The organism is Bacillus sp. D48C, from assembly GCF_053345735.1.
In genome coordinates this window covers 1-57,671 of sequence record NZ_JBKFAQ010000006.1, presented here as the reverse complement: position 1 = coordinate 57,671, position 57,671 = coordinate 1, and the positions used below count along the sequence as shown (strand labels likewise).

The 57,671-nt window shown below is 35.3% G+C and carries 66 protein-coding genes (1 of these 66 running past the window's edge); 16 read left to right on the top strand and 50 right to left on the bottom strand.

The window, feature by feature from the left end; all coding sequences use genetic code 11:
* From ACLBXA_RS16385 to hutP, 6 genes are all read right to left on the bottom strand, one after another.
* Positions 1 to 327: the 5' portion of a CarD family transcriptional regulator gene (locus tag ACLBXA_RS16385; RefSeq protein WP_170264802.1), read on the bottom strand. The gene continues 135 nt to the left of window position 1, outside the view; the window shows 327 of its 462 coding nt (coding positions 1-327); it begins with the start codon at positions 325 to 327; the stop codon falls past the left edge of the window.
* A gap of 261 nt (positions 328 to 588) precedes the next feature.
* Positions 589 to 1,560, bottom strand: a complete 972-nt coding sequence (hutG, locus tag ACLBXA_RS16380) for a formimidoylglutamase (protein ID WP_097981077.1) — start codon at positions 1,558 to 1,560, stop codon at positions 589 to 591.
* Positions 1,539 to 2,810, bottom strand: coding sequence for an imidazolonepropionase (hutI, locus tag ACLBXA_RS16375; protein ID WP_000887549.1), 1,272 nt, complete (start codon positions 2,808 to 2,810; stop codon positions 1,539 to 1,541). The genes hutG and hutI overlap by 22 nt, the downstream gene beginning before the upstream one ends.
* Positions 2,811 to 2,822: 12 nt before the next feature.
* Positions 2,823 to 4,481, bottom strand: a complete 1,659-nt coding sequence (gene hutU, locus ACLBXA_RS16370; RefSeq protein ID WP_000416938.1) for a urocanate hydratase — start codon at positions 4,479 to 4,481, stop codon at positions 2,823 to 2,825.
* A 23-nt stretch (positions 4,482 to 4,504) separates the two neighbouring features.
* Positions 4,505 to 6,022 carry a histidine ammonia-lyase gene (gene hutH / locus ACLBXA_RS16365; RefSeq protein ID WP_000631844.1) on the bottom strand — a complete coding sequence of 506 codons (1,518 nt, stop codon included), beginning with the start codon at positions 6,020 to 6,022 and terminating at the stop codon, positions 4,505 to 4,507.
* A gap of 105 nt (positions 6,023 to 6,127) precedes the next feature.
* Positions 6,128 to 6,568 carry a hut operon transcriptional regulator HutP gene (gene hutP, locus ACLBXA_RS16360; protein WP_000926515.1) on the bottom strand — a complete coding sequence of 147 codons (441 nt, stop codon included), beginning with the start codon at positions 6,566 to 6,568 and terminating at the stop codon, positions 6,128 to 6,130.
* 194 nt (positions 6,569 to 6,762) lie between these two features.
* Between hutP and ACLBXA_RS16355 the strand changes: the two genes are divergently transcribed.
* Entirely contained in the window at positions 6,763 to 7,710 is a 948-nt protein-coding gene (locus ACLBXA_RS16355; RefSeq protein WP_000166776.1) for a class I SAM-dependent methyltransferase, read from the top strand.
* Between the two features lie 13 nt (positions 7,711 to 7,723).
* Here ACLBXA_RS16355 and ACLBXA_RS16350 read toward each other — a convergent pair whose 3' ends face one another.
* The gene (locus ACLBXA_RS16350) at positions 7,724 to 8,296 is read right to left on the bottom strand and encodes a DJ-1/PfpI family protein (protein WP_000722190.1); all 573 of its coding nucleotides are present in this window, start codon (positions 8,294 to 8,296) and stop codon (positions 7,724 to 7,726) included.
* A complete protein-coding gene (locus tag ACLBXA_RS16345) occupies positions 8,293 to 8,871 on the bottom strand; it encodes an AAA family ATPase (protein WP_000332115.1) in 579 nt (192 codons plus the stop codon). The genes ACLBXA_RS16350 and ACLBXA_RS16345 overlap by 4 nt, the downstream gene beginning before the upstream one ends.
* Before the next feature lie 254 nt (positions 8,872 to 9,125).
* Between ACLBXA_RS16345 and ACLBXA_RS16340 the strand changes: the two genes are divergently transcribed.
* Positions 9,126 to 9,422 (top strand): hypothetical protein, encoded by a 297-nt coding sequence (locus tag ACLBXA_RS16340; protein WP_000262400.1) that lies wholly within the window; start codon positions 9,126 to 9,128, stop codon positions 9,420 to 9,422.
* 103 nt (positions 9,423 to 9,525) lie between these two features.
* Entirely contained in the window at positions 9,526 to 9,957 is a 432-nt protein-coding gene (locus ACLBXA_RS16335) for a DUF2621 domain-containing protein (RefSeq protein ID WP_000889371.1), read from the top strand.
* A gap of 70 nt (positions 9,958 to 10,027) precedes the next feature.
* Here the strand turns inward: ACLBXA_RS16335 and ACLBXA_RS16330 are convergent, their stop codons facing one another.
* The 3 genes from ACLBXA_RS16330 to ACLBXA_RS16320 form a co-directional block, all read right to left on the bottom strand.
* On the bottom strand, positions 10,028 to 10,534 hold the full coding sequence (locus ACLBXA_RS16330) for a CcdC family protein (protein ID WP_001028640.1): 507 nt from the start codon (positions 10,532 to 10,534) through the stop codon (positions 10,028 to 10,030).
* 90 nt (positions 10,535 to 10,624) lie between these two features.
* Positions 10,625 to 11,332 (bottom strand): cytochrome c-type biogenesis protein CcdA, encoded by a 708-nt coding sequence (ccdA, locus tag ACLBXA_RS16325; protein ID WP_001152674.1) that lies wholly within the window; start codon positions 11,330 to 11,332, stop codon positions 10,625 to 10,627.
* A 16-nt stretch (positions 11,333 to 11,348) separates the two neighbouring features.
* Positions 11,349 to 11,498, bottom strand: a complete 150-nt coding sequence (locus ACLBXA_RS16320) for a peptidase T (RefSeq protein ID WP_074790237.1) — start codon at positions 11,496 to 11,498, stop codon at positions 11,349 to 11,351.
* Positions 11,499 to 11,820: 322 nt separating this feature from the next.
* Between ACLBXA_RS16320 and ACLBXA_RS16315 the strand changes: the two genes are divergently transcribed.
* Together ACLBXA_RS16315 and ACLBXA_RS16310 are read left to right on the top strand one after the other, a co-directional pair.
* Positions 11,821 to 12,735: an EamA family transporter gene (locus ACLBXA_RS16315; protein ID WP_000947042.1), complete on the top strand. Its 915-nt coding sequence runs from the start codon at positions 11,821 to 11,823 to the stop codon at positions 12,733 to 12,735.
* Between the two features lie 87 nt (positions 12,736 to 12,822).
* The gene (locus ACLBXA_RS16310; protein WP_000253664.1) at positions 12,823 to 13,968 is read left to right on the top strand and encodes a M20 peptidase aminoacylase family protein; all 1,146 of its coding nucleotides are present in this window, start codon (positions 12,823 to 12,825) and stop codon (positions 13,966 to 13,968) included.
* 47 nt (positions 13,969 to 14,015) lie between these two features.
* On the opposite strand, the gene ACLBXA_RS16305 is transcribed toward ACLBXA_RS16310, so the two are convergent.
* The 4 genes from ACLBXA_RS16305 to ACLBXA_RS16290 form a co-directional block, all read right to left on the bottom strand.
* On the bottom strand, positions 14,016 to 14,960 hold the full coding sequence (locus ACLBXA_RS16305; protein ID WP_000482759.1) for an ABC transporter permease: 945 nt from the start codon (positions 14,958 to 14,960) through the stop codon (positions 14,016 to 14,018).
* Positions 14,953 to 15,864 carry an ABC transporter ATP-binding protein gene (locus tag ACLBXA_RS16300; protein WP_000180626.1) on the bottom strand — a complete coding sequence of 304 codons (912 nt, stop codon included), beginning with the start codon at positions 15,862 to 15,864 and terminating at the stop codon, positions 14,953 to 14,955. The genes ACLBXA_RS16305 and ACLBXA_RS16300 overlap by 8 nt, the downstream gene beginning before the upstream one ends.
* Positions 15,865 to 15,988: 124 nt before the next feature.
* Positions 15,989 to 17,458: an RNA-guided endonuclease InsQ/TnpB family protein gene (locus ACLBXA_RS16295; RefSeq protein ID WP_000159710.1), complete on the bottom strand. Its 1,470-nt coding sequence runs from the start codon at positions 17,456 to 17,458 to the stop codon at positions 15,989 to 15,991.
* A 159-nt stretch (positions 17,459 to 17,617) separates the two neighbouring features.
* Complete coding sequence (locus ACLBXA_RS16290; RefSeq protein WP_000050614.1) at positions 17,618 to 18,193, bottom strand: FtsX-like permease family protein; 576 nt, start codon at positions 18,191 to 18,193, stop codon at positions 17,618 to 17,620.
* Positions 18,194 to 18,363: 170 nt separating this feature from the next.
* Here ACLBXA_RS16290 and ACLBXA_RS16285 point away from each other — a divergent pair, with 170 nt between their 5' ends.
* The gene (locus ACLBXA_RS16285) at positions 18,364 to 18,963 is read left to right on the top strand and encodes a hypothetical protein (RefSeq protein WP_001220622.1); all 600 of its coding nucleotides are present in this window, start codon (positions 18,364 to 18,366) and stop codon (positions 18,961 to 18,963) included.
* A gap of 93 nt (positions 18,964 to 19,056) precedes the next feature.
* Here ACLBXA_RS16285 and alsR read toward each other — a convergent pair whose 3' ends face one another.
* Entirely contained in the window at positions 19,057 to 19,956 is a 900-nt protein-coding gene (gene alsR / locus ACLBXA_RS16280; protein ID WP_000423234.1) for an acetoin biosynthesis transcriptional regulator AlsR, read from the bottom strand.
* Positions 19,957 to 20,109: 153 nt separating this feature from the next.
* Between alsR and ACLBXA_RS16275 the strand changes: the two genes are divergently transcribed.
* Together ACLBXA_RS16275 and ACLBXA_RS16270 are read left to right on the top strand one after the other, a co-directional pair.
* Positions 20,110 to 20,475, top strand: coding sequence for a CidA/LrgA family holin-like protein (locus ACLBXA_RS16275; RefSeq protein ID WP_447617319.1), 366 nt, complete (start codon positions 20,110 to 20,112; stop codon positions 20,473 to 20,475).
* Positions 20,472 to 21,149, top strand: a complete 678-nt coding sequence (locus ACLBXA_RS16270) for an LrgB family protein (protein WP_000578954.1) — start codon at positions 20,472 to 20,474, stop codon at positions 21,147 to 21,149. Before ACLBXA_RS16275 ends, ACLBXA_RS16270 begins: the two co-directional genes overlap by 4 nt.
* A gap of 12 nt (positions 21,150 to 21,161) precedes the next feature.
* On the opposite strand, the gene ACLBXA_RS16265 is transcribed toward ACLBXA_RS16270, so the two are convergent.
* Positions 21,162 to 21,575 carry an NUDIX hydrolase gene (locus tag ACLBXA_RS16265; protein WP_000442974.1) on the bottom strand — a complete coding sequence of 138 codons (414 nt, stop codon included), beginning with the start codon at positions 21,573 to 21,575 and terminating at the stop codon, positions 21,162 to 21,164.
* 142 nt (positions 21,576 to 21,717) lie between these two features.
* Between ACLBXA_RS16265 and ACLBXA_RS16260 the strand changes: the two genes are divergently transcribed.
* Positions 21,718 to 21,918, top strand: coding sequence for a DUF3903 domain-containing protein (locus ACLBXA_RS16260; RefSeq protein WP_000625226.1), 201 nt, complete (start codon positions 21,718 to 21,720; stop codon positions 21,916 to 21,918).
* Positions 21,919 to 22,285: 367 nt separating this feature from the next.
* Here the strand turns inward: ACLBXA_RS16260 and ACLBXA_RS16255 are convergent, their stop codons facing one another.
* From ACLBXA_RS16255 to ACLBXA_RS16190, 14 genes are all read right to left on the bottom strand, one after another.
* Positions 22,286 to 23,041 (bottom strand): sulfite exporter TauE/SafE family protein, encoded by a 756-nt coding sequence (locus ACLBXA_RS16255; RefSeq protein WP_000974664.1) that lies wholly within the window; start codon positions 23,039 to 23,041, stop codon positions 22,286 to 22,288.
* A 98-nt stretch (positions 23,042 to 23,139) separates the two neighbouring features.
* A complete protein-coding gene (locus tag ACLBXA_RS16250) occupies positions 23,140 to 23,286 on the bottom strand; it encodes a BC1881 family protein (RefSeq protein WP_000644411.1) in 147 nt (48 codons plus the stop codon).
* 239 nt (positions 23,287 to 23,525) lie between these two features.
* Positions 23,526 to 24,074 carry a hypothetical protein gene (locus ACLBXA_RS16245; protein ID WP_000943748.1) on the bottom strand — a complete coding sequence of 183 codons (549 nt, stop codon included), beginning with the start codon at positions 24,072 to 24,074 and terminating at the stop codon, positions 23,526 to 23,528.
* A 23-nt stretch (positions 24,075 to 24,097) separates the two neighbouring features.
* On the bottom strand, positions 24,098 to 25,117 hold the full coding sequence (locus tag ACLBXA_RS16240; RefSeq protein WP_001110282.1) for an NERD domain-containing protein: 1,020 nt from the start codon (positions 25,115 to 25,117) through the stop codon (positions 24,098 to 24,100).
* 140 nt (positions 25,118 to 25,257) lie between these two features.
* The gene (locus ACLBXA_RS16235) at positions 25,258 to 26,304 is read right to left on the bottom strand and encodes a GH25 family lysozyme (RefSeq protein ID WP_001181414.1); all 1,047 of its coding nucleotides are present in this window, start codon (positions 26,302 to 26,304) and stop codon (positions 25,258 to 25,260) included.
* Positions 26,305 to 26,436: 132 nt separating this feature from the next.
* Positions 26,437 to 28,200, bottom strand: coding sequence for an ABC transporter ATP-binding protein (locus ACLBXA_RS16230; RefSeq protein ID WP_000229515.1), 1,764 nt, complete (start codon positions 28,198 to 28,200; stop codon positions 26,437 to 26,439).
* On the bottom strand, positions 28,200 to 29,951 hold the full coding sequence (locus ACLBXA_RS16225) for an ABC transporter ATP-binding protein (RefSeq protein WP_000862447.1): 1,752 nt from the start codon (positions 29,949 to 29,951) through the stop codon (positions 28,200 to 28,202). The genes ACLBXA_RS16230 and ACLBXA_RS16225 overlap by 1 nt, the downstream gene beginning before the upstream one ends.
* A 122-nt stretch (positions 29,952 to 30,073) precedes the next feature.
* The gene (locus ACLBXA_RS16220) at positions 30,074 to 30,295 is read right to left on the bottom strand and encodes a YneF family protein (protein WP_001123317.1); all 222 of its coding nucleotides are present in this window, start codon (positions 30,293 to 30,295) and stop codon (positions 30,074 to 30,076) included.
* A gap of 78 nt (positions 30,296 to 30,373) precedes the next feature.
* Positions 30,374 to 30,814: a sporulation inhibitor of replication protein SirA gene (gene sirA, locus ACLBXA_RS16215; RefSeq protein WP_000860652.1), complete on the bottom strand. Its 441-nt coding sequence runs from the start codon at positions 30,812 to 30,814 to the stop codon at positions 30,374 to 30,376.
* A gap of 156 nt (positions 30,815 to 30,970) precedes the next feature.
* Positions 30,971 to 32,971: a transketolase gene (gene tkt, locus ACLBXA_RS16210; protein WP_000019774.1), complete on the bottom strand. Its 2,001-nt coding sequence runs from the start codon at positions 32,969 to 32,971 to the stop codon at positions 30,971 to 30,973.
* 295 nt (positions 32,972 to 33,266) lie between these two features.
* Positions 33,267 to 34,070: a phosphonate ABC transporter, permease protein PhnE gene (gene phnE / locus ACLBXA_RS16205; protein WP_001082385.1), complete on the bottom strand. Its 804-nt coding sequence runs from the start codon at positions 34,068 to 34,070 to the stop codon at positions 33,267 to 33,269.
* The gene (gene phnE / locus ACLBXA_RS16200; protein WP_000999244.1) at positions 34,070 to 34,864 is read right to left on the bottom strand and encodes a phosphonate ABC transporter, permease protein PhnE; all 795 of its coding nucleotides are present in this window, start codon (positions 34,862 to 34,864) and stop codon (positions 34,070 to 34,072) included. Before phnE (ACLBXA_RS16200) ends, phnE (ACLBXA_RS16205) begins: the two co-directional genes overlap by 1 nt.
* Positions 34,861 to 35,634 carry a phosphonate ABC transporter ATP-binding protein gene (phnC, locus tag ACLBXA_RS16195; protein ID WP_000569232.1) on the bottom strand — a complete coding sequence of 258 codons (774 nt, stop codon included), beginning with the start codon at positions 35,632 to 35,634 and terminating at the stop codon, positions 34,861 to 34,863. Before phnC ends, phnE (ACLBXA_RS16200) begins: the two co-directional genes overlap by 4 nt.
* A 95-nt stretch (positions 35,635 to 35,729) precedes the next feature.
* Positions 35,730 to 36,668 (bottom strand): phosphate/phosphite/phosphonate ABC transporter substrate-binding protein, encoded by a 939-nt coding sequence (locus ACLBXA_RS16190; protein ID WP_000915042.1) that lies wholly within the window; start codon positions 36,666 to 36,668, stop codon positions 35,730 to 35,732.
* Positions 36,669 to 36,852: 184 nt separating this feature from the next.
* Between ACLBXA_RS16190 and ACLBXA_RS16185 the strand changes: the two genes are divergently transcribed.
* Positions 36,853 to 38,436, top strand: a complete 1,584-nt coding sequence (locus ACLBXA_RS16185; RefSeq protein ID WP_000437463.1) for a bifunctional metallophosphatase/5'-nucleotidase — start codon at positions 36,853 to 36,855, stop codon at positions 38,434 to 38,436.
* 39 nt (positions 38,437 to 38,475) lie between these two features.
* Here ACLBXA_RS16185 and ACLBXA_RS16180 read toward each other — a convergent pair whose 3' ends face one another.
* Together ACLBXA_RS16180 and ACLBXA_RS16175 are read right to left on the bottom strand one after the other, a co-directional pair.
* Positions 38,476 to 38,715: a DUF896 domain-containing protein gene (locus ACLBXA_RS16180; protein ID WP_000607015.1), complete on the bottom strand. Its 240-nt coding sequence runs from the start codon at positions 38,713 to 38,715 to the stop codon at positions 38,476 to 38,478.
* A 45-nt stretch (positions 38,716 to 38,760) separates the two neighbouring features.
* Complete coding sequence (locus ACLBXA_RS16175; protein WP_000991471.1) at positions 38,761 to 39,417, bottom strand: YneB family resolvase-like protein; 657 nt, start codon at positions 39,415 to 39,417, stop codon at positions 38,761 to 38,763.
* A 141-nt stretch (positions 39,418 to 39,558) separates the two neighbouring features.
* Here ACLBXA_RS16175 and lexA point away from each other — a divergent pair, with 141 nt between their 5' ends.
* Positions 39,559 to 40,179, top strand: coding sequence for a transcriptional repressor LexA (gene lexA, locus ACLBXA_RS16170; protein ID WP_000413739.1), 621 nt, complete (start codon positions 39,559 to 39,561; stop codon positions 40,177 to 40,179).
* A 90-nt stretch (positions 40,180 to 40,269) separates the two neighbouring features.
* Here lexA and ACLBXA_RS16165 read toward each other — a convergent pair whose 3' ends face one another.
* From ACLBXA_RS16165 to ACLBXA_RS16110, 12 genes are all read right to left on the bottom strand, one after another.
* The gene (locus ACLBXA_RS16165) at positions 40,270 to 41,073 is read right to left on the bottom strand and encodes a DUF4097 family beta strand repeat-containing protein (protein WP_000976234.1); all 804 of its coding nucleotides are present in this window, start codon (positions 41,071 to 41,073) and stop codon (positions 40,270 to 40,272) included.
* Positions 41,074 to 41,616, bottom strand: coding sequence for a DUF1700 domain-containing protein (locus ACLBXA_RS16160; protein WP_000031383.1), 543 nt, complete (start codon positions 41,614 to 41,616; stop codon positions 41,074 to 41,076).
* Complete coding sequence (locus ACLBXA_RS16155) at positions 41,609 to 41,932, bottom strand: PadR family transcriptional regulator (protein ID WP_001102628.1); 324 nt, start codon at positions 41,930 to 41,932, stop codon at positions 41,609 to 41,611. Before ACLBXA_RS16155 ends, ACLBXA_RS16160 begins: the two co-directional genes overlap by 8 nt.
* Before the next feature lie 371 nt (positions 41,933 to 42,303).
* Positions 42,304 to 42,534 (bottom strand): BhlA/UviB family holin-like peptide, encoded by a 231-nt coding sequence (locus ACLBXA_RS16150; protein ID WP_000392443.1) that lies wholly within the window; start codon positions 42,532 to 42,534, stop codon positions 42,304 to 42,306.
* A gap of 61 nt (positions 42,535 to 42,595) precedes the next feature.
* Positions 42,596 to 43,438: a M23 family metallopeptidase gene (locus ACLBXA_RS16145; RefSeq protein WP_001051370.1), complete on the bottom strand. Its 843-nt coding sequence runs from the start codon at positions 43,436 to 43,438 to the stop codon at positions 42,596 to 42,598.
* 123 nt (positions 43,439 to 43,561) lie between these two features.
* Positions 43,562 to 44,548, bottom strand: a complete 987-nt coding sequence (locus ACLBXA_RS16140; RefSeq protein WP_033668930.1) for a lysozyme family protein — start codon at positions 44,546 to 44,548, stop codon at positions 43,562 to 43,564.
* 237 nt (positions 44,549 to 44,785) lie between these two features.
* Entirely contained in the window at positions 44,786 to 45,172 is a 387-nt protein-coding gene (locus tag ACLBXA_RS16135) for a hypothetical protein (RefSeq protein WP_000464432.1), read from the bottom strand.
* Entirely contained in the window at positions 45,147 to 45,311 is a 165-nt protein-coding gene (locus ACLBXA_RS16130; protein ID WP_000900737.1) for a hypothetical protein, read from the bottom strand. Before ACLBXA_RS16130 ends, ACLBXA_RS16135 begins: the two co-directional genes overlap by 26 nt.
* 269 nt (positions 45,312 to 45,580) lie before the next feature.
* Complete coding sequence (locus ACLBXA_RS16125) at positions 45,581 to 46,468, bottom strand: DnaD domain protein (RefSeq protein WP_000511422.1); 888 nt, start codon at positions 46,466 to 46,468, stop codon at positions 45,581 to 45,583.
* A gap of 152 nt (positions 46,469 to 46,620) precedes the next feature.
* The gene (locus ACLBXA_RS16120) at positions 46,621 to 46,815 is read right to left on the bottom strand and encodes a hypothetical protein (RefSeq protein WP_001189066.1); all 195 of its coding nucleotides are present in this window, start codon (positions 46,813 to 46,815) and stop codon (positions 46,621 to 46,623) included.
* 11 nt (positions 46,816 to 46,826) lie between these two features.
* Positions 46,827 to 47,585: a phage regulatory protein gene (locus ACLBXA_RS16115; RefSeq protein WP_000531298.1), complete on the bottom strand. Its 759-nt coding sequence runs from the start codon at positions 47,583 to 47,585 to the stop codon at positions 46,827 to 46,829.
* Positions 47,586 to 47,781: 196 nt separating this feature from the next.
* Positions 47,782 to 47,994, bottom strand: a complete 213-nt coding sequence (locus tag ACLBXA_RS16110; protein ID WP_000283430.1) for a hypothetical protein — start codon at positions 47,992 to 47,994, stop codon at positions 47,782 to 47,784.
* A 203-nt stretch (positions 47,995 to 48,197) separates the two neighbouring features.
* On the opposite strand from ACLBXA_RS16110, the gene ACLBXA_RS16105 reads away from it, so the two are divergent.
* A complete protein-coding gene (locus ACLBXA_RS16105) occupies positions 48,198 to 48,857 on the top strand; it encodes a LexA family protein (protein WP_000708856.1) in 660 nt (219 codons plus the stop codon).
* Between the two features lie 338 nt (positions 48,858 to 49,195).
* On the opposite strand, the gene glnA is transcribed toward ACLBXA_RS16105, so the two are convergent.
* From glnA to hflX, 4 genes are all read right to left on the bottom strand, one after another.
* Positions 49,196 to 50,530, bottom strand: coding sequence for a type I glutamate--ammonia ligase (gene glnA / locus ACLBXA_RS16100; protein WP_000092763.1), 1,335 nt, complete (start codon positions 50,528 to 50,530; stop codon positions 49,196 to 49,198).
* A 48-nt stretch (positions 50,531 to 50,578) separates the two neighbouring features.
* Positions 50,579 to 50,968: a transcriptional repressor GlnR gene (gene glnR / locus ACLBXA_RS16095; RefSeq protein WP_000656783.1), complete on the bottom strand. Its 390-nt coding sequence runs from the start codon at positions 50,966 to 50,968 to the stop codon at positions 50,579 to 50,581.
* A gap of 173 nt (positions 50,969 to 51,141) precedes the next feature.
* Complete coding sequence (locus ACLBXA_RS16090; RefSeq protein ID WP_000460287.1) at positions 51,142 to 52,413, bottom strand: methionine gamma-lyase family protein; 1,272 nt, start codon at positions 52,411 to 52,413, stop codon at positions 51,142 to 51,144.
* Positions 52,406 to 53,680, bottom strand: a complete 1,275-nt coding sequence (gene hflX, locus ACLBXA_RS16085; RefSeq protein WP_000391414.1) for a GTPase HflX — start codon at positions 53,678 to 53,680, stop codon at positions 52,406 to 52,408. Before hflX ends, ACLBXA_RS16090 begins: the two co-directional genes overlap by 8 nt.
* 92 nt (positions 53,681 to 53,772) lie before the next feature.
* On the opposite strand from hflX, the gene ACLBXA_RS16080 reads away from it, so the two are divergent.
* Together ACLBXA_RS16080 and ACLBXA_RS16075 are read left to right on the top strand one after the other, a co-directional pair.
* Positions 53,773 to 54,396 (top strand): trimeric intracellular cation channel family protein, encoded by a 624-nt coding sequence (locus ACLBXA_RS16080; RefSeq protein WP_000312267.1) that lies wholly within the window; start codon positions 53,773 to 53,775, stop codon positions 54,394 to 54,396.
* Between the two features lie 99 nt (positions 54,397 to 54,495).
* Positions 54,496 to 54,633: a hypothetical protein gene (locus ACLBXA_RS16075; RefSeq protein ID WP_000181505.1), complete on the top strand. Its 138-nt coding sequence runs from the start codon at positions 54,496 to 54,498 to the stop codon at positions 54,631 to 54,633.
* Positions 54,634 to 54,664: 31 nt separating this feature from the next.
* On the opposite strand, the gene spoVK is transcribed toward ACLBXA_RS16075, so the two are convergent.
* Positions 54,665 to 55,621 carry a stage V sporulation protein K gene (gene spoVK, locus ACLBXA_RS16070; protein WP_447617317.1) on the bottom strand — a complete coding sequence of 319 codons (957 nt, stop codon included), beginning with the start codon at positions 55,619 to 55,621 and terminating at the stop codon, positions 54,665 to 54,667.
* A 264-nt stretch (positions 55,622 to 55,885) separates the two neighbouring features.
* Here spoVK and ACLBXA_RS16065 point away from each other — a divergent pair, with 264 nt between their 5' ends.
* On the top strand, positions 55,886 to 56,851 hold the full coding sequence (locus ACLBXA_RS16065; RefSeq protein WP_000450330.1) for a tyrosine-type recombinase/integrase: 966 nt from the start codon (positions 55,886 to 55,888) through the stop codon (positions 56,849 to 56,851).
* 113 nt (positions 56,852 to 56,964) lie between these two features.
* Positions 56,965 to 57,671 (top strand): collagen-like protein (locus ACLBXA_RS16060; protein WP_000092676.1); only part of this gene is annotated, 707 nt, incomplete at its 3' end.

Here is a 57,671-nt window from a genome sequence, read left to right as displayed (position 1 = left end):
ATCACGCACAACTTCAGCACCTTCTTGCATTTTACCCGTCTTTATTTTATCAGTGTTCAATTTATACCTTTGTTTCCACGTAAGTAATCTATCTGACTCCCCATGTTGAAAAATATCCATTATGTGTACTAATGCGGTTATATCCGTAACTGGTCGTATATTCGAATTCGATATTCTCCCTGCTGGAATCATTAGTTCCATATTACTAGCCGACATTTTTATAACATAATACTGTTGTTTTTCTCCTGAGATTTCCTTCTCTTCTATGGCTTTAATTATACCTGCTCCCTGCATTGGATAAACAATGTTATCGCCAATTTGAAACAAATAATCCACCTCCATATATGGTAACCTTCTCAAGCTTAACATACTTTTAGTTTTTTAGCAAAAATTTTATTTTATCATAAAATTATTTTACAAGTCAACACTTCAGAAGCAAGAAATTAAATTTACACAATACACTATAACAACCCGCAATTTTATTAACGGTTCCATACACATTCATTCTCTTTTAACATAAAAACACATCACTACTTTTGAGTAGTAATGTGTTTTTGATAATGCATAGATAAAGATCTACTTTTCCGTCTATATACTAACCCGCTTACTAATTGTTTCCCTCGCTAAAAGAAAACTCATAATTACTTGCGCAGCTACTCGGCTCGTCATATCCCTAAAATCAAGAGTTGGATCAATCTCTACTATATCCATTCCTTGAACGAGCGGTTCTTTACCAAGGAATTCAATCGCATCTAGTAAAGTCGTACTATCCATTCCACCAGGCCCAATTGCTGGACAACCTGGTGCAAACGCTTGGTCTAGTACATCCATATCAAGAGAAATATAAATAGAAGTCACACCTTGTTTTCTTAATACTTCAATACTTTCCGTGATAATATCTTTTATTTCTCGCTCTCGTACGTCTTTCATTGTATACACTGTTACGCCATGCTCTATTGCATATTCATGGTACGCACGTGCGTTAGAAAAATTACGAATTCCAATTTGAACAAGTTGTTTCCCTGTAATGACATCATTTTCTAATAAACTACGGAATGGTGTACCATTTGACGGGCCTCCATCATCTAAATTACGTAAATCATGATGAGCATCAAATTGAATAATCCCGACCTTTCCTTTACTGTTTGTAAAGCCTGTTATACTCGGAAAACTAATCGAGTGGTCACCACCAAGAACGATTGGTACCATGTTCGGATTTACTTTCGTTACATGACCAACTGTTTTCGCAATTCGGTTATGACTTTCTTTTATATCCGTCACATGCATCGTGATATCGCCGCAATCATATAAGACACTTTCTTTCATATCGTGTTCTTCTGTAATTGCGTACGTACTATATGCATCTAACATCGCACGAATTGTTTTTGGAGCAAAACTTGCTCCTGAATGACTAATAGATGGCTTAGAAAGGGGTGCTCCAATTAAGGCAGCACCGAATATTTCTACGCCTTCCTCCCAATCTTTAATTATCTCACTCCATTTTGTCACTTCACGATCAATAAACTTTGCATTCTTCTTTAAATAGTGGCCGTGCTCCACGATTGTTCACCTCTTGTATATGCAATATTACCATTCTTCCATACTGTATTCACATGACTTACGCCGTAATGATACGGTACGTAAGCATAATTATAAGCATCCCATAAAACTAAATCTGCCTTACGACCAACTCTAATTTTCCCAGCTACATCACCACGGTTAATGGCATATGATGAGTTAACCGTTACGGCATTCCACACTTCTTCTGGTGTCATTTTCAGTTTTAGCATCGCAATGCTCATAATAAGCTGAATATTTTCAGTTGGACAGCTACCTGGGTTAAAGTCTGTAGCTAACGCAACTGCAACACCTTCATCAATCATTTTACGACCACGAGCAAAGCTTTCTTTATTTAAATAGAAAGTTGTTCCTGGTAATAATGTTGCTACTGTATTCGAGTTTGCAAGCATTTCAATCCCTTTATCAGAAGCGCCAACTAAATGGTCCGCTGATGCTGCACCAATTTCTGCCGCTGCTTCCGCACCACCAAGAGGGTCTATTTCATCCGCATGAATTTTCACATCAAAGCCAAGCTCTTTCGCTTTTAATAAAAACTCTTTTGATTCTTCGACAGAGAACACACCTGTTTCACAGAAAATATCAACGAACTCCGCTAATTGCTTCTCTTTCATTTCTGGCAATAAGTCTAACATCCATTGTAAAAATTCTTTCGATCTACCTTTATATTCTTTCGGAACTGCATGAGCACCTAAAAATGTGGAAACTAAATCGATTGGATGCTCTTTTTGTAATTGTGCTGTTGCCTCTAATTGTTTCCATTCCGTCTCATCATCTAATCCGTAACCGCTCTTCGCTTCTACAGTAGTAACTCCGAAAGATAGCATACGGTCTAAATGGAATTTCGCTTTTTGAACAAGTTCTTCCTTCGACGCCTGTTTCGTTGCATTTACAGTTGAAAGAATACCTCCGCCTTGTTCTAAAATTTCTAAGTACGGAACTCCTTGTAATTTTAGTGCGATTTCATTTTCGCGAGATCCACCAAATACAAGATGAGTATGCGGATCAACAAGACCAGGAGAAACCATTTTCCCGCCGCAATCAATAACTTCTTTCGCCTGAAGTCCTTTCGCTTCTTCCGCTGTTCCAACGAAAGTAATTACATCATTTTCAATTCCAACCACACCGTTTTCGATAACAGGAAGCGTGTTCATCGCTTCCCGCCTTAACAAGCCATCTTCTTGATCCATTGTTAGTAATTGACCGATATTTATTAGTAAAGTGTCCAGCATGTTTTCTCCCCCTTATTTCATCATTGGAATGTTAACGCCTTTTTCTTTCGCAGTTTCCACTGCTAAATCATATCCTGCATCAACGTGACGAACAACACCCATACCAGGGTCAGAAGTTAATACGCGCTCAATACGTTTTGCTGCTGCTTCTGTTCCATCTGCAACAATAACCATTCCAGCGTGAAGTGAATAACCCATACCAACGCCGCCACCGTGGTGAACAGATACCCAACTCGCACCGTTTACACTATTAATTAATGCATTTAAAATTGGCCAGTCTGCTACTGCATCACTACCGTCTTTCATCGCTTCTGTTTCACGGTTTGGAGATGCTACTGAACCGCAATCTAAATGGTCACGACCAATAACGATCGGTGCTGATAATTCACCATTTGCCACCATTTCATTAATGATGCGGCCAAACTTCGCACGCTCACCGTAACCTAGCCAACAAATACGTGATGGAAGCCCTTGGAACTCCACTTGTTGACGCGCCATACGAATCCAGTTACATAAATGCTCATTGTCAGCGAATTCTCGTAAAATTACTTCATCTGTTTTATAAATATCTTCTGGATCACCAGAAAGAGCTACCCAGCGGAATGGTCCTTTTCCTTCACAGAATAATGGACGAATAAATGCTGGAACAAATCCTGGGAAATCGAAAGCATTTTTCAAACCTTCATCGAAAGCAACTTGGCGAATGTTATTTCCATAATCAAATGTAATTGCGCCTTTTTCTTGCATCGCAAGCATTGCTTCTACGTGCTTTGTCATACTTTCTTTTGATAATTGTACGTAACGTTCTGGGTCTTCTTCACGAAGTTTCGCTGCCTCTTCTAACGTATAACCTACTGGAATATAACCGTTTAATGGATCATGAGCAGATGTTTGGTCCGTAACTAAGTCAGGGATAATATTACGATTTACTAACTCAGGTAAAATTTCTGCTGCATTACCTAATAATCCAATTGAAATAGGCTCTTTCTTCTCTTTATACTCGTTTGCAATAGCCAATGCTTCTTCTAATGATTCTGTATACTTATCACAATATCTCTTTTCAATACGACGATCGATGCTGCGCTTATCTACATCAATAGCAATGACAACACCGCCATTCATCGTTACAGCAAGAGGTTGTGCACCACCCATACCACCTAAACCAGCAGTAAGTGTTAATGTACCTTTTAATGAACCATCGAAATGTTGACGAGCTGCCTCACCAAATGTTTCATATGTTCCTTGTAGAATCCCTTGTGTTCCAATGTAAATCCAGCTACCAGCTGTCATTTGTCCGTACATCATAAGTCCTTTTTTCTCTAGTTCTCGGAAGTGATCCCAATTCGCCCATTTTGGTACTAAGTTTGAGTTCGCTAACAGAACGCGCGGTGCATCTTCATGTGATTTAAAAATGGCAACTGGTTTTCCTGATTGAACAAGTAACGTTTCATCGCTTTCTAACGTTTTTAATGAATCTACAATTGCATTGTAGCTTTCCCAGTTACGAGCTGCACGGCCAATTCCGCCATATACAACTAATTCTTCTGGTTTTTCAGCAACTTCAGGATCTAAATTGTTCATTAACATACGAAGTGCAGCTTCTTGCACCCACCCTTTCGTTTGTAACTCTGTACCTCTTGGCGCGCGAATTGTTTGTTGTACTTTTTCCATTTCAATCTCTCCCTTTTCTCATTTTATAGTGCTGCATTTACATCTAATCTTTCTTTTATCGAATAATTCGTTTTTAACCAATGCGCAATATTTTCAATATCCGTTGAGAATATACGGTCATTTGTAATAGAAGGTACTTGCTGACGACCTTGATGGTAGAAGCTCTTCGTCACTGTACTCATGTTTTCAATACCACGATATTCTGCTGCTTGCATTGCACAAATCATCTCAATTGAAAGAACACGTCTTGCATTTTGAATAATTTGATGTGCATGGCGTGAAGCAATTGTTCCCATACTTACATGATCTTCTTGGTTAGCTGACGACGGGATTGAATCTACACTCGCTGGATGTGCTAACGTTTTATTCTCAGAAACAAGTGATGCTGCTGCATACTGCATAATCATTGCACCAGACTGAAGTCCTGGTTCTGGACTTAAAAATGGAGGCAAATCATTTAATTGCGGATTTACTAAACGCTCAATACGACGCTCCGAAATATTTGCAAGTTCCGCCATTCCTACTTTTAAGAAGTCCATCGCAAACGCAATCGGTTGACCATGGAAATTCCCGCCCGAAATTACTTTTTCTCCGCCATCAAAGATTAGCGGATTATCCGTTGCTGCATTCATTTCAATTTCTAATTTTTCTTTCACATAATTCAAAACTTGCCAAGAAGCACCGTGTACTTGCGGGATACAGCGAAGTGAATAGGCATCCTGTACACGTAGTTCTCCTTGTTTTGTTGTTAACTTACTATCATGAAGAATGTCACGAATTCTGCTTGCTACATCTACTTGCTCTTTATAACCACGTGCTTTATGAACATTTTCATCAAATGCATCAATAATGCCTTGTAACCCTTCAATTGTCATCGAAGCAATTAGTTCAGCTTGATACGCCGTTGCTTCTGCCTCTATATAAGAAAGAACTCCTTGTGCTGTCATCGCCTGCGTACCATTAATTAACGCAAGACCTTCTTTCGCTTCAAGTTCAATTGGCTCAAGCCCTTCTTCTGTAAGAGCAACCATTGCATGAACGCGTTTCCCTTTATAGAACACTTCACCTTCGCCTAATAATACGAGAGCGAGATGAGATAAAGGTGCTAAATCTCCACTTGCACCAAGTGAACCTTGTTGCGGGACAACTGGGTGAATTTTACGATTTACAAACTCAAGAAGCATATTTACAACAAGCGGTCTAACACCAGATACTCCTTTAAGCATCGTGTTCGCTCGTAAAATTAACATACCGCGTGATACTTCTTCAGGGAATGGATCGCCTATACCGCATGCATGTGACTGAATTAAATTGTGTTGAAGTGCCTTTACATCATCTTTTTGAATAAGCACATCACTGAACTTTCCAAATCCAGTTGTAATACCATAAACGACTTTTCCGTCCTCGACAATTTTCTCAACAACTTCGCGGCACTCCGCCACCTTTTGCATACTAGTTGGACAGGCTGTTACACCTTCCCCTTCAAGTAACAATCTCTTCATTTCTTCAATTGTCAATGTGTGTCCTGTTAACGTAATCATTCTTTTTTTCCTCCTTAAAAAGGCAAAAGGGGACCTTATCTTTTTAAGACAGACTTCTGTCCTAAAAAAGTAAGGCCCCCTTCTAACTAATAGACTATGGGCAAATCATATGTGATTAATTCCTAAACCAATCGCCTCATGCTCAGATCCTTTTACAGGTGCACCAATCGTTCCATATAGCGCAACAGCAACCCATTCGCCTTCTTTTTTTCCGTCGTATGGTCTACCGCGCACAATCGCAAATCGAAGTCCTACTGTACGAAGAACGTCTGCTAGCTGAATTTGACCTCTCGTCACTCCGTACAATGCTTCCATAATTGCATGATAAAGTGCATGTGTTTCTCTGTAAACATCTGTTTCAATAACTTGGTTGCTCTTAGCCGCTGTTTCCATTGCTGCTACAACTTTTTGCGAATTCATCGAACCCACTTTCCCCGTACAATACTTCCAACCTTTTGGAATAGATAATACAGGGCTTTCATTCTCATCCGCAAGTGCCAACAACATGGCCATACGACCAATTCGATGTGTTCCTTGGAGAAGCATGTGACTCTCTCATTTCTTTTAATTATTTGAATATTTCTTAATTTAAGAATATATGAAAACGGTTAAATCGTCAATAGTTTAAACTCACATTCAAACATTTTTTTCATCTCCTCCATTTGTGTACACAAATGATTTACACAAATTTTTCAGACGTGCTATAGTCTCACTAACAGATGCAAAGGGGCGATATTTCAATGACGAAGCGAAAAGATATTCATTTTCGAATTGAAGAAAAATTACTTGAAAGGTTTGAATCTGCACTTCAATATGAAGGTTTAAAGAAAACCGACGTATTAACACATGCGATTCAGCAATTTTGCACGAAGGTGGAATGTGAAAAAATGAATGATGTAAAACGGCAATATAGCGTCAGTAACAATTTACAAACACGTATCGATACGCATAAACATTACGAAGAAAAACAAGTGAATTTAGATGAAATCGTTATTGAACATTTACAACTTCAAGGGGAAGAAAGCATATTAGAGGTTGGGTGCGCTAGTGGAAAATTCCTTTCCCTTTTACAAACAAATGGTCATAAAGGCCCATTAACCGGGTTGGATCAATCCGAAGCTATGCTTGCTCAAGCTGCTAAGACGAATAACTTAATAGAATGGAAACGAGGGGATGCTAATAAACTTCCTTTTGAAACAAATTGTTATGACCTAATAATTGCAAGACATATGTTATACCATGTGAAAGACGTTGAAACAACAATTCAAGGATTACATAAAGTAATTCGTCCCGGCGGCTCACTTTTAGCTACAACAAATTCTAACGATACACTACCTCGTATAATTGAAATGTGTAACCGCATGTTAGACGCATTTGATTTACCGAAAACAACATCATCAGTCACTCCATTTTGTTTAGAAAACGGTAAAGAGATATTACAATCCGTTTTTCCAACTGTTGAAGAAACAGTTATTCATAATGCGCTCGTTTTTCATCATGCTACCCCAATAGTAAACTATATTTCTAGCATGTTTCCATCGCTAAATATACCCGATAATATGTATCTTCAAGCCGAGATGAAAGAATGGCTAACAGAAGAAATCAACAAGGAATTATCTCTCCATAACGGTATATGGCGCGATCCAAAAACGTTAGTAATTTATCGGTGTAAAAAAGAAAAAAGCTAGCATTTGCTAGCTTTTACACGTTTTCTCGTAAAAGTTTCTCCATTACTACATTGCCTTTACCACAATAAAAATTTGTATTATGTTCGTCTGCCACTCCAAAATAAGAGGCAATCACTATTCCAAATGCTACAAATGCATGCCCCTGTGCTGTAATAATATTTGAATGTTTCACAACTTCTTCATACACAAAATTTTTTACTGGAAAACAATCGAATTTTTGATAATCTATAGTCGCAGTATAAGAAATCCCCTTAAATAAGCCTGCTTTTGCTAGCGCATACGGTCCAGCGCAAATTGCCGCCACTAATTTTTCTTGTTCATGAAATTGCCGAATGATTGAAAAAAGAGTTTTTGCATCTTTTAACTGTACTTCTTCTCCACCTGGAATAAGTATCCCCTCATACTCATCTACACGTACTTCACTTACTTCTATATGCGGCTGCACTTGCAACCCAGTTTCACTTATAACCAATTCCTTAGTTAAACCTACTGTAATGATGTCATATTTCTTTTTCAGCAATGCTGTAGCTACCGTTATTTCAAACTCCGCAAATGTTGGATATACGAATAAAAGTATTTTTTTCATAACGCTTTCTCCTTCAACCATCTCATAAAATATGCCTCTAATTCGTCCACTGTTAATCTATTCGTGTCCAAATAAGTTACAGGAAATTGTCTATACCAATCTTTTTCCGTTTCTACTAATTTAAATTGCTCATCAAATGTACTTCGTTTTCTTGTCCTATCGTTATTTTTTCTATCATATACATTCTTTTTCGTCACATCTAAATAAAAAATAGCATCTGAACGACATTCTCTTAATTTATATAATTCATCTTTCAATCCAGTTTCTATATCCCACTCTTTCCCTATAATCATTGGATAAAAAAGTGTATAAAATTCAATATCTTCAGGTCCACGATCAAAAATAACAACTGAATCTTTCACATTTTGAAACTCCTTTATTTTTACTTCGATAAACATTTTTTGATTTATGATAAACCCTTCTTTTGAATTCACATCCAAATTTAATTGCTTTCGCTTTTCTACAATTGGATAAGGATTTTCATATATAACCGAATATCCTCTCTCTTCTAATCTTTTAGCCAATGTTGTTTTTCCGCTTGCCATCGGCCCTTGCAGTGAAATTACGTATGCCATGCCTCTCATTCCCTTACACTTTAGTACACCTATAATATACAGAAATTTGAAAACTCTCAACATTATATATATCATCTTGTTTCTTATTCTTATCTAACTTATAATGAAAAATAGAGATTATGACGGACGCATCAATAATGTAAGCTTGGAAATCCAAGCTTACATTATTTTTTGCTTTCCCTTTTCTAATAAAAAGAGTATACTAGATTGGAACGTATGTTCTTAATAATTACATACAGTAAGGAGATAGAACAATGGTATACGACACAAAAGCAATTTCTTGGAATGAATCTTTAAAACAACTTCAACGCCGCTATACAAACAAACAAGTTGACCGAAAAGAATTTGAGGATATTGAACTGATGGAATTCTTCCGCGATAACGACTACATTTCTTTACCTACACATATAAGCGGCCTATCAAAAACACGTTTTACTTCTTACTCTATTTTCACAACTGAAGATAAAGATCGTAAAGTTGGCACACTTATTATTGAGTATGTTGAAGACGATAATAATAATTTATGTGTTGAACAACTATACTTCGTTTAAACTATAACGCTTGGTCATTTTGACCAAGCGTTCTTGCTTTCTATTAATCTCACTGTATATAATATGAATAAAAGAAAACCGTAATCATTAAGGGGGGATATGCTTGCTCGAAGGATGGTTCAGTTGGTTCATTGTATTATGGACGGTTATTTTATTAGGACTTATGTCTATCGGTGGATACTTTATGTTCAGAAAATTTTTAAAACGATTACCAAAAGAAGACGGCATGTCCATTTTGGATTGGGAAGAACACTACATAAATAAAACGAGACATTTATGGGCTGACGAACAAAAACAATTGTTAGAAGAGCTTGTAAGTCCTGTTCCAGAACTATTTCGCGATGTTGCAAAATCAAAAATCGCTGGCAAAATTGGGGAACTTGCATTACAAGAAAATGCCTCTCAAATTACACAAGACTTAATTATTAAAGGATATATCATTGCCACACCAAAGCGTGATCATAAATTTTTAATTAAAAAACTACAAGAAAAAAAGATTGATTATTCTAACTATCAATCTTTACTCGCAAAGTAACTTCATATTATTTTCGATAAAAAAGACAGCGCCTTTGACGCTGTCTTTTTATTTGGTACATATACAGTTTTTAAGTTAGCTTCATATCTTTTTCATTATAAAAACCATCTTCTTTTTCCATTTCCTTCTGTAATTTCGTAAAGGAACGATACATTGCAATTCTCCATGACACAATCATCGCAAACGCAAGTAAGAAGAACATGCCACTAAGTTGTCCTAAATCAAGAGATTGGCTTAAGTATGTTTTAAATACAATCCGCACTACAAGTAATCCAATTAATATAAAAACAAAGGCTTTTGAACGCTTCAAATAAATCTCTTGTCCTCTAATTTCAAATTTAGATGTTTTAATAAGAAAAATAGAGAAAATCAAACCGACACCAATTGCTTCTAACATTTCTGCTGGAGTTAATCGAAATTCAGGAAAAACATACATCAATGCGCCCGTACTCATAAAAAATGGTGGAAGTATAATTTTTTTCAATGTTGCAGGTTTCTTAGCTGCTTTTAAACGAATAAACATCGCACCGACAGCCATACAAACAGCAACGATACTGGATAAAACAACTATGTTCATATTTTCTCATCCTTTTTTGTGGCTATATGCAAAATATACTTTCATTATATGCTTTTCCGTTAGTATTTCCAACATTTTCGCAGAATAATACTAAAAACCGGTAAAACCACCAAATAAACTTGAGAAATATACGATAATTTTCGTCATCCAGTTAAAGTATAAGAAGACACCCATAACAATCATAATATATCCTCCGATTTTCATGAAGGCCATACTATTTCTTTTAATCCAAGACATTTTCGTAATAAAGAATGACAGTACGAAAAACGGGATAGCAAATCCAAGTATGTAAGCAATCATGTAAATCATTGCAGATTCTGGGTTTGTTGCTGCTAATCCAATTACGGACACTAGAATTGGTCCGGTACATGGCGTCCATCCTGCTGCAAAGGCTAATCCAATTAGTACTGATCCAAAATAGCCACTTGGACGATTTTTAAATGTAAATTTACGGTCTTGCATTAAAAATTTCGGCTTAAACACCCCGACAATAATTAAGCCGAACACGATGATAAAGATACCACCTAACTGTCTGATTAAATCTTTATAGTCAGTAAAGATTCCTCCAATAAAACTTGTACCAAATCCAATTGCAATAAATATAATTGAAAATCCAAGTAAGAAAAACGCTGTATGTATCATACTTCTTTTGCGAAGCATTGCATTTTCTTCTTTCAATTCAGAAACCGACATACCTGTTATGTACGATAAAAATGCCGGATAAAGCGGTAAGCAACATGGGGAAATAAATGATAAGAACCCGGCGCCAAACGCTAAAAAAATACTAATATCTTGCATCATTCCACTCCTCTCCCTAAATATTGTAACAAAAACACATAAAAATACTATGAACAATTCGTGAAATCACTTTTACAACGTGGCAATAAGAAAAACCACACTTCCCCACAGTTTCTAATAAAACGTTTTCATTTCCTTCTATTATATAGAAAAAACTCAAATGGATTATAAAACTCCTTTAATTGTTATTAACATAACAAAGGTAACATAGTTTCTCAAATAATTAGCACGCTACTAGTACGCCTATTTACATATTGGTTTAAAAAATATTTTTTTCAAATGCTGTCTCTATACAATGCAAAGTTGATTTTATAATACTTCTACTATTAATAATTTCAAGATTATGCATAAATATCATACTTTTATTATTATTCTATAAAATGTCATACTTTTCTTTCATTTGACCCTTTATTTCTAATTTTGTATACTTCCCTCTAGTTATATATTTTCGATACGGAACAACTTCATATAGATGGGAGGAATTTTTCATGCTTCGTTATTCTCTTTTAGTTTTATTAGGAGCGTGTAGTTATGGAATTTTAGCTATTTTTGTTAAGCTTGCATATGCAGAAGGATTTTCACTTGGAGAAGTAATTGGCAGCCAATATTTGTTCGGTTGGATTATTTTGCTTGCTATTACACTTCTATTTTCTAGACATCGCGTTCCTTTAAAGCAAGCATTACTTTTATTCGTTGCAGGAACATCTGCAAGTTTTACCGGAATTTTTTATTATGCTTCATTAAAAACTGTACCAGCTTCTATTGCAATTATTCTTTTATTCCAATTCGTTTGGGTCGGAATTATCATTGAAGCAGTCGCAACAAAAACATTACCTTCAAGAGAAAAAGTTATTTCTGTTATTTTCTTACTTGTAGGGACATTTTTATCCAGTGGTTTACTAGAACAATCAGCAGGTGCTTTCGATACGACTGGAATCATTTTAGGTTTATTATCTGCTGTTACATTCGCAACATACATTTTCGTGAGCGGAAAAGTTGCTGTTGAAGTACCTTCATTACCGCGCGGTGTTCTCTTAATGACTGGTGCTTTAACTTTAGTCATGATTGTATTTCCACCAACATTTATTTTTAATGGTGCCATTTCTCAAGGTCTTTGGAAATACGGTTTAGGATTAGGAACATTTAGTATCGTAATTCCATCTATTGCCTTTACAATCGGAATTCCAAAAATCGGTTCTGGCTTAGCGACTATTCTTGGTGCAGCGGAACTACCGGTTACAACAATTATGTCAGTATTCGTTTTAAAAGAGGCTGTACTATCTTCACAATGGTTCGGTGTATCACTTATTTTAATCGGGATTGCAATCCCGCAAATTGCATACGCAATGCGTGGACGCGGACGTTATCGTAAACATCATACGCATAAAAAAATAGCAGCATGAACGAGAGAGGATTTTCATTTGAAAATCCTCTCTTTTATTGTTGTATACTTATAGTAAAGATTTTGCTGAAGAAAGAAGGCATACTACATGGTATCTATTTCAAATCAACTAAAAGAAAAACTTATTTCCATCCGTCGACATTTACATGAGTATCCAGAACTATCATATGAAGAGTTCGAAACAACAAAAGCAATAAAAAATTGGTTAGAAGAAAAAAACATTACTATCATTGATTCCAATTTAGAAACAGGAATTATCGCTGAAGTGTCTGGTAATAAAAACGGACCAATTGTAGCAGTTCGTGCTGATATTGATGCCCTTCCTATTCAAGAAGAAACACATTTGTCCTATGCATCTAAAGTACCAGGGAAAATGCATGCTTGTGGACACGATTTTCATACAGCTGCTATTTTAGGTACTGCTTTCTTATTAAAAGAAAGAGAATCTTCCCTAAATGGAACGGTTCGCTTCATATTCCAACCAGCTGAAGAAAGTAGTAATGGCGCTTGCAAAGTTATTAATGCTGGACATTTACGTAATGTGCAAGCGATTTTCGGCATGCATAATAAACCTGATTTATCAGTAGGTACAATTGGCATTAAAGATGGTCCACTGATGGCCGGAGTTGATCGATTTGAAATTGAAATTCACGGAGTTGGTACACACGCGGCTGTACCAGATGCTGGCGTAGATCCTATTGTCGCATCCTCTCAAATTGTGATGGCACTGCAAACAATTGTAAGCCGAAATATAAGTTCATCTCATAATGCAGTTGTTAGTGTTACAAATATTCATGCGGGAAATACGTGGAACGTGATTCCTGCAAAAGCTACGTTAGAAGGAACTATTCGCACGTTCCAAGCTGAAACACGTGAAAAGATCCCAGCACTCATGGAGCGTATTATTAAAGGTGTATCTGATGCATTAGGTGTAAAAACGGAATTTCGTTTTTATTCAGGTCCTCCTGCTGTTCACAACGATAAAGCTCTTACAGACTTATCTACTCACGTTGCCACAAAGATGAATCTTAATATCATCTCGCCTAGTCCGTCAATGGCTGGAGAAGATTTTTCATTTTACCAACAGGAAATACCAGGTTCATTCGTCTTTATGGGAACGAGCGGTACACATGAATGGCATCATCCTGCTTTTACAATTAATGAAGAGGCACTGCCTATAAGTGCCGAATACTTTGCTTTACTAGCCGAAAGAGCACTTAAACAATTCTCATAAAAAAAGCCGTTCAAAGTGCATCTCAGCACCCTGAACGGCTTTTCTTATTAAGTTAAATCACGTTTTAAAAACACAGTATATGAAATACATAAAAATACGAACAAATAAAGTAGTAACATACATGATGCAAACGGGAATGTTACTCCATCAATAAAACTTCCATTCTTTGAAATACTATATAAATCTGTGTTTGCTGGCAATAAATATTTCGCCCAGTTATATCTAGTGGCTGCTAATAACGCAATATTGCCTGATAAAGCAAGGAATAGTGAAATACCAATTGCACCTCCACTAGATCTCGTTAACACAGAAATCATAAATGCAAACGATGCATACACAACCGTTGGTAACCACGATAAAACATAATATTTACTTGCTTCCACAAAAATATTTTGTTTTATTATATTTCCATCTTGGAAAATAAACTCACTCCATGCAGGCTGTTGGAATTTATAAATAACAAGTCCACATAAAGCGGAGAAAATCATATTAAATATAAACAATAAAGCTGCAAATATAACGATTGCTAAAAACTTTGCTGTTAAAATTTTAAATCGACTCGCCGGACGGATTGTTAAAAATTTATATGTTCCCCAGCTATATTCATTCGCAAAAATTGTACTTGCATACACGAGGATAAATGGGAGCAAAATTGGAAATACGATAAAACCTGTATCTCTCATGAAAGAAAGTGGAGAACTGCTTGCCGGTGCTGTATCCGTATCTAAATGCTTCATCTTAAGCTGGTATTCTTTTACAAGCTCATCCCCTGATTTTTCTGCTAAAATAGCTTCTTTTTTCATGCCAAGCTTTTTCTCAATTTCTACAGTACGTTCTGTATAATCTACTTTCCATCCTTTTGTTTCCGGTTCAAAATACTTTACCGTAACCCACCCTAATCCGATTATTAATACTGCAATAACCGCAAATGGAATAATCGTTCGCTTCCGCTTAAATATTTTATACAGTTCGTTATATACTAAATTAAACAATATCTTTTCCCCCTGTTAATTCTAAAAATTGCTCTTCTAACGTTTTTCTTTCTTCATATACACGATACACTTGAATGTTTTTCTCAAGCAATGTACGAATAACATTTGGGATTTCTTCATCTTTTACGTTAATAATTAATTCATTATCTTTTACTAAAACATCATGCCCTAACATTTCCGCTGCTTTATTCGCATCATCTACACGTATACGGATCGTCTCCATCTCTTCACTTTGACTATGCTGAATGTTTTGCGTAGCCACATATTCCCCGTGCTGAATAATGATAACTCTGTCACACATTAATTCAACTTCTGAAAGTAAGTGACTCGATACAAGTACAGCTTTTCCTTGTTCATGTGCAATTTTTTTTATGTACATTCTCATTTCATGTATTCCACTAGGGTCTAATCCATTCGTCGGTTCATCTAGTACCAACACATCCGGATCGTGAATAAGCGCCTGAGCGATTCCTAAACGTTGTCTCATGCCAAGTGAATATGCTTTTACTTTACGATTAATTACTTGTCCCATTCCTAACAATTTCACTACTTCATCGATACGTTCTTCGGTCACATTACCATTCATTCGTCCGAAATATGTTAAATTTTCATACCCGCTCAAAAAAGGATAAAATTCGGGTGTCTCAATTACCGCCCCAATTTTCGCAGCGGTTTTTTCAAATTGCTGTTTCACAGATTGACCATCAATCCATACTTCACCTTCTGTCATACGGATCATACCAACCATCATTCTCATTAAAGTCGTTTTTCCAGCACCGTTTGGTCCGAGTAAACCGACAACCTCGCCTTTTTTCACTTCAAAACTAATATTTTGTACAAGTGTCTTTGAGCCAATTCGCTTCGTTAACCGATCGACTTTTACAATTGATTGTTCATTTGTCATTCTATACAACCTTTCCTTCCCATTCTTTGTCAGGTCTTTTCACTGTAACATGATTATTTTTATGTGTAAAATGAACACTCCCCCACTTAGCAAAGCTTGAAGTGGGGGTTTCTAACGTTTCGACCTAACGGACGATTAACGTCAGAGGAGTTAACACATTAGCGAGCTGTTTCACGCCTAACCCCTCTATCCCATTTGTCCATGCATTTGGGATTACTTTTCGTAAAATGTTAGCCGCAGCATTTACATCAGCATTAATTAAAGTTTTATTTGCTGAACGATATATGCCGCGCTCTATTCGTTTTCCTGAAAAAGTTGTATTTTGGTCATTTTCTCCATACGTTGGAATGAAGTCGTTATCCAGAAAACTTGCTTTCGATGTATATGATTCTTCAGTTACAACAACTTGAATGCCTACAGCATTTGCTTTGTATGTAATCATTTGAATCAGTAAATTGTGCGGGATATGACAAAACGATTGGTTATTTCTTTTTCCCATATTCGTTTCTTGTTTCCAACTTTTGTTTTGACCAATAACGATTTTACAAACTTCTTCTTCTTGAGCTAGTTTTACGATATGGTGACTAACTTTATGGAAGACGTCTTTTATTTTCAAGTAACGTTTTTGATGAAGTTTTTCTATCCTTTTAGAAGTAAAAGGTCCTTCATTCGTTTGTTTTCCATTTCTAAGAATGCTTGTAAAATGACTCTTCATTTTGTTGTAATATTGATTTATGCTTTTGACATGTTTGCCCTTAACAAGGACAGGTTTCATACCTGTGTTTGTTACGATGGTTGCAAGGTTATCAATCCCTAAATCAATACTCATATAACGAGCATTCTCTTCAATCATTTGTTGTTCAGAAGGAACATCAATTACCAATTCCACTACATATTCATTGTATTTTGGAATCACACGAACTTGTTTCAGTTTACCTTCAGTGAAACCTAGTTTCCCAATATTTAATTGTAATTTCGTCTTTGGAAACTTTAAAAATCTACCGTTTTTAATGATACAATCTTGGTTTGTATACAGAATCTCTTTTTCAGAAGAACGAATATACTTTGGAATCCTAGGCGTTCCAGCATATTTGTTTGGATTCTTTTTATAGTCTTTTAAACTAGCAAAAAAAGATTTCCAATTTTGGAACAAACCCTTCATGATGGACTGGCTACATTGCGTAGGCAAAGCTCGATAATCATTTTGAATCATAGCCTTAAATAGTGCATCTAGAAAGTTGTAATCTACATAAGGTTTTTCAAAATTAGGTTCTGAAAACAAATTACATGTAATCTCTTTCTGTTCTTCTTTAGGCTTTAATTTCTCTTTTTTCAATTTCTTCCGATAGGCAAGAAGTTGTGTGTCATTCATCTTATCAATATTTTTATGAATATTATCCAGAACTTCTTTTTGCAAAGGCTGCAACTCTTTTTCTTGTGTTAATCCAGTGTACACCTGGCGTATATAAAAGTTTGTGGTGTTATACATATTCTTAGCGTTATGACAACATTCTTGAAAATAAGAATACATACGATGCCCTTTTTTAATCCAAATTTGAAGAGTTTTATAGTTTGATGGATTTTCCTTTGTCATTTTATTCACCTCCTTGTTAAGGATATTATAGCAAAAAAGAACGTACGTTTCTGTTTTTCTTGAAAATAAAATATTTCTTTCGATTCACCTCACCACCTTCATTTACGTTTAGAGGTGGGAGTCCTCTCAAAAGGCATTTCAAGAAAAAGGCATGATTTCTCATGCCTTTTTCTTGAAATGCAACGAATTTTTATCTTGTAAACTTTGAACAAATCGAAAACATTGCACCATCGATAATAGAAGGATAACAATCATAATTATACTCACTACTACTATTGCATATATTGTAATTGGCGCACTATTTACTCCTTGTATCCCTGCGATTTTCATAAAGATAACCGTAAATAATTTTAAAAATAGCATCCCATTAATTAATCCGAAAACAAATGCTGCTCCATAAATGAATAATTGCTCCTGAAATAATAAACATAGCACTTCTTTTCTTTTCATATTTTCTGCTACATAAGATGTAAACTCCTCTCTCCTCACATGCAAAAGGGAGTACATCATTTGATATGTAGTAAAAATACATATGAAAATTAGTACAATAAACAGCGTGTAAAAATACATTTGAAATACAAATGTATCCCCTACTTTCCAAATGGCTCCTTCATTAAATTGTAACGATATCATAAAAAACAAAATCATAGTACTCATAGCAATCCAAATAAATTGCTTCATCCTTTTGGTAGCAAATGTTCTAATATTTTTTCTCGCTAGCCGACATAAAGACATAAAATTCTTCCCCTACCTTATTACATACGCATTCTATACTACTAGTGTATAAAAATATGACATTTTAAACATCGCACTACAATCGGAATTTCTTCTAAGTCTTTAGTCCTAGAAAACGAAATGATAAAAAAATCACATTTAGAATATAATTGTAAAAAGGAGGAGATTGCATGCGTATAAAATTACTATCAATCTTGTCTTTATTATTACTCACAAGTTGTAGCCCACTAAAAAACAATGAAGTTGCCATTGTTGAGCCATACAAATTAACAAAAGAGCAAGCTTCTATTTTACAAATGACTCCTTTTCAAGAAGGAAATAGCATGTTTTATAACATTACGCTTAAAAATGATAAAGATGAAATAAATGCTACAATTGATTATTATAACAATGGTAAAAAAACAAAAGAAATTGCTTACATTGCTACCTCACATTTTCTAGAAAAGAAAATAAAACTCTCTTTCATATCGCCATACCCCTACTTTAATGAAGATGTACCAGAAAAAGGGCAATGGTATATTAATATTAATGGTGGTGCAACACTTGTTCCTGAAGAAGCGCCACCAATCGTAAATAGCTCTGCAACTACTACAATCCAATCTATAAAAAATTTAAAATACAATCAAAAAACGATTTTAGCTGCTGTAATCCAAACCAGTAAAGAAACTGTAATCGTTCCTATCATTGATGAAGAAACAGGCATTGATCTACTCTTAAAAGAAAATGAACACGTTTATCTATTTAGTATCGAGCTAAAAAAAGAACAATAAAGCGGAAATGCAACTTAAGTTGCATTTCCGCTTTATTGTTTAATAAGGTGTACTTTTATGAATCTGAATTAAATCCATTTTCTGTTACTACTATTACTCATCTTCTACTTCTATTCTTTTCTTCTCTCTTGCAATTTTTAAAAACTCTAGTAGCTCTGGATTACTATTCATTTTTTTGTAAGCCACTGACATTTCTGCAACAAAATTAGAATCATATAACTCTTTATATACAACTTCTGTTTTATATAACTTATTTGCCGACACGGGTATTACTGTAATTCCAATTCCTGCTGCTACAAGCCCCATAACTGTTTGATACTCTGTTGCTTCTTGTACAATACGCGGACTAAATCCAACTTCTCTGCAAAGAGATAAAATTGTATCATATAAAGCTGGCCATACTGGTCTCGTAATAAATACAAACGGCTCATCTCGTAAATCTTCTATATGTATTTCATCTTTCTCTGCAAGCGGATGTGCCTTTGGTAAACATAAGGTGCAAGATAACCTTTGAATTGGCTCTAATTCTAATAATTGTGTTGGAATTGGCGGACGTAAAAAGCCAATATCAATACGGTTATCATGAAGTGCATGAACTTGATCTGGTGTTGACAATTCATGTAATGCAACAGACACTCTCGGAAATTTCTTTCTATATTCCCTAACAATTGATGGTAAAATATCGTATATCGCTGCACCTACAAAACCAATTGAAAGTGATCCCACTTCTCCCCTTTGCGCACTTTGTGCAACTTCTACTGCTTTTTCAATTTGTTCAAACGCTTTTTTTACTTCTTTTAAAAACATTTCTCCTGCTTCTGTTAGTTCAACCTTTCTTTTCGTTCTTGAAAATAATGTAACTCCCATTTCTTTTTCTAATTGCTGTATTTGTTGACTAAGTGGTGGCTGTGTCATTTGTAAACGAGCAGCCGCCCGTCCAAAGTGTAACTCTTCTGCCACAACAACAAAATATTGCAAATGCCGTAATTCCATTTTTGGACACCCTTTTCACTTTCGATTAATATGTCTAATATATTAATAACATATAATTTATATATTAGACAAATATTTTGAATGAACGTATAGTAGAAATTGTTAATTCTTTTTTACAATTTTTATGTAAAAAAAGAAAGAGGTGGTTACTGTATGAAATGGTGGAAGTTAAGCGGACAAATTTTGTTACTATTTTGTTTCGCTTGGACAGGTGAATGGATTGCAAAACAGGCACACCTCCCAGTTCCAGGAAGTATAATCGGTATTTTTTTATTATTAATTTCATTAAAATTTAACCTAGTTAAAAAAGAATGGATACAGGACGGAGCAGATTTTTTATTAAAAGAACTTATTTTATTTTTCATCCCTTCTGCAGTCGCTGTCATACGTTACAGAGATACACTAACACAATATGGAATCGATCTCATTTTAATTATTATGATTAGCACTCTTTGCGTTACCTTAGTTACAGGACTTTTAACAGAATTGCTACTAAAGCGGAAAGGACCAACGCAATGATCGGATTTCTTTGTTTACTATTAACACTATTCACATATTGGATATCAAAAAAAATGTATCAACGCTGGAATTGGAGTCTACTTTCTCCTCTTCTCGTCTGTCCCATTATTTTAATTGCTTTATTGCTCGGATTAGATACACCTTATGAAACATATGAATCTGGTGGTCACTGGTTAACTGAATTATTAAAACCCGCAACAGTTGCTTTTGCATGGCCAATCTATAAATACTTTGATTTATTAAAGAAACATGGAATGGCTATCTTACTTAATGTCATTGTCGGTTCGTTTTTATCAGTCATTACTTCAGCACTACTAGCAAATTATTTTCAAATTGATTCATCACTAGAACATAGTTTAGCGCCACATATCGTAACAACACCAATCGCAATGGCTATTTCAGAAATGATTGGTGGTATGTCACAATTAACTGCTGTATTTGTCGTTTTAACTGCCTTAACAGGAGCATTGCTCGGTCCTTCTCTCATACGTATTTGCCGTATTAAAACAGCAATCGCAAAAGGTATTATGTTAGGAACGAGCGCAAATGGAACCGGTACATCAAAAGCATTCGAAATCGGTCCTGTGGAAGGAACAATTGCAAGTTTATCCATGCTTTTAACAGCAGGCGCTAGTTTGGTTATCGTTCCGCTTTTCTTGTCTTGGATACATTAAAGAAGCAAGTATTTACATACTTGCTTCTTTATTTATATATTGGCACAGCAATTCATAATCCTCTGGAAAAGCTAAACACAATTGTTCAACTTCATATATCCCTTTCCAAGCAATTTCATGTATTAACTCATCAGGATCTTGGATTTTCATATTACCGCCTATTTGTTTAACAAAATAATAATGGACATACACTGGAATTCCGTATGTAATACCCTCTTTTTCATATATTTTATTTACAACTTCCACATTGTAACCCGTTTCTTCCCAAACTTCCCTGATACAACATTCTTCTAGTGTCTCTCCCTTTTCAAGTCCTCCACTTGGGACAGACCACCTTTTTTCTTCTCCCTCTTTGCCCTGCAATACCATTAAAACTTCATTTTTTTCATTTACACATACCGCTGCACTACCTATCCATCTCTCCATAAACATCCCTCCCCTACTAAAATTCGCCTTCTTTATTATTTTCCCCTTGAAAAAAAGAGGAAAATAATAAAACAACGACGAAAAGTTACATCAACTTCATAGACAATCCCTTCTTAGAAATTAAAACTGGAAGGATGAAAATATGATTTCTAATTATGTTGTGGAATGTGTCTTTTGTGAAGAAAATCGAAAACCTCGCCAAGCTATTGTCACAGTTCCCGCCACTACTCAGCTACTAGCCCTTGAAAAAGTGCGCGCGGAATGCAAACGTCGCTTCGGAAAAACTGTATTATTGCAAACAGAAATTAAAGAAGAAATAATTTTCGAACAAAAAGAAAGCTGACCATAAATTGGTCAGCTTTCATATCCGATCATATTTTCACATGAAGATTAGGGGCATCCTCTTTAAGGATCGGGATTTTCCCATTATGTACGTTCCATAATGGTCATCGAACAATATATTTCTATGCAATTAACTATTGAATAGAATAGGGCAAAACTTGTTCGCATTTTTAGAAAAGGGATAGGGATATAATTCAAGTAGTACTTCGAATACTCGAACTTTACACTCATAATATTAAAACAAATCCTTTTATATGGGAAATATGAATTACCTATATAATTCATTCGTAAAATATATTAATAGTTTGCTATATTAATTTTATCCCGCTATTTGTAGGCAGTAACCCCCTGCTGATTATAATTTCACTTTATTCCATCAATAGCATACATCCAGCTAAAACCGGTGTCATAATCATCGAAAACCTCAAAAGCGTTCGCGGTGCATAATTTGTAAACTTCGCACCAATGTATGCCCCTAACATGGTCCCAATCAATACTTGCAATAACAATATATAATCTAAATATCCTTCCGAACTATATCCTAGCCCGCCTCCAATTGCAATCGGTAATATAACAAGCATTGTTGTCCCTACAGATTGCTGAATCGTAAGTCCCAATAGAACCATTAATCCAAGTTGAATAAACGGTGCAGAACCAATCCCAAATGAACCAGCCATCATTCCAGTAACTAATCCAAGGCATACACATTTCAACAAGTATTTCACGGAAAACTCTTTATGTTTATATAAAGACGACTGTTCTTTTTTTTGGAACATAATTAATTTAATAAACATAAAAATTGCCGATAAAAATAACATCCCAGCTGTAAACCAATGAAGAAGATGTGCTGGTATAAGTGAACCAAATTTAGAACCAATATAAGAGCCAATTGCGCCAAATCCCCCAACAATCCCACCTATAATAAGTGCAACATTGCCTTCACGGTAATGACTTACAACACCTGATAATGTCGTAAATGCCATTGCAGTTAAAGATGTTGCAAGAGCAACATGAATAGGAATTTGGAATACCAAAGTGAGTATCGCGATAATAAATCCAGCTCCTCCAGCTCCAACAAATCCTAATAAAATACCCATTACTAACATTGTTATAATAATTGCCACAGACTTTCCCTCCAGTAACACAATTATCCATCATATTTATCCTTACATACAAATAAAAAGCATCCTAGACGGATGCTTTTTATTTCAATGATATGTACTTAATCTTGATTAATCAAAATAACTGCTGGACCAGCGACCACCACTCCAGCTACTTCTATCTTTTCAAATTCCTTTACTGTAATAGAGATAACTCCTTCTCTTTCCATCAATTCTTTACTCAGGACATCAGTCGGGATTGCTTTCACCGTCTTACCTCCTTTTCATTTATACAATATGATAAAATGAAACTTTAATCAGTGGGGGTTTTTTCCGTACTTATTAATTATTACCCCTCACCAATCGGACTAATAATCACCCAATGCATCTATATATATGCATCACCTCCGCTTTCATTCCTTATTCCACTCAAAAACCTTCTCCCCCTTCCGTGACATATTGAAAAATAAAAAAGAAGCTATAACATATAGCTTCCCTCTACATTTCTTTAATCTTTATGCACCGTATATTCCATGACTTTTCCATCTCTATCAAATTGGAAAACAAGCTGTTCGCTATCTATTGGAATAAAGCCACGTTCAGTCCCAAGATAATACAAAGTGATAACTCCTTCTTCCCCACTTCTCGTGTCCGTTGAAGCGCCTAACAATTGTGTAATTTCTTCATTTGATTTCCCTATTAATTTATATTTTTGTAATAGATCATCTACCATATGTATCCGTTTCTCTGCATGATTTAACCATCTATTTTGATTAAACTTTGACGTATATTCATTTACACTTAGTTGTACAGTGCATACTATTAATGGTATGAGTGCTACTATTAAAACCCCAGACATTTGCTTCTTTTCTTCATTACGATTTTTAGAAGCATATAAAATAACCCTTTGAACCATGACTAATAAAACAAATGGTATGAATACTACAAAAATGCTCCTTACACTTAAGGGCATATGGATCATATCGATGACGAATATAAATAGAATGTACATTACTATATACAAACAAAAATAGACATACAAAATGCCACGTAGCATAGCGCTCAGAAAGATCCCCCCTTTTAACTCACTATATAATTCATCCTGCTAATCATTTCTCGAATCTGTTCTAATTCTTGCACTGTATATACTATTTTCCCTGCTAAGATTTCATTTCTGAAGAACGTTACAATTTGCTCCCGATCTTTTAATCTAGGTGTTTCCTCACTAGAAAGATCTATTATTTCTTTTCCATTTTCATTATAAAAATATACAACTGGTTTTACCTTTTCTTTTATACTATTAGTCTGCATTTCTTTCAAACAATTGTATAAAATTTGAGATAGTTTCTTCGCCTTATATACTGGATTCCCTTCATTTTTCACTTGTATAGTTGACGAATCTTTACCTACTATATATTCAAATGTCTCTTCTTTTTCAACTTCTTGTTGATACTTACCCATTTCATCAATCATAAATGAATATATACCAGCATTTTCTTTCGTTAAACCATGAACTAATTTCTCTTCCCATTCTTTCGTCTCAAGTAGATAAATACCAGTTTTGCACAAGATGAGATGATGGATTCGATTATCGTTTATTTCACTATTATTTTTAATAAAAACATTCGGCATGATTTGAATTTCAGCATCTAATATGATGCCTTGCTCTATGAATCCTCGCTTCATATAATGTAATGTTTCGTACGTATTCATTTCAGCGCCGTTTTTAGTATATTCTCGTAAATTTGCAATTAATTTTTGAAACATATGTATTTCATTATTATGTTTATTTTGTATTTCACTACGTTCTTTACTATGCTGCACAGCTAATTGATTTTTCATCATACGCATATTTTCAATTTCTCTATTTGCACTTACTTGTAAATCATTGTATTTTTTCTGTTCCATATTTTTCAAATTATTTTGTTGTTCTGTATGCTCTATCACCGTAGCTGCAATTTCATTTTTATACGTTTCAATCGCTTGTTTCTTTTCAAATTCTACTTGCTGACTCTCTGATTCTAACTGTTTATTTTTATAAAACAGCACAAATACTACAGCTAATAATATTAAAACCGCACCTATTAGCACATAATTCATATTTTTACCCCTTTATTTCATTTTCGATTATTTTTTATAAATATATCTACTATAGTATACTATGGTTTCGATACAGACTTTGTAAAAGTTGTATATTTTTAATAAAAGGCACCTCTGACGGGGCACCTTTTATTTTCACTCTATTGTACACCATACTGAATATAACTTGGATCGTAGTATATCCATTGATTTGTCCCTAAGCAAAGCCATCCATCTTGCTTACTCCATACTCGATACGATTCACCATGATGTAACTGTCTTATAACATTTCCTTTTAATGATGGAGCATCACGCAAATTTACATTATCACCAGTAATAGTCGCCACATAATGTTTATACTGAATATAACTCGGATCATTATATACCCACTGATTTGTCCCTAAACAAAGCCATCCATCTTGTTCTCCCCAAACTTCATATGTTTCGCCACGATTCAATTGGCGAATTACACTAGACTGCAAAGATGGTCCACTTCTCAAATTCACATTATCTCCATTAATTATAGCAACCCCGTACACTGGAGTTGCATTATTAGGCGGAGAAACATTCCCTCCACCACTTGCTCCATTCCCTTGTAAAGCTTCTAGTGAAACTGCAGCTGATACATCACAATTTCCTACACCTGAAATTTGTCCAGAATCTGTGTACTGCCATGCTGTCCACGCTGTCCATCCACCAGCATCAGCAGGCGGTGTACTCGAGTATTTAGCAATCCAAAGTGGAATATCACTTAATCCGCTAATTCCGAACTCATTAATATACCAAACTCCTGTATATAACATTACATCTTTTCCAGTAGCCTGTTTCACATAATTTATGAAGCTTCTTGCCCAATTCGATATAGCGCTACCAGTTAAATTACTATTACTCGGATCTTTTGGTGATTCTAAATCCAGAACTGGCATTAAGTCTGTCTGGTTACTTTGTAATATACTCACAAAATATTTCGCCTCTGAAATTGCATCATTTTGTTCTGGACGTGCAAAATGGTATGCACCAATTAATACATTCGCACTTCGGGCTGCTTGTACATTTTTAGTAAAAGTAGGATCAATGTAATTTACACCTTCTGTCGCTTTTGCATACGCTGCTGGAATTCCAGATGCCTTCACTGCATTCCAATCAATATTCCCTTCCCAATGAGACACATCAATTAACGTAACATTTGAACTCGATCTGTTTTGCATATAAAATCTCCTATTAATTTTTTTACTTCGTATACATACAATATGTACAAATTTCATAAGAGGACACGACATTTATGCTATAGAAACAAAGAGTAAATATATTTTGTATACAAAATAAAAAAGACCTTGTATTTACAAGGCCTTTTGCAAACTCCCTTTATTTTGTAACAAGTACATATTATAATACAAACCTTGCTCACTTAGTAATTCTTGATGTGTTCCTCTTTCTACTATCTCTCCATCATGCATCACAAAAATTTGATCTGCATCTTGAATTGTAGATAACCTATGCGCAATGGCTATCGTCGTTCTACCTTTTCGCATTTGTTGCAACGCTGTTTGAATAGCCTCTTCTGTTTCTGTATCGATATTAGCTGTTGCTTCATCTAATACTAATACTTTCGGATTCGTTGCTATCGTTCTAGCAAAAGCAATTAATTGTCGTTGACCGCTTGAAAATGCTGCACCTCTTTCTACTACTTCTGTTTCATACTGCTCTGGTAACTTTTCAATAAACGTATTCGCTTGCACAAATCGAGCAGCTTCTTTTACTTCTTCATCCGTAATTTCTTCATTATACATACGAATATTTTGCTTTACATTTCCAGCAAATAAAAATGCATCTTGCAATACGAGTCCTATTTTCTTTCTAATTTCTCGTTCTTCAAATTTTTCTAAATCTACACAGTCTATTACAATATTTCCCGACTTAATATTATAAAATCGCATTAACAAATTCATAATCGTACTTTTTCCGCTACCAGTATGCCCAACAAAAGCAACCGTTTGCCCTTGTTTCACGTGAAATGATACATTTTTTAAAACGTCACGCTTTCCATCATATGAAAAAGTAACATTTTTAAATTCAATATCTCCATCGACAACTTGAGGATTCTCATTGCCTTTTTGAACCGGTGCTAAATCTTTCTCGTCCATTAAATGAAATACACGTGATGACGAAACAAGTGCCTGTTGGAAAAAGGACAATTTCATCATCATCTCATTTACAGGTTGGAAGAAACGATGTATATAGTTAACAAAAGCATATAAAACTCCTACTTCAACAGGGCTCTTTAAAGCATCAATCCCAAATAAACCTAGTACTAACGCAATAGCTACAATATGTACTAAATCCGTAGCTGGTCGTAAAAGTAATGCGTCTAACTTCAAAGTACGTCGCCCTGCACTATAATGTTTATTATTCACTTCTTCAAACTCTTTTCTCATACGTTTTTCTTGTCTGAACACTTGAACAATATTCATTCCTTGTATGGACTCGTTCAATTTTGCATTTAACACGCTTAGTTGATTACGTACTTCTAAATAAAAAGCTGCACTTTTCCGGCGATATAATACCATAATCGCGAACATTATCGGAATTAATATGAGAGAAAATAACGCTAATTTTACATCTAATAAAAACATCGCTATTAAAATACCTACTAAAAAGACTACATTTTTCACAAATGTTGATAATACACTGACATAAAAATCTTTAATCGCTTCCGTATCATTCGTTATACGAGATACGAGCGTACCAATTGGCGTACGATCAAAGAAACTTAATGACAGCTTTTGAACATGTTCATATACTTCAACTCGCATATCTTGAACAATCTTAAAAGCAATGTTCTGAAAGTACAATAGATTTAAATACGTAAATAATACTTTTAATAAATGAGCAACTATGTAAATTACAAATAAAGTAACGAGTGCTGATCGTTCAAAATCCCGCGGTACTAGGTGTTCATCAAGGAATTGTTTAATTAAAAAAGGCCCCATCATTTCCGTTACTGTCGCACCAACTAAAAAGATAAATGCTAAAGATAGCAACCCTTTATATGGCTTCATATAAGAAAGCAATCTACTTAAATCACTTCGCTTCTTCTCTACCATCATACGCCTCCTTTCTCGACTAAAGCTTCTAATTGCTGGCTTTCATACATTTCCTTATACCAGCCGTTTTCCTTCATTAATTCCTCATGTGTACCTCTTTGTACAATTCTACCTTCATCAACAACAAGAATAAGATTAGCATGCTGAATTGCACTTAATCGGTGTGCAGTAATAATCGTCGTTTTCCCTGCTCTTTCCCTCTTTAAGGCACTTAAAATTGTCTCTTCTGTTTTTGCATCTACCGCTGATAAACAATCATCCAAAATTAAAATTTCAGCATTTGTTAATAAAGCACGAGCAATAGAGATTCGCTGTTTTTGACCACCAGATAACGAAACGCCTCTTTCCCCTACTACTGTTTCATATCCTTCTGAAAATTGGAGGATATCATTATGAATACAAGCAATCTCTGCAGCTTGGGTAATTTCATTATATGTAGCATCCGCCTTTCCAAAGGCAATATTCTCACCAATACTTGCTGAAAATAAAAAATGATCTTGCGGCACATATGAAATGGCAGAACGGACACCATGAAGTGTTAAATCTCGAATATCTCGCTCCCCAACTTTTAATTCACCATTAAAATGATCATACTCACGGATTAAACATTTTAATAAAGTCGTTTTCCCTGCACCTGTACGTCCTACAACTCCTAGCGTTTCGCCCTTCTTCAAATCAAAGTGAATATCGTTTAAATGTAACAGTTCATTTTTCTTATACGAAAATGAATCAATGGCAAATGAAACATTACCGCTCGCTATCGTATGTACAGCATTTTCTCTATTTACTACATCTGATTTTTGTGAAAGAATTTTTTCTACACGGTCATATGAAGCACGCCCACGCTCCATAATATTGAACAACCATCCAAACGCTAACATTGGCCAAACGAGGGTACCTAAATATGTCGTAAATGTAACGAGATCACCTACTGTTAATTCACCTCTTACAACTAATACCGATCCGTAACATACTGCAATTAAAAAAGAAAATCCAACGATAAGAGCGATTGTCGGATCAAATAACGAATCAATACGTGCAACTAACACATTTTTATGCACAACATCTTCTGATTTTTTTCGAAACGCCTGCAAATCTTCTTTCTCTTGTCCAAGCGATCGAATCACTTTCATTCCACTCATACTCTCTTGCACTTTATCATTAATTTCCGAAAACGATTGCTGTGCTTTATGAAACCTTTTATGTAATAACGTTCCATAATAATTTGTCGAAATGGCTACAATCGGCATCGGAATTAAACTTAACAATGTTAACTTCCAACTAATTGTAAAACCCATCGCTACGAGTACACATCCCCCAACAGCTAATGAATCAACAAGCGTTAAAACACCCGCTCCAGCAGTTTGCTGGATTGCTTGAATATCATTAGTCGCATGTGCCATTAAATCACCTGTTCGATTTGACTGATAGAAAGATGGACTCATCTTTGTAAAATGTTCATATAAATTTTTTCGTAATTGGCGAGCTAATTTTAACGAAGACCCGAAAATCATAATACGCCATATGTAACGCAATATGTACATCGTAATACCTACAATTACTAATAGTACAACCCATTTTAGTAACTTATCGGTCGTCAATGTTTCATCATTAATTTCATCTACAACGATTCCAATTACTTTTGGTGCTACGAGCTCTAAAAGTGCAACGCCAAATAATAAAATAATTCCGGTTATGTACGCTCGTTTTTCTTGTTTAAAAAACCACGCTAAATTCATAAACACTTTCATTTTTTTCCTCCTCCCTTAAAATGAGCGATGTTTTCAGTTTACCAAAAATACAGAATTTTTAAAAGTTTTAAAAACTGTAACTAACAAAAAGAAAGACACTCTTAGTGAGTGTCTTTTAGCGCTTATTTCATTTGTTGCTTGTTCATCGCGCTCATCATTTGATTGATTTTCTTTTGGGAAGGTTTTTGTCCCATTTGCATCATCATCATTTTTAACATTTGTTCGTTAATTGGTGGATTTTTTTGTAAGTAATTCATCATGTATTTGCGGGCAATGAAAAATCCTAACGCCACGCCTGCTACTAGTGCTACTACGCCCACTAGAATACCTAACCAAATTGGCATATATTTTCCTCCTTCATGTTGTCTACCTTACAGTGTACTAAAACCTTTTCAATAAGACAAGATACAATTCGACATTTTTTACACATATGTTCGTACTTGTTTTAGAGGATTCAGCCATCCGTACTTTGTATTTTCATAATCCATAGCTAAAAATGTTAATTCACACTTTCTTAACACCTCAAAGAAAGTCGTTTCCATAGAGACATTTCCAGAGGTATTCATACGAATATAGTGCGGTTTCACCATTATTTCACCGTACTCCGCTCCCGTATAAAGTGTATGTGTATGATGTGTTCTATCATATTTACCAAGAACGCGCAAAGCTTGTTCTAATTTATGATGAATTTTCATTACTTGCAATGGTTTCGTTATATACATCATTTGTTTATATAACACTTTTTTCTCCGAAAGGGACCCAGATTCTGAAAATCGAGCAAATAAATCAAAAAACAAATATTCACGACCAAAATAAGATTTCGCAATATCCTCTTGAATTAAATACAATTCATACGTTTTCATTTTTCCCCTCCCAATCTGGACAACCTTTTCCCTTCATTATATATAAGAAAATTTGCAATGATTGTCTGACTGCGGAGAGATAAAAAACTTTTTCTGTCGAAAAAACTCATTTACATAGAAAAATCTCTCCATGCCGGAGAGATTTTTCTGAAATCATTAAAGCATTTCTTTTACTTTACGAACAACGTTCTCTACAGTAAATCCATACTCTTCCATAATCTTCTCACCAGGAGCAGAAGCACCGAATGTATCGATACCTAACACATCTCCTTCAAGACCTACGTAACGGTGCCATCCGAATGTAGCACCCATTTCGATTGCGAAACGTTTTGTTACTGCTTTTGGTAATACAGATTCTTTGTACTCTGCAGGTTGAGCTTCAAAACGATCCATAGATGGCATGCTGACAACAGCTGCGTCAACGCCGTCCGCTGCTAATGCTTTTTGAGCTTCAACAGCTAGGCTTACTTCAGACCCAGTTGCAAGTAAGATAACATCAGCCGTTTCTTTCTTGCTTGCAGAAACTACATATGCACCTTTTGCTACTTTTTCATACGTATCATCTTTTGCACCTTCTAATGTTGGAAGGTCTTGACGAGTTAATACTAAAGCAGTTGGTTTGTTTGTAGATTCTAAAGCCAGTCTCCAAGCTGCAACAGATTCGTTACCATCAGCTGGACGGATAACAGAAACGTTCGGCATTGCACGAAGCGCTGCTAATTGTTCGACTGGTTCATGTGTTGGACCATCTTCACCAACAGCGATACTGTCATGTGTGAATACATACGTTACTGGCAATTGCATTAATGCTGCAAGGCGAATTGCTGGACGTAAGTAATCAGAGAATACGAAGAACGTACCACCGTAAGTTTTTAAACCGCCATGTAATGCAATACCGTTCATTGCTGCACCCATTGCGAACTCACGTACACCGTACCAAATGTTTTTACCGCTGTAATCGTCTCTTGTAAAGTCTTTTTCGTTATTCATGTATGTTTTGTTAGAACCAGCAAGGTCAGCAGATCCACCGAAGAATGATGGTACAGACTCTGCAATTGCATTAATTACAGCACCAGAAGAATTACGAGTTGCTGCTTTTGATCCTAATTCATAAGTTGGTAAGTTTTGCTCCCAACCTTCTGGAAGTTGACCGTTCATTGCTGCTTGGAATTCGTTTGCTAATTCTGGGTATGCTTGCGCATATTCACCTAGCATAGTGTTCCACTCTGCTTGCGTAGTTTCACCAACATCTTGTACTGTTTTACGGAAGTTGTCGTATACCTCTTCTGCTACGTGGAAGTCTTGTTCAGCAGTCCAAGCATATGCTTCTTTCGTTAATTTTGTTTCTTCTACACCAAGTGGAGAACCATGTGAAGCTGATTTTCCTGATTTGTTTGGAGAACCGAAACCAATTGTCGTTCTTACTTCAATTAGCGTTGGGCGTTTTTCGTCAGCTTTCGCTTCTTCAATTGCTTTCGCGATTGCTTCAATATCATTTCCATCCTCAACACGGATCACTTGCCATCCGTATGCTTTGTAACGATCTTCTACACTTTCAGAGAATGAACGATTTAAATCGCCATCTAATGAAATATCGTTTGAATCATAAAGCACAACAAGACGACCTAATTGTAAATGAGCAGCTAATGAAGATGCTTCAGCAGAAACGCCCTCCATTAAATCTCCATCACCACAAATAGCGTATGTATAATGATCTACTACATTATACGCATCACGGTTATATTTAGCAGCTAAATGTCTTTCAGCCATTGCCATACCTACAGCAGTTGCAATACCTTGTCCAAGTGGACCAGTCGTTGCATCTACACCAGCTGTATGACCGTACTCAGGATGTCCTGGAGTTTTGCTTCCCCATTGACGGAAGTTCTTTAAGTCATCCATTGTTACATCATAACCAGATAGATGAAGTAGGCTGTATAATAACATTGAACCATGACCTGCAGATAATACGAAACGATCACGGTTAAACCACGTTGGGTTATTTGGATTGTGTTTCATAAATTGAGTCCATAATGTATAAGCCATTGGTGCTGCACCCATTGGCATTCCTGGGTGACCAGAGTTTGCTTTTTCAATCGCATCGATGGATAATGTGCGAATCGTGTTGATAGAAAGTTGTTCGATTGAATGTGACATGCTATTCTTCCCTTCGCTTATATTAGTAAACGTTTTATACATTTATATGATAGCTTCCCACGCAAGATTATACAACATGTATCGACAAATATGTTGATATTTTTTTGATTTTTTATAAAAAAATCAATGTTTCCGGGAATGTATGGGCATTCAATATGACATACTTTTTCATTATTTTTATTTTAAAAAGAAAGAGAATTATCTGTATATTTATACAAATTTCTTCTATACTTACGTTTTTAAATACGTTTTTAAAAATATAAAAAGCATCTAACTTCGATGCTTTTCAAATAAGTTAAACAATCCGTTTGCGAATCGAACTTGAAATCAAATCAATTATAATTACCATTAAAATAATACCTAATAAAATAATCCCAACACGAGACCAATTCCGTGAACTCAGCGCAAAAATTAAAGGTGTACCAATCCCTCCTGCTCCGATAACCCCTAAAATCGCAGCGGATCGTACATTAATTTCAAATCTGTATAACGTATACGATAGAAAGTCTGGTAACACTTGTGGTAACACTGCATACCAAAGTATTTGAAAACGGTTTGCTCCTGTTGCTAGTAACGCTTCCGTCGGTCCTTTATCTATGTTTTCAATTCCTTCTGAATATAGTTTTCCTAACATTCCAATAGAATGTAATCCTAAGGCTAATACTCCTGCAAAAGAGCCTGGACCAACAGCTTTTATAAATAAAAGAGCCATAACTAATTCAGGAAACGTACGAACAAAACTAAGTACAAATTTTCCAGATCCTGAAGTTAATTTTCCACTACTCATATTCGTTGCCGCCCAAAAGGCAAACGGAACAGATAAAAATGCAGAAATAAATGTACCTAATATCGCAATTGCCAACGTATCAATTAATCCATGCAATAAATCTTCACCATCTGGCAAAGATACATACGACCAGTCTGGATTCAATACCCCTGTCATAATTGCTTTCGTGATTTCACCTGCTGTGTCCTTTATCCCTTCTAATGGTACTCCTGAAAAGGCCCAAACATAAACAAATGTAATTGCTATAAAAATAACCCAGCGATATACACTCAGTTTCTTCGGTTTTGGCACAATCATCGTCGTTCTATTCATTATAGTTTCTCCCGCAACAATGTACTAATGTAGTCAATTAACAAAACAACAATAAGGGTATAAATAATTATAGAAGCAGTTTGTTGATATTGTAAAAATCCAAGTGTACGATCATAATATAGTCCAATACCACCTGCTCCTACTAAACCTAGGACAGCCGCTGCACGTACATTCACCTCAAATGTATATAGTACATAGGAAACAAAGTGTGCTTTTACTTGTGGAATGACTCCATAAACAATCCATTGCACCTTAGTAGCCCCTACAGCTGTCATCGCTTCTAGTGGGCTAGGGTCAATTGATTCAATTGATTCATACAACAATTTCGCTACAAGTCCAATTGAAAAAAAAGTAAGAGCCAAAATACCTGGAAGTGGCCCAATTCCAAAAATCGCTACGAAAATAGCCGCCAATAATAAATCTGGTATCGTTCGTATAAAATTTAAAATCATTCGAGCTGGACTATATAAAAATGTGTTAGTAAACACATTACTTGCTGCAAACAATGCAAGTGGAATAGCTAAAATCGCTCCTAAGGTCGTCCCAATAATCGCCATACGTATTGTATCTAACATCGCTGTTGTAATAACTTGAAAATAACTCCAATCAGGTGGCACCATTTCTTTCAATAGATCTACCATATTTGGAAAACCGTCTACCAGTTTTGAAAATGATGCATCTACTTGTACACTACTACTCCACAGCATTAAAATAACTAAAATAAACGTTAACATATGTTTCAATTTACTCGGCGGCTTCGGTATTTCATTTGAATATATCGTCATGTCATTCATTTTACTGCCACCTCTAATAATTCGCTTTTCTGAGCAACGTCCCCATAAATTTCAGCAAATTTTTCATCCGTTGCTTCTTCTACTAAACCGTCAAAAACAATTTCACCTGCATGTAATCCGATAATGCGTGTCGCATATTGTCTAGCCAAATCAATAGAATGTAAATTTACAATTGTCGTGATTCCAAAATCTTCATTAATTTTTTTCAAATCATCTAGCACTTGCTTTGTCGTAAGTGGATCTAACGATGCAACAGGCTCATCTGCCAATATGATTTTTGCTTCTTGCGCCAATGCTCTAGCTATCGATACACGTTGCTGTTGTCCTCCTGATAATTCATCAGCACGTGCATATGCTTTTTCTAAAATATTCACTCTTTTTAATGCTTGAAATGCGAGCTCCACATCTTCTTTCGGAAACAAACCTAACGTTGTACGTAGTGTGGAATGATATCCAACACGACCAGCTAATACATTTTTTAATACTGTTGATCGCTTTACAAGGTTAAAACTTTGGAAGATCATACCGATATCCCGGCGCATACGCCTTAATCCTTTTCCTTTCGCAGAAGTAATAGACTCACCTTCAATAATGATTTCTCCTTCGGTAATCTCATGAAGACGATTTACGGATCTGAGAAGTGTAGATTTTCCGGCTCCGGATAATCCGACCATTACAATAAACTCACCTTTTTGAATCTTTAAATTTATATTATTCAATCCCTTTGTGCCATTCGGATACATTTTGGAAACATTTCGAAACTCTATCACACATCTTACCTACTTTCAATGTATTATCAATAACTAAAAAACGGCAAACTAACTGAAATCTCACACCTTCCAGCTAGCCGCCATTTCACTATGTATTATTGCGTCTTCACTGTCTTTCCATATTCACGAACAATATCAAATTTACTATCATCAGATTTAATATATCCTTCATGGGAATATACTTCTTTAATGATTTTACGGCCTTCCTCATTTTTTCCAATTTCAATGAAAGCATCTTGTAATTTCTTACTCCACTCTGCATCTAAATCCGAGCGTACAGAAATTGTATCGTTCGGAATTTTCTCAGTAAATTTCACTATTTTCGTTTGATCAAATATATTCGGATAATCTTTTTTTACAATATTACGAGCATCTTGGAATACAACAGCTGCATCTACATCACCATTTAAAAGTGCAATAAGTGACTGATCATGGCCTTTTAATGTAACAGGTTTCACATCCTTTAGCGGATCAATTCCCTCTTTTAATAGAACAGCTGCAGGCCATACATATCCTGCTGATGATGTTACATCTTGATAACCAATTTTTTTACCTTTTAAATCTTTTACACTATTTATATTAGAGTCTTTTTTAACAACAAACTCAGATTTATAATAGTCTACTAAATCTTTTGTAGGAGCTCCTGTTTCATCCTCTACTCCAAAACGTTGTGCTTGCAAAATTACATTAGCAGCCTTCTTTTCATGTGCTAACACGTACGCTGTTGGCGGTAAAAACCCTACATCTACTTGTTTAGATGCCATCGCTTCTACAATTGTATTGTAGTTAGTTGAAATACTAACTTTTACCGGAATATTTAATTTATCGCTTAATAGCTTTTCCAATGGTTTTGCCTTCGCCTCTAGCGTATCCGCATTTTGAGAAGGAACAAATTGAACATTTAAGGTCTTTGGTACATAACCTTTTTTCGTATCTTCATTTTTACTTGCACTTGATTCTTTCGCTCCGCAGCCACTTAATAATCCCGCCGCTAGTACAACTGTTGTACTCATTGCAAAAACTTTTTTCAACATATTAATGCCTCCATTTTTCTTGTTATGAAATAAGCTTCCGTAAACATGAAGAAATATATCACATATTTTGATGCACAATTTGTTATTTACAGAATCTTTACACATTCTATACATTCACATCAAAATTCACTTCACATATTTGATATGATGAATTGGAAGATAACAATAGAAAAGGTGAGTCATATTGGAACAAAATCAAACTGTAACTTTAAACATCTTATTAACAAGCGATATACATGGCACTGTTTATCCCATTTACTACCAAGATAACTCCCCGGCAGAACTTGGTTTAGCTAAAATTTCTACTCTTATAAAAAAAGAACGTTCCCAAAATACAAACGTTCTTTTAATTGATAATGGTGACTTCATTCAAGGAACACCATTTACTTATCATTATGTTACATACGAAAAAAACAAAAAAAACCCAATGTCCTTATTAGCGAATTACCTACAGTATGATGCTGCAGTTATCGGCAATCATGAATTTAATTACGGGATGGACATATTAAATAATGCTGTGACTACTGCGAACTTCCCGTACCTATCAGCAAACATTTTAGATAAAAACATAAAGAAACCCTATTTCGGAAAACCTTATATAATCAAACAGATTGAATCAAATATAAAAATTGCTATTTTAGGGGTAACAACACATTACATCCCAAATTGGGAACAGGCCCATCATATTAAAGATTTACTATTTGAAGATGCATTAGAGACTACAAAAAAATGGGTTTCTTATATTCACGAACACGAGAAACCAGATTTATTAGTCGTAGCCTATCACGGTGGATTTGAAAGTGATTTACAAACCGGGGAACCGACTGAAGTGTTAACAGGTGAAAACCAAGGATATGCAATGTGCCAGGAAATTGAAGGCATAGATCTTTTACTAACAGGTCATCAACACCGAGACATTTCTCACACAATGGCTAACGGTGTAACAATTTTACAGACCGGATGCAATGGACACTCAGTTGGAAAAGTAAAAGTAACATTCGAAAAAATGAAACATAAATGGGTGAAAAAAGAGAGTTCTTCTGAATTATTATCTGTACAAGGGGTTGCAGCGGACCAAGATGTACTTTCATTGGTAGCCGATTACGAAGAGAAAACACAAAAGTGGCTTGATCAACCTATTGGAATTATTGAGGGGGACATGCAAATTTCAGATGCTATGCAAACTCGTTTGCATGATCATCCTTTTATCGAGTTCATAAATAAAATACAGATGGATATAGCTAATGTATCAATTTCTTGTACAAGTTTGTTCCATAATACATCTCCAGGCTTCCCAGAACATGTAACAATGCGTGACATCGTTTCTAATTATATTTATCCAAACACATTAAAAGTAATTAGAATAACTGGAGCAGATATAAAAGATGCTCTTGAACTCTCTGCTTCTTATTTCACATTAAAAACAGATGGATCCATCATCGTAAGCCCTACCTACATAGAACCAAAGCCACAACATTATAATTATGATATGTGGGAAGGGATTTCATATGTATTAAACATTTCAAAACCAATTGGTGAAAGAGTAGAATCTTTACAGCATAAAAGTGCTCCTCTTAATATGAATGACGAATATGACGTTGTAATGAATAATTATCGTGCAAGTGGCGGGGGAAATTTCTTTATGTTTCAAAACAAACCGATAGTAAAAGATATACCCACTGATATGTCTGAACTTATCGCTAATTATATATTGGAACATAGAACGATAGAAGCAACCGTTAATAACAACTGGAAAGTTATTAAATAAGGATTTTTACAAATAAAAAAGATGGGCTTCGCCCATCTTTTAATTTAATTTTGCATTATCTTGCTTTTTTAAAGCTTTTAATTTCGTCGGTGTAACATCTGTACCTTCTTCGTTAACAACTTTAATACCTTTAAGTTCGTTTAACATATTTTGACGAAATCCTTTTAAATATTGTTCACGTAGCGATTGACGCTCACGTTGCTCTTCTTCAGTTAAACCTTCAGCTTTTGCTTTTTTCGCTAAGAAGTTAATGCGTTCAACGAGTTCGTGATTAATCATCTCGAATCCCCCTTCTAATCAAAACTGATTATTATCATACAATAGTTACTCTTCTTTATCAAGCAATTGCTTCGTATACTCTACATATCTACGATGTACAGTCGCCTTTGAAACATTATGACCAAATCCACGTAGTGTTGCTGCAATTTCTTCAAACGTGAGTTCACTTTTTCGCAAACGTACAATTTCCTCAATTGGCACTTCTTTTTTCTCTCTTCCTACACTTAAATGACGATTTTTTAAATTATTTTCTGGACGATAACCTTTTTCTACTGCACGTTGCATACCTCGTTTAATTTTCAAGTTATGAATCTTCCTTTGATATTCTTCAACAATACCAATAATATCTAATACCATCGAATCAGAATCCGACAATTGTAATTCACCATTATGTGTATGTGTATATACTTTTATGCCTTCTTTATGTAAACAATGCATTAATGCAATCTTCGCATTCCCTCTACCAAGGCGCGTTTCATCTTGTATAAGTAACACATCAATTTGTTCGTCCCGAATTGTATCTAACACCTCTAATATACCGTCACGTTCAATTGTATACCCACTAGCCTGCTCTTCAATCACCTTAGTAACATTCATTTGATAGCGCTCAGCTAAATGCAATAATTCATCTTTTTGACGTAATAATGATGTTTCTTGCGCTTCTTTCGTTGTACTCACACGTGCATAAATAATTGCATTCATTTTGAACCCCTCTTTCTCCCTATCATTTCCCTATAGTGTAACATAAATCTGCCATTTGTTCGAACTTATGTTTGTAGAATGTTTTTTCACATGTTATACTTATTAATAAGAAAAATGAAAGAAAACGAGGTGTTAGAAAACATGGAAAAGTTAACGAAACGCCAGCAAGACATTCTCGACTTTATTAAGCTAAAAGTACAAGAAAAAGGATATCCACCTTCCGTACGTGAAATTGGTCAAGCAGTCGGCCTCGCTTCTAGTTCTACAGTGCACGGACATTTATCACGATTAGAAGAAAAAGGATACATTCGACGCGATCCAACAAAACCACGTGCCATTGAAATTTTAGGCGAAGACCGAATGGATACGGAAACACAATCTGTTATTCAAGTTCCAATTGTCGGAAAAGTTACTGCTGGTTTACCAATTACAGCGGTCGAAAGCGTAGAGGAACATTTCCCACTTCCAGCTAGCATTGTTTCCGGAGCAGACCAAGTGTTCATGTTACGTATTTCTGGAGATAGTATGATTGAAGCTGGTATTTTCGATGGAGATTTAGTTGTTGTTCGCCAACAACAGTCTGCATATAATGGTGAAATTGTAGTCGCTTTAACAGAAGATAACGAAGCAACTGTTAAACGTTTCTATAAAGAAAAAGACCATTTCCGTCTACAACCAGAAAACTCTTCATTAGAACCTATCATTTTAAAACAAGTGTCAGTTATCGGGAAAGTAATTGGCGTATATCGTGATTTACATTAAAAATAACAAAAAGAAGATAATTACCTTATTTATATACGGTAATTATCTTCTTTTTGTATTTTGATAGATTTCCATGCACTCTATTTCTTATTAACGAGTTTCAATCGTGACATCTCCAGCAGCCGTTTTACCGCTAATCTTTTTACTACCATTTCCAATTGTTACGTTATTATTTTCTTCATTAAAAATTGTTACATCTCCGGCAGCACTTTGCCCAGTAATTACCGCATCTTGTGGTTTTTCCGATAAAGTAATATCTATATCTCCCGCAGTTGAACTTGCTTCTAGATTATACTTAGAATCATGATCTTGAATATTTATTTCCCCACTTGTTGTTTTTGCAGTCACTTTCCCTATTACTTTTTTAAAGTTCACCTCACCAGCTTTTGTAGATCCCTCCACATTCTTAGACGTTACTTGTTTCAGCTCTACTTCTCCAGCAAGTGTTCTAACACTTACACTATCACTTTTCACATCACTCATTTCGATTTGTCCAGCAGATGAATTTACTTTTACATCTTGATAAGAGCGTTCGGGCACAAGGAGAGTCAATTTAGACGTTTGGAACCTAAAATCGTAAAAAGAAAAATCAAATGAAGCACCTTTTTCTCTTTCCCCAATAATTTTTAATGTGTCACCATCTTCTGCAATACGAATCACTTGTTTACGTACATCTCCTGATTGCTTTACATAAAAAGAAGAGTCAGGAGATTTTTGGATAACAATATCTCCGGCATCTAACTTAACTTCTATATTTTTTAATGTTTCGTTTTTAATTACATCTTCTTTATCGCCTTTTTCAGCAGTTTGTACTGCTTTTTCATATGTTTGGGAAATTCCTATTACTCCAATAATGATACAAGCGATAGCGATTAAAAATAGTTTTTTCATCATTTACTCTCCTTTTATCATTTTGAAGTTCCATATTACGTATCGTACACACAATCTCTTAAACCACTTTGTACTATAAAAAGCGATAATACATAACAACAAACCTACTCCAACAAACGTTATACTAACGAAAAGATCCAACCATATAAAAGTACCCATAAATACTTTTCCAATAACGAAAAATGGTGTTACTACACTAGCAATACCACCAATCCAAAAAGAAAATATAAAAGCAATAATTGCGACTAACGGGCCTAACACAATAATAAAATTAAACAAACTAAGTCCAATCGCTGCCATAACAGCTCTTGTCACATTTGAAGTCGATGGATTTTTTTTCATTTCATCGAAGCGATACATCGCAAGTAATTCTTTTGCGATTACTTTCGGAGAACCAAGGCCCTGTATTATTTCTGATTCAGTTTTCCCCTCTTCTAGTCCAAACTGAAAGTGCTCTTCATAATCCAATAAAATATCTTGCCTCTCTTCCTCTGGTAACTTTCTAAGATAACTTGATAATTCTTTAAGAAACCCTTCTTTACTCATCCCATTCCACCCCTTCAATAATTTCTTGTACCCCTTTCGCAAAATCACGCCATTCTGTTACTAACAAATGAAATTGCGTCTCCCCTTGTTCTGTTAATTGATAATATTTACGAGGTGGCCCTTCCGTAGATTCCTTTAAATACGTTTGAAAATACCCTTCTTTCGTCAAACGACGTAACAAAGGGTATACTGACCCTTCCGATATTAAAAATTTATTAGAGATTTGCTGAACAAGTTCATAACCGTAACTATCTTTACGTTTTACAAGTGCTAATACACAAAGTTCAAGCACACCTTTTTTAAACTGAACGTTCAAGTGCCATCCTCCTTCCCTATCTCAGTACTGTTCAATACACGGTACCTGATTTATCCATAATATACCACTTAGTATTATTTATTGCAAGGTACTAAGCTATATTTATTCCCTAAATTTAGAAAGCGAACTAACGAATCCCTGAATAAGACTGTGTTATAACTAAGCATCCTTCAAGGTTTCATTTCATTTACATTAAATATTAGACTTCATTCACTCTTTCCTCTTGAAGAATCCACCACAACCTTATTCACTATAGCTAATGAGAAAAAGCCCCAATACTTATCGGTATTAGGGCTTTTTCTCATTATTATATATTAATTGAATTTCTATTTGAGAACCTACATACGCGACAAATAATTTAATATCATATTTTATTTCTCATCCCCGTTTCCCAATATTTTTTGCTTAACATCTGATAAATCCTTTGACAACGAACTAAATGCTTTTGCTTGTTCTTCAATGACCTGTTGATTTTTTTCAATAACTTTTTGATATTGTTCTTCGCGCTGTTCATTCTTTTTTTGCGTAGTAAACAGCATCCACACAAATAAAGCTGCGAATGCTCCTTGTTGAATCATTGAATTGAAGATTTGTTCTTCCATCGTTCTCATCTCCTTTTCAAAAATTAAAAAGAATCACACGAGTGACCCTACTCTAATATCCTTATCTCACATTAAAATGTTCTTCTTTTACCCATGTATTTTGTCCAATATCGATATAACCATCTTTTCTTGCAAAAATCCCATATGGATAAGATCCATCTACATTTCCTTTATAATTTCCATTTGGACCATCATATGTGTTAATACCATAACCTGCTGGATATTTTGAATAAGCATGGAACCACTCTACTTCAAAGTGTTCTTCTTTCGCCCATGCTTCCCAACCTAGGCACAACATATTTTCATTCCCACCATACCAAGCAGCATCTATAATTAAATATGGCATTTTTGTATTAATGACATGACCTGTGAACCAGGCATCTTTTCCAGGGCCACTATATAAATTGATACCCGATCCTTCTGGGTATTTAGACGTTGCGATACCTAGCCCTTTTGGTTGTAGTGGTTTATTAGAAGGATCTGTTGTACCACCACCGTCTCCTTTTCCTAAGTAATCTAATGGATTCACAGCATTACTCTTATTAACGTTCCAAGACCCTTTATGCAATTCAAAATGTAGATGTTGACCAGTAACTTCTCCCGTGCTACCCATAACTCCAATAGTTTGTCCTTGCGTAACATAATCACCTTCTTTCACCGTTCGAGAACCGCTACGCATATGAGCATATACTGTTTCCCATGTACCCCCATCAATAGTGTGCACAATCATAATACATTCACCATAACTAGATGAAACATAAGAACGACTAACTCGTCCGCTAGCCGCTGCATAAATCGGATGATAACCCGATTCAGCCAGATCTATCCCATGATGATCTGGTCTACTCCCCCTAAAACCACTTGTTACTCTCGTTGTATCGGTTGGATAAATAAATTTCGCCATAATAATCTTCCTTCCTATTTATAAGTGATATAAAAAGGCACTTAAAAAAGCACCCTTTCATAACATTTTTTCTTTATATTTAAATTTAATATTTATAATCGCAGAATAAGAAACCCTTTGTTATTACCTTACATTAAAATGTTCTTCTTTTACCCATGTATTTTGTCCAATATCGATATAGCCATCTTTTCTCGCAAAAACGCCATATGGATAAGATCCATCTACATTTCCTTTATAATTTCCATTTGGACCATCATATGTGTTAATACCATAACCTGCTGGATATTTTGAATAAGCATGGAACCACTCTACTTCAAAGTGTTCTTCTTTCGCCCATGCTTCCCAACCTAGGCACAACATATTTTCATTCCCACCATACCAAGCAGCATCTATAATTAAATATGGCATTTTTGTATTAATGACATGACCTGTGAACCAAGCATCTTTTCCAGGGCCACTATATAAATTGATACCCGATCCTTCTGGGTATTTAGACGTTGCGATTCCTAGTCCTTTTGGTTGTAACGGTTTATTGTCACCACCATCAGTTCCTCCGTTAAAATCAACATATTGCTTAACAATTTCAGAGTAGAAGAAATTCCCCCCATTTTTATATCGATAACCACCATTGTAGGCAACAGCGATAGGGTGACTATATTTCACCATAGCACCAGTTGTATTTCCGAGTGATGGAGCAACAACTGTTTTAGAATACAAATCTGCTACCGGTAATGAATGCTGTTTATTGTTAGAAGCTAACCAGCGAAGGTAAGCTCGTCCAAAATTATACGATTGAACAATGGCACTTAAATCTGTAATACCATTTTTCTTTGCATCATCAAAAGCTCCCTTTAAATGCTTTACTCCGTAATAAATTGAATCCTTAGGATTTTTAATTGTATTCATTGGCCAACCTTGTGATTCACTGGACTGCATAATATCGGGGGTTGTTTCAGAGTTCCCTCCACTTTCCACCATAATAATTCCAAGTACGTAAGGAACTAACTCAGGTACTCCTTGTGCGGAACATTCACTTTCTACCATTGATTGCCAACGTAACACTTGTTGTGGCAAATTCTTTGTTTTGACTGAAGCAGCTAATAAATTCATCATTAAACATCTCCTTATTTGCTATTATTTTCGCCTGTAAACCTACTACTTTACTAAATATAACCGGAAGCCAAATGCCCATTTATCTATAAAATCACTTCATGTTACTCACCTTCTTTCACAACAAAAAGAGCAACCATAAAAATAGTTGCCCTTTCGTCGAAATCTTATATTACTACTATAAATCACTTTTTCAATACTTTCTGTACACTGCATGTATCCTACAAAAAGGTAACATTAAAACCCATCTAAAAACTTGACAATCTTTCTTATTTCAGCATGTTTTCGGCGGATATAGCCTGTACTATAATGTAATTCAAACGCTATTTGTTCTAAAGTCATTCCATCAACATATTTCATTTTAAGTATTTGATGATCCAGTCCTGTAAACTTATTAATTAAAAGCTTTAAATCATACTCTTCATTCATCTTATAAGCTAATTCATATTCAATTACTTCAATTCGTCCTTCTACCTTAGCCCCTTCCGATTCAGCGTTTAATCGTACATTTTGCAAATCACCACTAATCCAACGCTTCAATTCGGCTTTTGATTTATCTAAGTTGTATTCTAAATAAGTAATTTCTTCTTCTAACTTCTTATAATCTTTGAGCCATTCGAACACTTACCGATTCACCCACTTCCGTTCTTTTTACAAAGTCTCTTAATACTAATTTAATAGAATGAATATGCTTATTAACTTTTTCAATCTTTATTACTTGTAAATTATCTTTCATTTTATAAACACAACCCTTTCCTAACATTTTTTTACCCTCTATTGATAAGTTCCTTACATCTTTAGAATTCAGATATTGTAATTAATTCCTGAATCCTTTTGAAAAAACTTCTAACAGTTCCCATAGAACTTTAAGAAATAAACTGAAATTACAAATGGTTCATACTTGATCCAAACATTCACTAATATCTTTATAATACTGTTCACTATGCATCGGGAATCTTTAAAGAATATAAATGTATTATTTTTTATTAAGGTAATATATTTCAAAATAACAAAATCATCTAACGTTTTTTCTTATGACTTATATTTATTTAACACTTCTTGTAATCTCTCACGCTCTTCATCAGTAGATTGCACGATTTTTCTTTCCTCTTCTTGATTTGTTGATTCATCATCTTTGTATAACCAATCAGGTACAATCTCTTTTCTATTTGAATACTTCCTACCTATCCCATTATATTTCTTTTTCTTGCTCATTTCGAAACGTCTATCTAGTATGGCCACATCAACTAATGTTTTAACTTCTTGCTCCTTCCAATTCCTCAATATAGCCTTAATGTAGTTCCATCTTGGTGCATTCTCATCAACGGCTTTATTAATTGCATGCTGAATTAATTCATCACTAAACAAATTACAAAAATCCCCCAACTCTGCAATTGCAATTTCACTTAACGGAATGCCCGTCCCCTTAATAAAGTTGCAACTTACTTTAACCTTCTCATTGCTGGATACACAAGAATCTAATTTATCAATATCATCATAATGATTAGTATTTTGTATATTAGTATTTCGTTTATTAGTAGTTATTCTATTAGTATTTAGTAGTGCTTGATTTTCCTCATATGGCTTTACCACATCTTGGTTTTCCACTTGTGGCATGTTCCTTTGTGGCGTTTCGTAAATTTCCGTATCCCACCTTGTAATTTTTTTGGTATTCCCATCACGAACAGGATAACGTTTTACATAACCTAATTCTTTTAATTCCTTAAAACCTGTACGGAGCGAATCTTCTCCATCCTTAGCATGTCGAGCTAATTCGCTAATATGAAAAGTCCAATCGTCTGGTAATGTAAGCGCATAGGCTAAGATTCCTTTCGCTTTCCAAGACAACCTTTCATCTTTTAAACCAGTATTATTTATAACGGAATAATTACTATCTTTTTTCACTCGAATAATTCCCATACTAGCCACCTCATAAATTCTCAAAAACGGTATTCAATGGTATACTTATCTAGAGATATTTTTTCTTATAGAATCCGCTGCAACGGATTCTTTTCTTATACATTCATTCAAAACAATTATGCTATCCGTATCAATTTTCTCCTAAACCTCTCTTATTCCTCAAATTCAACATCCACTTGAATTTCGATATTCATAGGAATTTCTTGTGTTATACGAATCACATTTTGACTCACTCCTTTTTGAATAAGCTTTCTAACCTGCTCTTTTGCATCTTCTTTTGTTTTAAATTCACTGACAGTTGGTAGTCCTGCTAAACTGCTAGTAATGACTAAAATCTTTCTTTGCATGTTCTTTCCTCCTACTGAATTTCTGCCATATTTATTTGTGAGTTTTTAACTGTAATTTCTTCATTTAAAACAGTTGGAATTGAATATTCTTCATTAATAATTTGTATCGCTCTATCCAAATGATAACGTTTAATAGCTTTATAACTATTCACACCAAATTCCCGATGTAACTGACTATAAATATCTCTATATAACTTTCTTCTAAGGCCGATATCCTGATAAGAATTTGAATTTTTACCTCCCAATAACATAACACCTAACCTCTTTACAGCCCTTATTATCTCTTCACACTCAATAGCATAAAGCGGCGTATTTTCTCGCAATTCCTTCACCTCAGACTTAATCTCTTGTATCTCCTGAGTATGCCCTTCTAACGCAGCAAATGTTAACTTTAAAACCCCCATTGGATCCTTTGGCACATTTTGTTGATTTTGTATATACTGCTTCATTCGTTTGAACTCTTTCATAAATTTAATTTTCATTCCAACCGCTTCTCTAGTGGTATATCCCATAACAAGTAACGTGAATGCTTCTTCTGTTAAATCATATTTAGGGATCCACCTGTTCTTTGAATTAACATAAGTGGACTCGTGAAAATTTTCTCCTCCAAACTCTTCATCTACATATACAATTTGTTTTCGAACTTCCTTCAAAACGTCGAAGTGATCTTTTTTGAATATCTTTGCAATTACCAAACTATCCGTTACTACTTTGCCATTAACTTCAAATACTAATGAACTATGTACTGATGAGTCAGTTAATTGCCCCATCCTCATCTCCTCCTCACTACTAATTTTGAACTATCTTTATTGTATTGAGATAATTTCGCACTACGCATAATTCGTTGCTTTCTTTTTACAGATTAACTAATTATCGAAATTTAATATAAATACTATAATATAAACCCTTTTATTAAGTCATTATTCAATAATTCAGTTATCCATTTTAAGCAATTCTCCTCCGATTTCAATTCGCTTCGTTTTCTTCAAATTCAAAAAGATATTCCAAATTATGTTCTGGAAAAAAAGTTTTCTTAATTTCAAAAGCTTCATCATAATAAAAACGAAATTTACCATTTATTTTGTCGCTCACTGTTGCGTGGCGAAGTTTCAGATGCGAAGAAATTTGTGTAATCATAATTCTTTTTCTCGCCATCTCTGCACGCAAATTCGGATACATCAACTCACCACCTATTTTATGTACGATATTGCGTTCATTCCCATTTAAATATAAACTCAATTTCGTATTTAGTCAACAAAAAAAACGTATTTAAATACTCAATTTCGTATACATTTCTATTTACTAACAAATTCAGTTAGGTTATGATATATACAGAAATACGCAATATCGTATACATTTTAATACGAAAGATGGTGAAAGTAATGAAAAAAGCAGAGGTTGTAACACGCTTAATAAAAGAAGCTGGCTATAGCAAAAGAGCCTTCGCCGAAAAAATAGGTCTCCCCCCCACAACACTGCAATCCATGTTATCAAGAGGGATTGGTAAAGCATCTGTTGATAATGTAATAAAAGTTTGTAAGGGATTAGGAATCACTACTGATGATTTAGAAAAACTCGCAACCCAAGAGGACAATACTGTTAAAGAAGAAGTTTCTATTTATGAAACCATCCAAAACGATCAATCAAATATTATTCATATTCCTATCATTGGTTCTGTAGCAGCTGGTACACCTATATTCGCTGAAGAAAATATCGAAGGCTATTTACCAATGCTAAGTACATTTTTAAACAAGCGTAAAAAGTATTTTTACCTTACTGTAAAAGGCACTAGCATGAATCTCGAATTCCCTGATGGTTCTTATGTTTTAGTAGAGGAAACTCCTTATGTTGAAAACGGACAAATTGCTGTTGTAAAAGTCAATGGTTATGATGCTACCGTGAAAAAGATTTCAAAATCTGGAAGCATCATTACTTTAATACCATTGAGTAATGACCCTATCCACGAACCAAAAACTTACGATCTTTCAGCTGAAGATGTAAAAATCATTGGTCGCGTTGTACAGGCAGTAAAGAATTATTAAGTCATAGCACAAGTGATTTAAAAAAAAGATAAGATCAATTCTTTCGAAAAGATTTTCTTAGTAACATGATTCAAAATAACCAAAAACAATCCATTATCTAGTAGTTAACATATCCAATAACTTCACTAAAAAAGCCCTGATACCGTAGTATCAAGGCTTTTTCATTTCACAAATTATATAAAACTTACATTTATCTGATAATATTTTTCTATGATATCACTACTTGTTATTAATTATTGGCTTTTATGTGGCTGCTTTTCATTTTGCAACCATATAAAATTGTAATAATAGGGAATTAAAAAACCCTTGATACGAGTTGTATCAAGGGTTCAAGCCTCTTAGTATAGAGACATATATTGATCGCGTTCCCATTGGTGAACTTGTGTTCTAAAGATATCCCACTCAATCTCTTTCGCTTCGATGAAGTGCTCAAGTAAGTGTTCTCCTAGTGCACCGCATACTACTTCATTAGATTGTAATGTAACTAACGCTTGCGCTAATGTTGCTGGTAAGTCAACGATACCTGCTTCTTCGCGCTCTTCTTTTGTCATTACATAGATGTTACGGTCTACTGCAGCTGGTGGAGTTAATTTGTTTTTAATTCCATCAAGACCTGCAGCTAATAATGTAGCCATTACTAAATATGGGTTTGCAGCTGGGTCAACACTACGTACTTCTACGCGTGTACTAATACCACGAGATGCAGGGATACGTACTAACGGGCTACGGTTTTGTGCAGACCATGCTACGTAACAAGGCGCTTCATATCCAGGTACTAGACGTTTATATGAGTTTACAGTTGGATTTGCTATCGCTGTAAATGCTGGTGCATGTTTTAAAATACCTGCGATGAAGTGACGAGCATCATCACTTAGTTGTAAGTCACCGTTTGCATCAAAGAATACGTTCTCACCATTTTTAAATAATGATAAGTTACAGTGCATACCTGAACCGTTCACACCGTATAGTGGTTTCGGCATAAATGTTGCGTGTAAACCATGTTTACGAGCAATTGTTTTTACAACAAGTTTGAATGTTTGAATGTCATCACATGAGCGAATTGCATTTGCATATTTAAAGTCAATTTCATGCTGCCCTGGAGCAACCTCATGGTGAGATGCTTCAATTTCAAATCCCATTTCTTCAAGTTCAAGAACGATATCACGACGACAGTTTTCCCCTAGATCCATCGGCGCAAGGTCGAAGTATCCACCGTTATCGTTTAATTCTAATGTTGGATTTCCTTTTTCATCAACCTTAAATAGGAAGAATTCTGGCTCTGGTCCAAGATTGAAGTCTGAAAATCCTAAAGCTTCCATTTCTTTTAACACACGTTTTAAGTTGTTACGTGGGTCTCCATCAAATGGAGTGCCATCTGCATTGTAAATATCACAGATTAGTCGAGCTACTTTACCTTTTTCAGCTGTCCAAGGGAAAATTACCCAAGTGTCTAAATCAGGATATAAATACATATCAGATTCTTCAATACGTACGAAACCTTCAATCGAAGATCCATCAAACATCATTTTGTTATCAAGAGCTTTCGTTAATTGTCTCACTGGAATCTCTACGTTTTTAATTACCCCTAAAAGGTCCGTAAATTGTAAACGGATATACTTTACATTCTCTTCTTTCGCCAAACGGAAAATATCTTCTTTTGTGTATCTAGACATTATAAATTCCTCCTTAGTCCCTCTAATCGCCTTCAGAATCAGTTATCTTTAGTGAAAAAATCTTGAAATGTCACCTTGTCGCAATGAAGTTCGATTGAATCTACCTGTATGTTGTAGTTCATCTCGAAGTATTTTGCGAAGCTCAGTTTTTGAAATTTCTTTTGTTTCTTCTTTTACTTTCACTGCTTCTGTTTGATTTTCTTTCATTAGTAACACTTGCTTAATACCAGCCATATTCAAGCCTTGATCTAACAAATCTTTAATCTCTAACAACTTATCTACATCGTTAAATGAAAATAATCTACGATTCCCCTTTGTACGGGTTGGAGAAACAAGATTATGCTCTTCATAGTAGCGAATTTGACGTGCAGACAATTGTGTTAAATCCATAACAATACCAATTGGAAACAGCGGGGCAGAACGTCTATCTTCTTTCATTTTTCAGTTCCTCCTTCGCCTTAACTGCTTCTCATTTTATAACATGTTATGTTTAGTGTCAATAGATGTTAGCTTTTCTTACATGATTTTTTATAAATTTTTTCATTCTTTTTTCTAATCGCATAAATCGTTACTTTTATACGAAAAAAGCTGCCGATATCGACAGCTCCCCTTTAAGAAATTGTTAATAAATTCTTTTCAATCAATTCATCAATCGCAGAACAAATCGCAATTTTAACATGCGAATACGTTAATCCACCTTGCACATATGCAACATACGGTGGTCTAATCGGACCATCAGCAGACAATTCAATACTTGCACCTTGAATAAATGTTCCCGCCGCCATAATTACATCATCTTCATAACCTGGCATATAGTTTGCATACGGAGTAAAATGCGAATTAATTGGAGATGCATATTGAATCGCTTGGCAGAAGGCAATCATACGGTCTTTATCATCAAATTGAACAGATTGAATTAAGTCTGTTCTTGGTGCATTCCACGCTGGTGACGTGTTCATTCCTAACTTTTCTAAAAACGCAGCTGTAAAAATTGCACCTTTCAGCGCTTGTCCTGCAACATGTGGCGCTAAGAAGAACCCTTGATACATTTCTTGCAGACTGTATAAAGACGCTCCAGCTTCCGCACCAATTCCCGGAGATGTTAAACGATATGCACACGCTTCAACATACTGTTCTTTACCGACAATGTAACCACCAGTTTTTACAATTCCCCCGCCTGGGTTTTTAATAAGCGAACCCGCCATTAAATCTGCACCAACATGACACGGCTCTTGCTCTTCAATAAACTCACCATAACAGTTATCTACAAACACAACAACATCAGGTTTAATTTCTTTAACAAACGCGATCATCTCTTTAATTTGAGAAATAGTAAACGATGGACGAGTAGCATAACCTTTCGAACGCTGAATACCGATCATTTTCGTATTACTATGAATCGCTGCTGCAACAGCTTCAAAATCAACAAGCCCACCTTCAGTTAGCGGAACTGCATTGTAACCAATATTATATTCTTTAAATGAACCTACACCTTTCCCACGCACGCCAACGATTTCCTCTAACGTATCATACGGTTTTCCAGTGATGTACAATAACTCATCTCCTGGACGTAAAATACCGAATAACGCTGTAGAAATAGCGTGAGTACCTGAAATAATTTGCGGACGAACAAGTCCAGCTTCCGCTCCAAACACATCAGCATACACTTTTTCTAACGAATCACGGCCAATATCATCATAACCATAACCTGTCGTCGGGATAAAATGCGAGTCACTAATTTTATGTTTACGAAAACTTTCTAATACACGAAACTGATTACTTTCAATTACTTCATCCGCACGTTTATGTACTTCTGTAATCTGACTCTCTACTTCTTTTACGATTGGAGCAATTTTTTCTCCATTTTTCAAACGATCAAACATTTTTATTTTCTCCTTCTTCCACTAAAAATCTCTTTAATTGCACATTAAGCGATGAATGAGTAAAAATATACCCTGCACAATCATATACAAATTTATCTTCCAGAAACTCCATCTTTGCTAATAGCGTTTCCGTCTTTAAAAGCGTTAATAACTTACCTTCACTCGGAGGGATTTCTACTCGATAACGATCCATTTCTTTCTTCATTTTCATTTCTATCGCTTCTTTTATACGCAATAAATCACTTTCTTCAAAAGCACTAGTCATTAAGAAATCACTTTTCGGAAACGGAATAAAGTTTTGATGTAATTCATCTTTTTTATTATATAACGTAATAATAGGAATATGATTAATTTCAAGTTCTGATAATAATCGTTTTACTGTTCTTTCATGCCCTATGTAGTTAGGATCCGCAGAATCAACTACATGTAAAATAACATCTGCTTCCCCCGCTTCTTCCAGTGTTGAACGAAAAGCAGCAATTAATGAAGTGGGTAAATCTTGTATAAAACCAACAGTATCAGTTAGTAATACTGTATAACCAGAAGGTAACGGCATCTTCCTCGTCGTTGGGTCTAGTGTTGCAAACAGAAGGTTTTCTTCAAACGTATTAGCTTCCGTTAATCTATTAAACAGTGTCGATTTCCCTGCATTTGTATAGCCTATTAATGAAACTTGAAATACTTTATTGTCTTTTCTTCTCTCACGATATCTTTTTCGGTGTTCCACAACAACTGCAAGTTGTTTCTTTATTTCATCAATACGCGATCGAATATGACGACGATCCGTCTCAAGTTTCGTCTCACCCGGTCCTCTCGTTCCAATACCACCACCAAGACGTGATAAGGACAACCCTTGACCCATAAGACGTGGCATTGTATATTGCAACTGAGCTAATTCTACTTGAAGCTTACCTTCCCTCGACTTCGCACGTTGCGCAAAAATATCTAGTATTAGTTGCGTTCGATCAATTACTCTCGCATCTAATACTGAGGATAAATTCCGAATTTGACTCGGCGTTAATTCATTATTAAATACAATAACATCCGGCTCTAATTCTTCAGTTAGCATTGTAAGCTCTTCTAATTTCCCTTTACCTATGTAAGTTGCCGGATGAAACTTTGGTCGTTTTTGCGTTGTTGAAACTAACACTTCCGCTCTCGCAGTCTTAGCTAGTGATGCAAGCTCTTTCATGGAATGCATAAATTTTTCATCATCATCTTGCGGCAATTGACAGCCTACTAATATGACTTTTTCTTTTTCTTCCATCAAATATGTTCACTCATCCTTTTCGAAATTTAAACCTTCTAATATAATAGCAGAGGAAGCACATTTCATCTAGTTAGCGGGGGAGAAAATTCATGGCATGGGAGATTTTTAGCATCATAGGCACAATCGCTTTCGCACTAAGCGGAGCCATTGTTGCAATGGAAGAGGATTATGATATTTTCGGGGTGTATATTTTAGGAATGGCAACCGCATTTGGGGGAGGTGCCCTTCGTAATTTATTAATCGGTTATCCGATTGTCGCGTTTTGGCAACAAGACATGTTATTCCAAATCGCACTTTTATCAATGACTATTATTTTTCTTTTTCCAAATAAGTTAATTAGACATTGGAAAAAGTGGGAAAATATCACTGACGCTATCGGCTTATCAGCATTTGCTGTACAAGGAGCATTATATGCTCAAAAATTAAATTTACCAATTAGCGCCACAATCGTGGCAGCTGTTTTAACTGGTATCGGCGGCGGTATCATTCGCGACCTTTTAGCCCGCAGAAAACCTCTCGTTCTTCGAGCTGAAGTATATGCCTTTTGGACAATTTTAGCAGGTTTCTTAATTGGCGCTCAAATTATTGTTAGCGATTGGGCTCTTTACATTTTATTCATTTTAATTGTTTGCTTCCGCATGGTTTCTATTCATTACAAATGGCATTTACCGCACAGACGTATCGAAACGAAAGAACGTTCAATGCATAAATAGCAATCTAACCTCTTTACATATCGTAAAGAGGTTTTTCTTTTCTAACGATTTTTTCTTTATATAATGTTTATACTAATTTTTAAAGTGAGGTGAATACAAATGACAAACCACGTTAATAAAGGAGCTCAAAAAAGTTCAGTAAACCAATTTGGACACGACCCTAATTCAGCACACGAAAAGAGCGCTAAAATGGAACGCTTCCATAAAGCGCACCAAGAAAAAGCAAAAAAAGAGTAAACGAACTTATACACAAAAATAGACGCACAGTTTATGTACTGTGCGTCTCCTCTTCGAGCATCAAATCCATACTCGATATTCCAATTAAATCATTTTTATCATACGTATCTTCTTGCAACAACCGCATCGCCTGTGTACGAATTGATTTTTCAACAATATTCCGTACATACCGCCCATTACTAAACGATGTAATTTGCGACGAATACTTCACCGCATGTAAATGATCCCTAAATTTCCATTCAGCTTCTTTTGATAACTGATATTCACGATTTTCATACATTCTCTTTCCAATTTCCAATAGCTGATTTACCGAGTAATCCGCAAATTCAATAATAAATGGAAAACGAGACTGCAGCCCTGGATTTAATGAAAGAAAGTGATTCATCTCTCTTGAATATCCAGCTAAAATCAATACAAAACCATGTTGTTTATCTTCCATATGTTTTACAAGCGTATCAATTGCTTCTTTTCCAAAGTCCTTCTCTCCTCCTCGAGCTAAAGAATAAGCCTCATCAATAAACAAAATACCTCCCATTGCTTTTTTTATTAAGTCTCTTGTTTTTTGAGCTGTATGGCCGATATACTCTCCTACAAGATCAGCACGTTCAGCTTCAACCAAGTGGCCTTTCGATAGAATATTCATCTCAAACAGCAATTTCCCTATCATTCTAGCAACAGTTGTCTTCCCTGTACCCGGATTCCCTTTAAACAACATATGAAGTACTTGCTTCTCAGACTTCAATCCCTTCTCTTGTCTTTTTTTATTCACATAAATCCAAGCATATATTTCTTTTATTATCTTTTTTATATCATCCATCCCAACAAGCTTCCCCATCTCTTCTTCAATTCTCTGCAGCATTTCATGTTTAATTGTAGTTTCATTTGAAATTACCGTTTTATTTTCTGTGGCTGGCAAAGAAATTTTCTTTCGATGGTTTAACACAATATTAATTTGATTGTTGTTTTTCTTTCGCATCGATTGTTCCATACAATCACCTCATTTTATCCCGCTATTTGCGGGCAGTAAGACTCCCACCTCGACATTCAGCAAACGCTTGGTATTTAAGCGGGAGATAACCGCCCGTAAATGCCCGATTGGTTCAACTAATAATCGCAGAGGATGAACAAAATCCCCACTGATTATAGTTTCACTTTATCCACTCACCAAATATTATTATTCCTGTCCCCCTTGTAAATGCCTATTTTCAGAAAAGTTTGCTATAATATAAGAAATAATTAAGGTGGTGGGACTATGGAGACAACGGAATTCCATGATACAATACAAGCCTTTTCTATTTTTTTATTGAATAAAGGCCGAAAACCCTCAACTATTAAACGTTATGTTTATGACGTTGAAGACTTCGGACATTGGTTAGAAAAAAACAAAAAGCTCCCTTCCAGTAATATATGGGCTACACTTTGTACAAAAGACTACGAAGATTACTTTTCCGATTTAAAAACGAATCGACATTACTCAGAAAAAACGATGCATCGTGTATTTACTGTATTAAATAGAATGCATCACTTTCTAAACATTCCCAATCCATTGAAGAATATGGAAATATCTATTCAACCAGACCGTACACTTCGTAACGAAGATTTCATTTCACCTGATGAAGAAAAAAGATTAAAGTATATAGTCACTTCATTAGAAGGACTTTCAGAAAAACAACTTCCTGTGCGCCCTTTATTAATGGATCGCAATATTGCTATTTTAAATCTATTGATCGACTACGGTTTATCCTTACAGGAACTTACAGCATTAACAATGCATCACGTTCACTTTGAAACTAACACATTGTCAATCCCAGCAACCGCAGGTGTAGAAAGAACAATTACATTAGCAAAAGAAGACAAAAAACAACTATATAATTATTACAAAAGTATCCCAGAACCAGTTCGTCCTAAGTATCATAGTGATGATTCATTGTTTGTCGCATTTGATTTTAACCGCGGAACATACAGGTGGGTATATGAAAATGATGCACCAAAGGCATTAACGGAAATTGCTATACAAAAAATGATTCGCCTCGAAGTGGCTAGAGCCAATTTACGTAAAGGAATTTCAGGACAACATTTTCGTAACACCTATATTTTAAACTTAATAAAAAAAGAAACTCCTGAATCAGAAATTATAAAACTCGCTGGATTCAAATCAAAAATTTCATTAAAGCGATATTATCAATACGCAGAAAATAGAAAAAACGCCTTATTGTAAGGCGTTTTTTCTATTTTTTCTTTAAACAAACGATTTTACTATGACCATTTAACTAATTTCTGCATCTACTATGATGAGTTTCGTTCACATTTTCATGAGAAAGGAGAGATTTAATGTCTCGTTATAACGACAGTCAAAACAAATTCTCCAAACCATGCTTTCCAAGTAGCGCCGGACGAATCCCAAATACTCCATCAATCCCAATTACTAAAGCTCAACTTAGAACATTTCGTGCGATTATTATTGATTTAACAAAAATAATCCCAAAACTTTTCGCAAATCCATCTCCCCAAAACATTGAAGATCTAATCGATACATTGAACCTACTAAGTAAATTTATTTGTTCACTAGACGCTACTTCCTCCCTGAAAGCACAAGGGTTAGCTATTATTAAAAACTTAATAACTATATTAAGAAATCCAACCTTTGTAGCAAGCGCTGTATTTATTGAGCTTCAAAATCTCATTAACTATTTACTATACATTACAAAATTATTCCGAATTGACCCTTGCACACTTCAAGAGCTTCTTAAATTAATAGCAGCATTACAAACTGCTCTAGTTAATTCTGCTTCGTTCATTCAAGGACCTACCGGACCTACTGGGCCTACTGGACCAGCAGGCGCTACTGGTGCCACTGGACCTCGAGGTAACACGGGCGCTACTGGACCTCAGGGACCTCAAGGTAACACAGGCGCTACCGGCAATACAGGCGCTCAAGGACCTGCGGGTGCTACCGGCGCTACTGGACCTCAGGGACCTCAAGGTAACACAGGCGCTACCGGCAATACAGGCGCTCAAGGACCTGCGGGTGCTACCGG

Coding starts and splice junctions, on each gene's coding strand:
- hutI (WP_000887549.1), bottom strand. CDS start 2,810: ATGCTGGACACTTTACTAATAAATATCGGTCAATTACTAACAATGGAT.
- hutU (WP_000416938.1), bottom strand. CDS start 4,481: ATGGAAAAAGTACAACAAACAATTCGCGCGCCAAGAGGTACAGAGTTA.
- hutH (WP_000631844.1), bottom strand. CDS start 6,022: ATGATTACGTTAACAGGACACACATTGACAATTGAAGAAATGAAGAGA.
- hutP (WP_000926515.1), bottom strand. CDS start 6,568: ATGCTTCTCCAAGGAACACATCGAATTGGTCGTATGGCCATGTTGTTG.
- ACLBXA_RS16355 (WP_000166776.1), top strand. CDS start 6,763: ATGACGAAGCGAAAAGATATTCATTTTCGAATTGAAGAAAAATTACTT.
- ACLBXA_RS16350 (WP_000722190.1), bottom strand. CDS start 8,296: ATGAAAAAAATACTTTTATTCGTATATCCAACATTTGCGGAGTTTGAA.
- ACLBXA_RS16345 (WP_000332115.1), bottom strand. CDS start 8,871: ATGGCATACGTAATTTCACTGCAAGGGCCGATGGCAAGCGGAAAAACA.
- ACLBXA_RS16340 (WP_000262400.1), top strand. CDS start 9,126: ATGGTATACGACACAAAAGCAATTTCTTGGAATGAATCTTTAAAACAA.
- ACLBXA_RS16330 (WP_001028640.1), bottom strand. CDS start 10,534: ATGAACATAGTTGTTTTATCCAGTATCGTTGCTGTTTGTATGGCTGTC.
- ccdA (WP_001152674.1), bottom strand. CDS start 11,332: ATGCAAGATATTAGTATTTTTTTAGCGTTTGGCGCCGGGTTCTTATCA.
- ACLBXA_RS16315 (WP_000947042.1), top strand. CDS start 11,821: ATGCTTCGTTATTCTCTTTTAGTTTTATTAGGAGCGTGTAGTTATGGA.
- ACLBXA_RS16310 (WP_000253664.1), top strand. CDS start 12,823: ATGGTATCTATTTCAAATCAACTAAAAGAAAAACTTATTTCCATCCGT.
- ACLBXA_RS16300 (WP_000180626.1), bottom strand. CDS start 15,864: ATGACAAATGAACAATCAATTGTAAAAGTCGATCGGTTAACGAAGCGA.
- ACLBXA_RS16295 (WP_000159710.1), bottom strand. CDS start 17,458: ATGACAAAGGAAAATCCATCAAACTATAAAACTCTTCAAATTTGGATT.
- ACLBXA_RS16290 (WP_000050614.1), bottom strand. CDS start 18,193: ATGTCTTTATGTCGGCTAGCGAGAAAAAATATTAGAACATTTGCTACC.
- ACLBXA_RS16285 (WP_001220622.1), top strand. CDS start 18,364: ATGCGTATAAAATTACTATCAATCTTGTCTTTATTATTACTCACAAGT.
- alsR (WP_000423234.1), bottom strand. CDS start 19,956: ATGGAATTACGGCATTTGCAATATTTTGTTGTTGTGGCAGAAGAGTTA.
- ACLBXA_RS16275 (WP_447617319.1), top strand. CDS start 20,110: ATGAAATGGTGGAAGTTAAGCGGACAAATTTTGTTACTATTTTGTTTC.
- ACLBXA_RS16270 (WP_000578954.1), top strand. CDS start 20,472: ATGATCGGATTTCTTTGTTTACTATTAACACTATTCACATATTGGATA.
- ACLBXA_RS16265 (WP_000442974.1), bottom strand. CDS start 21,575: ATGGAGAGATGGATAGGTAGTGCAGCGGTATGTGTAAATGAAAAAAAT.
- ACLBXA_RS16260 (WP_000625226.1), top strand. CDS start 21,718: ATGATTTCTAATTATGTTGTGGAATGTGTCTTTTGTGAAGAAAATCGA.
- ACLBXA_RS16245 (WP_000943748.1), bottom strand. CDS start 24,074: ATGCTACGTGGCATTTTGTATGTCTATTTTTGTTTGTATATAGTAATG.
- ACLBXA_RS16240 (WP_001110282.1), bottom strand. CDS start 25,117: ATGAATTATGTGCTAATAGGTGCGGTTTTAATATTATTAGCTGTAGTA.
- ACLBXA_RS16235 (WP_001181414.1), bottom strand. CDS start 26,304: ATGCAAAACAGATCGAGTTCAAATGTTACGTTAATTGATGTGTCTCAT.
- ACLBXA_RS16230 (WP_000229515.1), bottom strand. CDS start 28,200: ATGGTAGAGAAGAAGCGAAGTGATTTAAGTAGATTGCTTTCTTATATG.
- ACLBXA_RS16225 (WP_000862447.1), bottom strand. CDS start 29,951: ATGAAAGTGTTTATGAATTTAGCGTGGTTTTTTAAACAAGAAAAACGA.
- ACLBXA_RS16220 (WP_001123317.1), bottom strand. CDS start 30,295: ATGCCAATTTGGTTAGGTATTCTAGTGGGCGTAGTAGCACTAGTAGCA.
- sirA (WP_000860652.1), bottom strand. CDS start 30,814: ATGAAAACGTATGAATTGTATTTAATTCAAGAGGATATTGCGAAATCT.
- tkt (WP_000019774.1), bottom strand. CDS start 32,971: ATGTCACATTCAATCGAACAACTTTCTATCAACACGATTCGCACATTA.
- phnE (WP_001082385.1), bottom strand. CDS start 34,070: ATGAATAGAACGACGATGATTGTGCCAAAACCGAAGAAACTGAGTGTA.
- phnE (WP_000999244.1), bottom strand. CDS start 34,864: ATGAATGACATGACGATATATTCAAATGAAATACCGAAGCCGCCGAGT.
- ACLBXA_RS16190 (WP_000915042.1), bottom strand. CDS start 36,668: ATGTTGAAAAAAGTTTTTGCAATGAGTACAACAGTTGTACTAGCGGCG.
- ACLBXA_RS16180 (WP_000607015.1), bottom strand. CDS start 38,715: ATGATTAATCACGAACTCGTTGAACGCATTAACTTCTTAGCGAAAAAA.
- ACLBXA_RS16175 (WP_000991471.1), bottom strand. CDS start 39,417: ATGAATGCAATTATTTATGCACGTGTGAGTACAACGAAAGAAGCGCAA.
- lexA (WP_000413739.1), top strand. CDS start 39,559: ATGGAAAAGTTAACGAAACGCCAGCAAGACATTCTCGACTTTATTAAG.
- ACLBXA_RS16165 (WP_000976234.1), bottom strand. CDS start 41,073: ATGATGAAAAAACTATTTTTAATCGCTATCGCTTGTATCATTATTGGA.
- ACLBXA_RS16160 (WP_000031383.1), bottom strand. CDS start 41,616: ATGAGTAAAGAAGGGTTTCTTAAAGAATTATCAAGTTATCTTAGAAAG.
- ACLBXA_RS16150 (WP_000392443.1), bottom strand. CDS start 42,534: ATGGAAGAACAAATCTTCAATTCAATGATTCAACAAGGAGCATTCGCA.
- ACLBXA_RS16145 (WP_001051370.1), bottom strand. CDS start 43,438: ATGGCGAAATTTATTTATCCAACCGATACAACGAGAGTAACAAGTGGT.
- ACLBXA_RS16140 (WP_033668930.1), bottom strand. CDS start 44,548: ATGAATTTATTAGCTGCTTCAGTCAAAACAAAGAATTTGCCACAACAA.
- ACLBXA_RS16130 (WP_000900737.1), bottom strand. CDS start 45,311: ATGTTAGGAAAGGGTTGTGTTTATAAAATGAAAGATAATTTACAAGTA.
- ACLBXA_RS16125 (WP_000511422.1), bottom strand. CDS start 46,468: ATGGGAATTATTCGAGTGAAAAAAGATAGTAATTATTCCGTTATAAAT.
- ACLBXA_RS16120 (WP_001189066.1), bottom strand. CDS start 46,815: ATGCAAAGAAAGATTTTAGTCATTACTAGCAGTTTAGCAGGACTACCA.
- ACLBXA_RS16115 (WP_000531298.1), bottom strand. CDS start 47,585: ATGGGGCAATTAACTGACTCATCAGTACATAGTTCATTAGTATTTGAA.
- ACLBXA_RS16110 (WP_000283430.1), bottom strand. CDS start 47,994: ATGTATCCGAATTTGCGTGCAGAGATGGCGAGAAAAAGAATTATGATT.
- ACLBXA_RS16105 (WP_000708856.1), top strand. CDS start 48,198: ATGAAAAAAGCAGAGGTTGTAACACGCTTAATAAAAGAAGCTGGCTAT.
- glnA (WP_000092763.1), bottom strand. CDS start 50,530: ATGTCTAGATACACAAAAGAAGATATTTTCCGTTTGGCGAAAGAAGAG.
- glnR (WP_000656783.1), bottom strand. CDS start 50,968: ATGAAAGAAGATAGACGTTCTGCCCCGCTGTTTCCAATTGGTATTGTT.
- ACLBXA_RS16090 (WP_000460287.1), bottom strand. CDS start 52,413: ATGTTTGATCGTTTGAAAAATGGAGAAAAAATTGCTCCAATCGTAAAA.
- hflX (WP_000391414.1), bottom strand. CDS start 53,680: ATGGAAGAAAAAGAAAAAGTCATATTAGTAGGCTGTCAATTGCCGCAA.
- ACLBXA_RS16080 (WP_000312267.1), top strand. CDS start 53,773: ATGGCATGGGAGATTTTTAGCATCATAGGCACAATCGCTTTCGCACTA.
- ACLBXA_RS16075 (WP_000181505.1), top strand. CDS start 54,496: ATGACAAACCACGTTAATAAAGGAGCTCAAAAAAGTTCAGTAAACCAA.
- spoVK (WP_447617317.1), bottom strand. CDS start 55,621: ATGGAACAATCGATGCGAAAGAAAAACAACAATCAAATTAATATTGTG.
- ACLBXA_RS16065 (WP_000450330.1), top strand. CDS start 55,886: ATGGAGACAACGGAATTCCATGATACAATACAAGCCTTTTCTATTTTT.